This window comes from Pseudomonas sp. S5D5 (assembly GCF_003013355.1).
GTDB lineage: Bacteria > Pseudomonadota > Gammaproteobacteria > Pseudomonadales > Pseudomonadaceae > Aquipseudomonas > Aquipseudomonas aylmerensis.
Map to the genome: position 1 here is coordinate 4,715,474 of NZ_PTEO01000001.1, position 57,671 is coordinate 4,773,144.

44 protein-coding genes, 2 tRNA genes and 3 rRNA genes (2 of these 49 running past the window's edge) are annotated in these 57,671 nt (G+C 62.1%); 27 read left to right on the plus strand and 22 right to left on the minus strand.

The window, feature by feature from the left end; genetic code table 11:
• Together C9990_RS21365 and C9990_RS21370 are read right to left on the minus strand one after the other, a co-directional pair.
• Positions 1–145 carry the beginning of a transaldolase family protein gene (locus tag C9990_RS21365; protein ID WP_216864351.1) on the minus strand. The gene continues 932 nt to the left of window position 1, outside the view, so the window shows 145 of its 1,077 coding nt (coding positions 1–145); the start codon lies at positions 143–145; its stop codon lies beyond the left edge, outside the window.
• Between the two features lie 169 nt (positions 146–314).
• Positions 315–1,022: an HAD family phosphatase gene (locus C9990_RS21370; protein ID WP_065907202.1), complete on the minus strand. Its 708-nt coding sequence runs from the start codon at positions 1,020–1,022 to the stop codon at positions 315–317.
• Positions 1,023–1,276: 254 nt separating this feature from the next.
• Between C9990_RS21370 and C9990_RS21375 the strand changes: the two genes are divergently transcribed.
• From C9990_RS21375 to C9990_RS21390, 4 genes are all read left to right on the plus strand, one after another.
• Positions 1,277–2,077: a glucose 1-dehydrogenase gene (locus C9990_RS21375; protein ID WP_106804602.1), complete on the plus strand. Its 801-nt coding sequence runs from the start codon at positions 1,277–1,279 to the stop codon at positions 2,075–2,077.
• The gene (locus C9990_RS21380) at positions 2,070–3,896 is read left to right on the plus strand and encodes a glycoside hydrolase family 15 protein (protein ID WP_106804603.1); all 1,827 of its coding nucleotides are present in this window, start codon (positions 2,070–2,072) and stop codon (positions 3,894–3,896) included. Before C9990_RS21375 ends, C9990_RS21380 begins: the two co-directional genes overlap by 8 nt.
• A gap of 48 nt (positions 3,897–3,944) precedes the next feature.
• Entirely contained in the window at positions 3,945–4,418 is a 474-nt protein-coding gene (locus C9990_RS21385; protein ID WP_065907210.1) for a cysteine hydrolase family protein, read from the plus strand.
• Positions 4,419–4,501: 83 nt separating this feature from the next.
• Positions 4,502–5,398, plus strand: a complete 897-nt coding sequence (locus tag C9990_RS21390) for an alpha/beta fold hydrolase (protein ID WP_106804604.1) — start codon at positions 4,502–4,504, stop codon at positions 5,396–5,398.
• Here C9990_RS21390 and C9990_RS21395 read toward each other — a convergent pair.
• Positions 5,395–7,605 (minus strand): ATP-binding protein, encoded by a 2,211-nt coding sequence (locus C9990_RS21395; protein ID WP_106804605.1) that lies wholly within the window; start codon positions 7,603–7,605, stop codon positions 5,395–5,397. The genes C9990_RS21390 and C9990_RS21395 overlap by 4 nt on opposite strands.
• Before the next feature lie 109 nt (positions 7,606–7,714).
• A complete protein-coding gene (locus C9990_RS21400) occupies positions 7,715–8,683 on the minus strand; it encodes a GlxA family transcriptional regulator (protein ID WP_106804606.1) in 969 nt (322 codons plus the stop codon).
• Between the two features lie 90 nt (positions 8,684–8,773).
• Here C9990_RS21400 and inhA point away from each other — a divergent pair, with 90 nt between their 5' ends.
• Positions 8,774–9,454 carry an isonitrile hydratase gene (gene inhA, locus C9990_RS21405; protein ID WP_065907219.1) on the plus strand — a complete coding sequence of 227 codons (681 nt, stop codon included), beginning with the start codon at positions 8,774–8,776 and terminating at the stop codon, positions 9,452–9,454.
• Positions 9,455–9,509: 55 nt separating this feature from the next.
• On the opposite strand, the gene C9990_RS21410 is transcribed toward inhA, so the two are convergent.
• Complete coding sequence (locus C9990_RS21410; RefSeq protein WP_065907308.1) at positions 9,510–10,139, minus strand: LysE family translocator; 630 nt, start codon at positions 10,137–10,139, stop codon at positions 9,510–9,512.
• Positions 10,140–10,299: 160 nt separating this feature from the next.
• On the opposite strand from C9990_RS21410, the gene C9990_RS21415 reads away from it, so the two are divergent.
• From C9990_RS21415 to C9990_RS21485, 15 genes are all read left to right on the plus strand, one after another.
• Positions 10,300–10,815 (plus strand): sigma-70 family RNA polymerase sigma factor, encoded by a 516-nt coding sequence (locus C9990_RS21415; RefSeq protein WP_106804607.1) that lies wholly within the window; start codon positions 10,300–10,302, stop codon positions 10,813–10,815.
• Positions 10,802–11,752, plus strand: a complete 951-nt coding sequence (locus C9990_RS21420; protein ID WP_106804608.1) for a FecR domain-containing protein — start codon at positions 10,802–10,804, stop codon at positions 11,750–11,752. Before C9990_RS21415 ends, C9990_RS21420 begins: the two co-directional genes overlap by 14 nt.
• Before the next feature lie 106 nt (positions 11,753–11,858).
• On the plus strand, positions 11,859–14,345 hold the full coding sequence (locus tag C9990_RS21425; RefSeq protein WP_106804609.1) for a TonB-dependent siderophore receptor: 2,487 nt from the start codon (positions 11,859–11,861) through the stop codon (positions 14,343–14,345).
• 442 nt (positions 14,346–14,787) lie between these two features.
• Positions 14,788–16,227, plus strand: a complete 1,440-nt coding sequence (locus tag C9990_RS21430; RefSeq protein ID WP_065907235.1) for an undecaprenyl-phosphate glucose phosphotransferase — start codon at positions 14,788–14,790, stop codon at positions 16,225–16,227.
• Complete coding sequence (locus tag C9990_RS21435) at positions 16,227–17,687, plus strand: mannose-1-phosphate guanylyltransferase/mannose-6-phosphate isomerase (protein WP_106804610.1); 1,461 nt, start codon at positions 16,227–16,229, stop codon at positions 17,685–17,687. Before C9990_RS21430 ends, C9990_RS21435 begins: the two co-directional genes overlap by 1 nt.
• 1 nt (position 17,688) lies before the next feature.
• Complete coding sequence (locus tag C9990_RS21440; protein ID WP_106804611.1) at positions 17,689–18,600, plus strand: glycosyltransferase family 2 protein; 912 nt, start codon at positions 17,689–17,691, stop codon at positions 18,598–18,600.
• A gap of 5 nt (positions 18,601–18,605) precedes the next feature.
• Positions 18,606–19,406 (plus strand): polysaccharide biosynthesis/export family protein, encoded by an 801-nt coding sequence (locus C9990_RS21445; protein WP_207200643.1) that lies wholly within the window; start codon positions 18,606–18,608, stop codon positions 19,404–19,406.
• A gap of 14 nt (positions 19,407–19,420) precedes the next feature.
• Positions 19,421–21,412: an exopolysaccharide transport family protein gene (locus C9990_RS21450; protein ID WP_106804612.1), complete on the plus strand. Its 1,992-nt coding sequence runs from the start codon at positions 19,421–19,423 to the stop codon at positions 21,410–21,412.
• Positions 21,412–22,602, plus strand: coding sequence for a glycosyltransferase (locus tag C9990_RS21455; protein WP_106804613.1), 1,191 nt, complete (start codon positions 21,412–21,414; stop codon positions 22,600–22,602). The genes C9990_RS21450 and C9990_RS21455 overlap by 1 nt, the downstream gene beginning before the upstream one ends.
• Positions 22,592–23,920: a cellulase family glycosylhydrolase gene (locus tag C9990_RS21460; RefSeq protein ID WP_106804614.1), complete on the plus strand. Its 1,329-nt coding sequence runs from the start codon at positions 22,592–22,594 to the stop codon at positions 23,918–23,920. Before C9990_RS21455 ends, C9990_RS21460 begins: the two co-directional genes overlap by 11 nt.
• A gap of 8 nt (positions 23,921–23,928) precedes the next feature.
• A complete protein-coding gene (locus tag C9990_RS21465) occupies positions 23,929–25,146 on the plus strand; it encodes a glycosyltransferase family 4 protein (RefSeq protein WP_106804615.1) in 1,218 nt (405 codons plus the stop codon).
• Positions 25,137–26,240 carry a glycosyltransferase family 1 protein gene (locus C9990_RS21470; protein ID WP_106804616.1) on the plus strand — a complete coding sequence of 368 codons (1,104 nt, stop codon included), beginning with the start codon at positions 25,137–25,139 and terminating at the stop codon, positions 26,238–26,240. Before C9990_RS21465 ends, C9990_RS21470 begins: the two co-directional genes overlap by 10 nt.
• 2 nt (positions 26,241–26,242) lie before the next feature.
• Positions 26,243–27,670 (plus strand): O-antigen ligase, encoded by a 1,428-nt coding sequence (locus C9990_RS21475; RefSeq protein WP_065907258.1) that lies wholly within the window; start codon positions 26,243–26,245, stop codon positions 27,668–27,670.
• Positions 27,670–29,079, plus strand: a complete 1,410-nt coding sequence (gene murJ, locus C9990_RS21480; RefSeq protein ID WP_106804617.1) for a murein biosynthesis integral membrane protein MurJ — start codon at positions 27,670–27,672, stop codon at positions 29,077–29,079. The genes C9990_RS21475 and murJ overlap by 1 nt, the downstream gene beginning before the upstream one ends.
• Before the next feature lie 75 nt (positions 29,080–29,154).
• Positions 29,155–30,177 carry an acyltransferase family protein gene (locus C9990_RS21485; protein WP_177410350.1) on the plus strand — a complete coding sequence of 341 codons (1,023 nt, stop codon included), beginning with the start codon at positions 29,155–29,157 and terminating at the stop codon, positions 30,175–30,177.
• A gap of 147 nt (positions 30,178–30,324) precedes the next feature.
• On the opposite strand, the gene C9990_RS21490 is transcribed toward C9990_RS21485, so the two are convergent.
• From C9990_RS21490 to C9990_RS21510, 5 genes are all read right to left on the minus strand, one after another.
• Entirely contained in the window at positions 30,325–30,906 is a 582-nt protein-coding gene (locus C9990_RS21490) for a DUF4174 domain-containing protein (protein ID WP_106804619.1), read from the minus strand.
• 131 nt (positions 30,907–31,037) lie between these two features.
• Positions 31,038–32,273, minus strand: a complete 1,236-nt coding sequence (locus C9990_RS21495) for an NAD(P)/FAD-dependent oxidoreductase (RefSeq protein WP_106804620.1) — start codon at positions 32,271–32,273, stop codon at positions 31,038–31,040.
• Complete coding sequence (locus C9990_RS21500) at positions 32,270–32,893, minus strand: glutathione S-transferase N-terminal domain-containing protein (RefSeq protein WP_106804621.1); 624 nt, start codon at positions 32,891–32,893, stop codon at positions 32,270–32,272. Before C9990_RS21500 ends, C9990_RS21495 begins: the two co-directional genes overlap by 4 nt.
• A 12-nt stretch (positions 32,894–32,905) precedes the next feature.
• On the minus strand, positions 32,906–33,484 hold the full coding sequence (locus C9990_RS21505; protein WP_106804622.1) for a GNAT family N-acetyltransferase: 579 nt from the start codon (positions 33,482–33,484) through the stop codon (positions 32,906–32,908).
• Positions 33,485–33,553: 69 nt separating this feature from the next.
• Entirely contained in the window at positions 33,554–35,911 is a 2,358-nt protein-coding gene (locus tag C9990_RS21510) for a DNA polymerase II (RefSeq protein WP_106804623.1), read from the minus strand.
• A 277-nt stretch (positions 35,912–36,188) separates the two neighbouring features.
• On the opposite strand from C9990_RS21510, the gene C9990_RS21515 reads away from it, so the two are divergent.
• Positions 36,189–38,426 (plus strand): TonB-dependent siderophore receptor, encoded by a 2,238-nt coding sequence (locus C9990_RS21515; protein WP_106804624.1) that lies wholly within the window; start codon positions 36,189–36,191, stop codon positions 38,424–38,426.
• A 40-nt stretch (positions 38,427–38,466) separates the two neighbouring features.
• On the opposite strand, the gene C9990_RS21520 is transcribed toward C9990_RS21515, so the two are convergent.
• From C9990_RS21520 to C9990_RS21530, 3 genes are all read right to left on the minus strand, one after another.
• Positions 38,467–40,881 (minus strand): TonB-dependent siderophore receptor, encoded by a 2,415-nt coding sequence (locus tag C9990_RS21520; RefSeq protein ID WP_106804625.1) that lies wholly within the window; start codon positions 40,879–40,881, stop codon positions 38,467–38,469.
• 87 nt (positions 40,882–40,968) lie between these two features.
• Positions 40,969–41,943: a FecR family protein gene (locus tag C9990_RS21525; protein WP_106804626.1), complete on the minus strand. Its 975-nt coding sequence runs from the start codon at positions 41,941–41,943 to the stop codon at positions 40,969–40,971.
• Positions 41,940–42,452 carry a sigma-70 family RNA polymerase sigma factor gene (locus tag C9990_RS21530; protein ID WP_106804627.1) on the minus strand — a complete coding sequence of 171 codons (513 nt, stop codon included), beginning with the start codon at positions 42,450–42,452 and terminating at the stop codon, positions 41,940–41,942. The genes C9990_RS21525 and C9990_RS21530 overlap by 4 nt, the downstream gene beginning before the upstream one ends.
• A gap of 151 nt (positions 42,453–42,603) precedes the next feature.
• On the opposite strand from C9990_RS21530, the gene C9990_RS21535 reads away from it, so the two are divergent.
• Entirely contained in the window at positions 42,604–43,191 is a 588-nt protein-coding gene (locus tag C9990_RS21535) for a hypothetical protein (RefSeq protein WP_106804628.1), read from the plus strand.
• Between the two features lie 40 nt (positions 43,192–43,231).
• Here the strand turns inward: C9990_RS21535 and C9990_RS21540 are convergent, their stop codons facing one another.
• Entirely contained in the window at positions 43,232–43,699 is a 468-nt protein-coding gene (locus tag C9990_RS21540; protein WP_106804629.1) for an SRPBCC family protein, read from the minus strand.
• A 98-nt stretch (positions 43,700–43,797) separates the two neighbouring features.
• Between C9990_RS21540 and C9990_RS21545 the strand changes: the two genes are divergently transcribed.
• Positions 43,798–44,199, plus strand: a complete 402-nt coding sequence (locus C9990_RS21545; protein WP_065907298.1) for a GFA family protein — start codon at positions 43,798–43,800, stop codon at positions 44,197–44,199.
• A gap of 1 nt (position 44,200) precedes the next feature.
• Here the strand turns inward: C9990_RS21545 and mrdA are convergent, their stop codons facing one another.
• From mrdA to C9990_RS21575, 6 genes are all read right to left on the minus strand, one after another.
• Positions 44,201–46,093: a penicillin-binding protein 2 gene (mrdA, locus tag C9990_RS21550; RefSeq protein ID WP_065907300.1), complete on the minus strand. Its 1,893-nt coding sequence runs from the start codon at positions 46,091–46,093 to the stop codon at positions 44,201–44,203.
• Between the two features lie 294 nt (positions 46,094–46,387).
• Positions 46,388–46,503: ribosomal RNA gene (rrf, locus tag C9990_RS21555) — 5S ribosomal RNA — on the minus strand.
• Between the two features lie 170 nt (positions 46,504–46,673).
• Positions 46,674–49,565: ribosomal RNA gene (locus tag C9990_RS21560) — 23S ribosomal RNA — on the minus strand.
• A gap of 237 nt (positions 49,566–49,802) precedes the next feature.
• A tRNA-Ala gene (locus C9990_RS21565) sits at positions 49,803–49,878 on the minus strand.
• 10 nt (positions 49,879–49,888) lie between these two features.
• Positions 49,889–49,965 (minus strand) — tRNA-Ile (locus C9990_RS21570).
• 124 nt (positions 49,966–50,089) lie between these two features.
• Positions 50,090–51,626, minus strand: a 16S ribosomal RNA gene (locus tag C9990_RS21575).
• Together the 16S, 23S and 5S rRNA genes with 2 tRNA genes alongside form the textbook arrangement of a ribosomal RNA operon.
• Positions 51,627–52,326: 700 nt before the next feature.
• Between C9990_RS21575 and rhtA the strand changes: the two genes are divergently transcribed.
• The 4 genes from rhtA to C9990_RS21600 all read left to right on the plus strand — a co-directional run bounded on the left by rhtA (position 52,327) and on the right by C9990_RS21600 (position 55,131).
• Entirely contained in the window at positions 52,327–53,214 is an 888-nt protein-coding gene (gene rhtA, locus C9990_RS21585) for a threonine/homoserine exporter RhtA (protein ID WP_106804630.1), read from the plus strand.
• Between the two features lie 165 nt (positions 53,215–53,379).
• Positions 53,380–53,661: a hypothetical protein gene (locus C9990_RS21590; protein WP_065901262.1), complete on the plus strand. Its 282-nt coding sequence runs from the start codon at positions 53,380–53,382 to the stop codon at positions 53,659–53,661.
• A 111-nt stretch (positions 53,662–53,772) separates the two neighbouring features.
• Complete coding sequence (locus tag C9990_RS21595; protein ID WP_106804631.1) at positions 53,773–54,504, plus strand: SDR family oxidoreductase; 732 nt, start codon at positions 53,773–53,775, stop codon at positions 54,502–54,504.
• 36 nt (positions 54,505–54,540) lie between these two features.
• Positions 54,541–55,131 carry a 2-hydroxychromene-2-carboxylate isomerase gene (locus C9990_RS21600; protein ID WP_106804632.1) on the plus strand — a complete coding sequence of 197 codons (591 nt, stop codon included), beginning with the start codon at positions 54,541–54,543 and terminating at the stop codon, positions 55,129–55,131.
• A gap of 106 nt (positions 55,132–55,237) precedes the next feature.
• On the opposite strand, the gene C9990_RS21605 is transcribed toward C9990_RS21600, so the two are convergent.
• Positions 55,238–57,046 carry an aminopeptidase P family protein gene (locus tag C9990_RS21605; protein WP_106804633.1) on the minus strand — a complete coding sequence of 603 codons (1,809 nt, stop codon included), beginning with the start codon at positions 57,044–57,046 and terminating at the stop codon, positions 55,238–55,240.
• A gap of 50 nt (positions 57,047–57,096) precedes the next feature.
• Positions 57,097–57,671, minus strand: the final stretch of a protein-coding gene (locus tag C9990_RS21610; RefSeq protein ID WP_106804634.1) for a cysteine desulfurase family protein. 586 nt of this gene lie beyond the right edge of the window; 575 of the gene's 1,161 nt are visible here — the last part of the coding sequence; its start codon lies off the right edge, out of view — the gene reads right to left on this strand; its stop codon occupies positions 57,097–57,099.

Sequence of the window (57,671 nt, forward strand, 5' to 3'; positions counted from 1 at the left end):
TCTTGCGCAATTCTGCGGGCGACAGGCTCGCCAGGTTGAAGCGCGACGACCAATACTCGCGCTTGTCGAGAATCGCTGCGGTCACCAGCCGGGGGTTGGTGGTCACACTGCTGAAGCCGCTGCCCTGCGAGAACTCATCGGGCATCACCTGCTCGATATGCGCAATCGCCGCCGGGTACTTGTCCAGCAAGTGACTTTTAAAAGGCGCGTACACCACCGGCGATGAATCCCACCACACTTCTGAACCGGGGTCATTGGCCTTAAGCCGTTCTCTATAACCGTGTACGCTCACAACGCCTCCTCCCTGAGTAAGGTCAATGATTAATAAGGGACAACACTTCACGCATATCGGAAAACGGTAATGCCCCGGCCGCTGCCAACTGCGCGTGGCGACTGGGCGGGCCAAACCCCAGCACTTTTATATGCGCAGCCATCGCCGCCTGGACGCCGGTGACACTGTCTTCAACTACCCAGGCGTCAGCGGTGTCAATGTTGTAAGTTGCACAGGCGGTTAAAAACACCAGGGGATCGGGTTTCCAACGGCCCAACTCATAACAACTGAATATCCGCCCCTCGAAGTAAGGCAACAGCCCGGTAATGCGCAGGCAATGTTCTATCTTGTTGCGCGGCGCACTCGACGCTACGCAATAAGGCACCGTCAAGGACTGCAGGACTTCAACCATTCCATCAGTGGCTTTCAAGTTGAGTGTCAGTGCCGCCAGGGCCTGGTGTCGAAAGTGTGCTTCGAACTGACTGTCCAACTCGATATTTAATAACCCTTGCGCTTCGCGCAAACACTCAGCGATGCGACGACCGCGGAAGCGCTCGATATACGTTTCTTCATCCAGTTTGAAACTGCCCGTTACTTGGGCATTCAGCAGGGTAATCAACACAGACAGGGTGATTTCTTCACTGTGAACTAAGACACCGTCGCAATCGAAGATAATCAACTTGGGAGCGCGTAATAACGCGGCCCGTTTTTCCTGCTCTGGTAGTTCCCCTATAACGGCCGACAGGCACATACATTTCTCTTATAGGTGGCCCCGCGATGACATCCGAACTACCAACGGAGCGGGTTGAGGTGTGCCTATAAGACACGCGACAAAAAATCCTGTCAAACGCTTTTGAGCGGTTTTTTAGTATCTTATGGTTATTTCTTATTATTCTTTTATTCCATTTATCACCATGGTGGTAGTCGCTAAAATCACACGGATGAACTTCCGTTGCGCGGCGTCAGTCAGCTACTTGAACTCACGAATTTAAGGTCGGGTGGGCAATGCACATCTCGTTGGAGCAACAAGTGGCACTGGTGACAGGCGCCAGTTCCGGAATCGGCGCCGGCGCGGCCAAGGCGTTGGCCCAGGCCGGCGCCGCCGTCGTGCTCAATTACAACGCCCAGGCCGCACCGGCCGAAGCCCTGGCGGCCGAGATTAATGCAGAAGGCGGCCGGGCGATTGCCATTGGCGCCGATGTGTCCAAAGAGGCCGACGTAGAACGTTTATTCGCCCAGACCCTCGAGGCCTTCGGTCACCTCGACATCCTGGTGGCCAATTCCGGTATGCAAAAGGACGCCAACCTGGTCGACATGAGCCTGGACGACTGGAACAGCGTGATCGGCGTCAACCTCACCGGGCAGTTCCTGTGTGCACGCGCGGCCGTGCGTATCTTCAATCGCCAGGGCCTGCGTGAAGGCGTGTCGCGGGCGGCCGGCAAGATCATCCACATGAGTTCGGTGCACCAGCTCATTCCCTGGGCCGGGCATGTGAATTACGCGGCGTCCAAGGGCGGCGTGGAAATGTTGATGCGCACCCTCGCCCAGGAAGTCAGCGAACAGCGCATCCGCATCAACGGCATTGCGCCCGGCGCGATCCGCACCGCAATCAACCGCGCCGCCACTGAAGGCGCGGCAGCGAAGGAGCTGCTGAAGCTGATTCCCTACGGCCGTATCGGCGATGTGGAGGACGTGGCCAACGCGGTGGTGTGGCTGGCCAGTGATGCCTCCGACTATGTAGTGGGGAGCACCTTGTTTATTGACGGCGGCATGAGCCTTTATCCGGAGTTTCGTGGCAATGGTTGATTTGAACGACGAGCAACAAAGCGCCATCGATGCCCACGGCATCATTGGCGACATGCGCAGTGCCGCCCTGGTGAATGACAAAGGCAGCATCGATTTCTTCTGCTGGCCGGAATTCGACAGCCCGTCGATCTTCTGCTCGTTGCTGGACACCCCCGGTGCGGGGATTTTCCAACTCACCCCCGACCTGCCCAACGCGCGACGCGAGCAGATCTACCTGCCTGATACCAATGTGCTGCAAACCCGCTGGCTCAGCGACGAAGCCGTGGTCGAAGTCACCGACCTGCTGACCATCAGCGAAGAAATCGACGACCTGCCCCTGCTGATCCGCCGCGTGCGTGTGGTCAGCGGCAAGGCCACCCTCCACCTGCGTTGCGTCGTGCGCCATGATTACGCGCGCGCGTCCACCCACGCCGCCCTCGATAACGGCACCGTGTGTTTCACCGCCGATGGCCAGCCAGGCCTGCGCCTGGCCGGCAGCCACCCGCTGCAGATCGAAAACGACGCCGCCGTGGCGCACTTTGAGCTGGGCCAGGAAGAAGGCGCCGAGTTCGTGCTCGGCGGCCAGGACGATGAGCGCGTGGACAGCGGCTGCACAGACCTTGCACTGGCCCATACCTTGAAGTTCTGGCGCGGCTGGATCGCGCAGTCGAACTATCGCGGGCGCTGGCGCGAAATGGTCAACCGCTCGGCCCTGGCGCTCAAGCTGCTGACCTCGCGCAAACACGGCGCAATCATTGCCGCCGCGACCTTCGGACTGCCGGAAACCCCAGGCGGCGAGCGCAATTGGGACTACCGCTACACCTGGATCCGCGACGCCTCGTTCACCGTCTACGCCTTCATGCGCCTGGGCTTCGTCGAAGAAGCCAACGCCTATATGCGTTGGCTCAAAGGCCGGGTCAGCGACTGCTGCGGCCAGCCGACCAAGATCAATATCCTCTACGGCATCGACGGGCGCCAGGAGCTGCCCGAAACCCAGCTGGAGCATTTGAGCGGCCACGGTGGCGCCAAACCGGTGCGCATCGGCAATGAGGCGGTCGACCAGATCCAGCTGGATATCTATGGCGAACTGATGGACGCGGTGTACCTGGTCAACAAGTACGGCGAGGCCATCTCCCACGAGGGCTGGAAACACACGGTGGAAGTCACCGATCAGGTCTGCGAGATCTGGAACCGCAAAGACGTGGGCATCTGGGAGATGCGCGGCGAGCAGCATCACTTCCTGCATTCGCGGCTGATGTGCTGGGTAGCCCTGGACCGGGCGATCCGCCTGGCGTCCAAGCGCTCGCTGCCGGCGCCGTTTGCACGCTGGGACCAGACGCGCCAGGCCATCTACGCCGACATCTGGAGCAACTTCTGGAACGAGGAACGCGGACACTTCGTGCAGCACATCGGCAGCACGGCGCTCGACGGCTCGATGCTGCTGATGCCGCTGGTGCGCTTCGTCGCCGCCACCGACCCGCGCTGGCTCTCGACCCTGGAAGCCATCCAGAAAAGCCTGGTGCGCGATGGCATGGTCTACCGCTACCGCAACGACGACAGCCAGATCGACGGCCTGCAAGGCACCGAAGGCGCGTTTGCCGCCTGCTCGTTCTGGTACGTCGAATGCCTGGCCCGCGCCGGGCAAGTGGAGAAGGCCCACCTGGAGTTCGAGCAACTGCTGCGCTACGCCAACCCGCTGGGGTTGTACGCCGAAGAGTTCGACAGCCAGGCCCACCACCTCGGCAATACCCCCCAGGCCCTGAGCCATCTGGCGTTGATCAGCGCGGCCACTTTCCTGGACCGCAAGCTCAGCGGCGAGAAGACCACCTGGCAACCCTGAGGTGGGCTGTGCACAATGGGGCGCCCCTCGACCCGTCACGGGAGCCCCATGCGCCAGGTACTGCTGATCATCGATGTGCAACCGTCCTTCAACCCTCCCGAGTGGCTGGTGGACGGCATCAATGCCCTGCTCGGGCGATTGCCGTCAGTGGCCACCGTGGAGCGCCATGACGAGAGCATCACGCCCTTCACCCGCCAGCTCGGCTGGCAACCGGCGCCGGATGACCCCAGCCTGATCGCGGCAGATCGCGTCTTCATCAAGCACGGCTATGCGCCGACACCCGAAACCATCGCCTACCTGAAAAGCCTGGCCCCCGAGCGCGTGCTGGTGTGCGGCATCCAGACCGACACCTGCGTATTGGCGGCGGGGTTTGCGTTGTTCGATGCCGGGCTGCAGCCGACCTTGATCAGCGACTTGACGGTCGGCTCGTCGCTGGATCGCTCGGGCAAGCTGGGCGTGGATCTGTGGCGGCACCACTTCAAACAGGTGCGCAGCAGCGCCGAGCTGGACCTAGACAAGTAACCCCACTGCCTTCAGGCGCGCCCTATCCCGTCACGCCCGTGGACTACAGTTGCAACACCGCTGACCAACCGACAGGAGCCCCCATGACCGCACTGCTCTATATACGTACCTCCATGCTCGACGTGGCTTATGAAGCCCATGGCCCCGCCGACGGTACCCCGGTGATCCTGTTGCATGGCTTTCCCTACGACCCGCGCGGCTACGACGCAATCGCGCCGGTGCTGGCCGCGCGCGGGTGTCGGGTGCTGGTGCCGTACCTGCGCGGTTATGGCCCGACGCGGTTTATCAATGAGCAAGTGCTGCGCTCCGGGCAACAGGCGGCGCTGGCCAAGGATTTGCTCGAGTTCATGGATGCGTTGTCGATCCCGCAGGCCACGCTTGCCGGGTACGACTGGGGTGGCCGCGCCGCGTGTATTGTCGCGGCGCTGTGGCCGCAGCGGGTGCGCGGGTTGGTGACCGGGGACGGCTACAACATCCAGGACATCGCCAAGTCGCTCAAGCCGCGTTCGCCCGTGACGGAGCATCGGTTGTGGTACCAGTTCTACTTTCATACCCAGCGCGGCGTGGACGGGCTGACCGCCAATCGCACGGAGTTGTGCAAGTTGCTCTGGTCACTGTGGTCGCCGTCCTGGGCCGAGGGGCCGAGCCTGTATGACCAGACGGCGCCGTCGTTCGACAATCCGGACTTTGTCGAGGTGGTGATTCACTCCTATCGCCATCGCTTCATGTACGCACCCGGCGACCCGGCGTTGGAGCCCATCGAAGTGGCGCTGGCCCTGCAACCGCCGATTTCGGTGCCGAGCATTTCGCTGTGTGGCGCCGATGATGGCGTGGGACCAGCGCCGGAAGAGGACGACGATATGGAGCACTTCAGCGGCTTTTACCGGCGCGAAGTGTTGCCCGGCGTCGGCCACAATATTCCCCAGGAAGCCCCGCAGGCGACTCTGGCAGCGATCATTGAGTTGCTCGACCGACGCTAGGGCGCAGCCGCAAGCCGGAAGCTGAAGACGCTGCCCTGCCCCGCCACGCTTTCCGCCCACAGCGTGCCGCCATGGGCCTGGATGATCCCGTGGGAAATGTACAAGCCCAGGCCGCTGCCGGTGGGGTTGCCCTCGCGGGACGTCCAGTAGCGTTCGAAGATGTAAGGCAGTTGCGCCGCGCCGATGCCCGCGCCGTTGTCGCAGACGCGAAACAGCACGTGATCATCCGCCGCCTGGGCGAGCACCTCAATTGCGCCGCCCAGGCCGGTGAATTTCAGGGCATTGCCGAGCAGATTGGAAAACACCTGGAACAGTCGCTCCGGGTCGGCCTCGACGCGCAGCCCTGGCTGGGCCTGCCAGGTCAGGTTGACGCCCTTGGCCGCCGCCAGCGGCTGCCACATCAGGCCCAGTTGCTCCAGGGTCGTCACCACATCCAGCGGTTGCGGGGCCACCCGGTAACGCCCGGCCTCGATGCGCGAAATATCAATCAGGTCTTCGAGCAAGGTGTTCATGCGCGAGGTAGCGTTCTGCATGGTTTCAATCGCGCTGGTCAGGCGCAGGCTGGCCTTGGTGTCGTCGACGGGCACCAGCTTGCGCATCATGCCGCATTGCATCAGCAGAATGGTCAGCGGGCTGCGCAGGTCATGGGAGACTACCGCCACCAACTCATCCCGCGCACGCACGGCGGCGTGTTCGCGCTGTACCTGGCGCGCCAGGTCATGTTCCAGGGCGTGGCGGCGCAGGCTTTCCACCGCCAGCAACTCCGAGGGCGACCATTGCAGCGCCTTGCCGTCGACCTGCTGCTTCCATCGCTCAAACGACAGGCGCGGGCTCAATGTAGTCGTGCCCGTTTCGCGCGATTTGATCGGCTCGCCGCTCCAGTGCACGGTGGTCTGGACCTCGGGGCGGAACCACATCACCGCGTTATCCACCGGCTTTGGCAGGCGAAAAGCCAACAGGCCGCTGGCGATGGCTTGATAAGCCACCGCCGGCGGGAACTCCGCGCCCAATTGATGGCTGCAGACCACGCCCTTGCCCTGCGCCTGGATCCACGGATACAAGGCGCGGATCTCTTCCTCGGTGGGGCACACGCCAAACCGGTGCAGCCGCGCCTCCACCAGAATCGCCAGCCCATCGGCGGCCGTCAGGTTGAGCAAGGTCTGCGCGTGCGGGCGCAGGCTCTCCATCACGTCACAGGTCTGCAGCGCCATGGCAGTCGCCAGTGCATCGATCATGCTGGTTTTTTCCTGCTGCTGGCGGCGGGCCTCCTGCTCCTGGAGCAAGGTGATCTGCATCGACAGCAACTGGCCAATGCTGGTGCAGGCGGTGCGCAACTCATGGGGTACGCGCAAGGGCTCGCGGTGGCCGCAGGTGATCAGGCCCCAGAGCTGGTCGTCCTTGAGCAGGGAAATGCTCATCGACGAACGCACGCCCATGTTTTTCAGGTAATGGCAGTGCACCGGCGAGACACTGCGCAGCACCGCGAAACTGAGGTCCAGCGCCTGGCCGGTGTCGGGGCGCAGGGCCGGCAGGATCGGCACTGGCGTGTAGGCGGCATCGGGAATCACGCGAATCCAGTTCAGCCGGTACAGTTCACGCGCCTGGGGCGGGATATCCGACGCCGGGAAACACAGGCCCAGGTACGGCGGCATGCCGTCACTGAGGGACTCGCCGATCACCTTGCCGTGGCCCTCCTGCTCGAAGCGGTACAGGGTGACGCGGTCATAGCCGGTGAGTGCGCGGATCTCGGTGACGCAGATCTGGTACAGCCCATCGAGGCTCTTCGCCGACTGCAGGCGACGCAGGGCACGGGCGACATGCAGCGCGGCGGCATGCCGGGGTGTCACGGCGCGCTCCAGTTCGAGAAACAGCAAGCCCTGGTGCCGGTGCAGCAAGGCGTCAAAAAGATCACCGTTGAGCGTCACTGGGCGCAGCTCGTCTTCATCCGTGTCCAGGTCGACCAGCGCCAGGCGCACCTGGGCCAACGCGTCTGCGCCGATCAGGCTGCCCAGCGCCTGGCCGCACAACGACTCGCCGCCAAGGCCCAACACGGTATTGACGTTGGCGCTGGCCTGCAGCACCACCAGCGTCGGCTCACCGAGGGTCAGCAGCAACCCGTGGGGCTGGATCGAGCCGGGAATGTGAATAGGCTCGCTTGCGCAATCGTCCGACAGGGGGACGGCGCCGATCACAGGCAATGGCTTCATGAGCAGCGTCACGCCGGGGGGCGGAGGAAACAGCGGTGCAGCGGCGGGTGCTCACTGCGCAAGGTAGTCAGCCAACATAGCACCTTGGTACAGATGTGTACGTTTTCGTTCAAGCCGGATCGTAGAACCGCTCGCGGTAGGCCTGGGGCGTGACTTGCAGGGCGCGCAAAAAGCTGCGGCGCAGCGTCTCTTCACAGCCAAAACCGCAGTGCACGGCGATGCGCTTGATCGATGCGGTGCTGTCGGCCAGTTGCCGGCGTGCGGTTTCAACCCGGATCAACTCGACGGCGCGCGCGGGCGTCTGGCCAGTTTCGGCGCGGTAGTGACGCACGAAACTGCGCTCGCTCATGCCCGCCTGGGCGGCGAGCGTCGCGATGTTGAGGTCGAGGGTGAGGTTGTCGGCGATCCAGGCGTGCAGCTCGGCAAAGCGGCTGCCGGCTTTTTGCAGCGACAGGGTCACGCTGAACTGCGATTGACCGCCGGGGCGCTTGAGGAACACCACCAGGTGCCGCGCCACTTCCAGGGCCACGGCGCGGCCCAGGTCTTCCTCGACCAGGGCCAGGCACAAGTCGATGCCGGCCGTGACACCGGCGGACGTCCACACTGAGCCTTGCTGGATAAAGATCGGGTTGGACTCCACCGTCAGCGCGGGAAACTTGCGCGCCAGTTCCTCGCAGCGGGTCCAGTGGGTAGCGACGCGGCGGCCGTCGAGCAAGCCGCTGGCCGCCAGCAGGAAAGCCCCGGTGCACACCGACGTCATGCGCCGGGTATGACGGGATTTTTCACGCACCCACTGCACCAGCGCGGCGTCTTCGGCGACGCCATACACACCCCAGCCACCGGCGATCACCAAGGTGTCGCAAGGTGCGTCAACAGGGGGCAGCGGCTGCGCCACCAACGCCAGGCCCGCCGAGGTCATGACCGGCTCTGCCTGGTCGGCGATCACGCTGACGGCGTACGGCAACGGCAAGCCGCGTTGGCGCGCCAGGTCATTGGCCGAGGCGAACACCTGCAACGGCCCGGTCACGTCGAGGACCTGGGCGTTATCGAAAGCGAGGACGTGGATGATTCTTGGCATGATTGGCGTGATTGGTGGGTTCAATGGCGTATTCGCCAAAGCCTAGGCCTCTAGAGTGAAGTCGTCCACCCCTTTAGCGGAGCTTCATTCATGACCTTGCAGATTGGCTTTCTGTTGTTCCCCGGCATCCAGCAACTGGACCTGACCGGCCCTTATGACGTGCTGGGCTCGCTGCCGGAGGTGAAGCTGCACCTGATATGGAAAGACCTCGCACCGGTCACGTCCAGCACCGGCCTGGTGTTCACCCCGACCATGACTTATGCCGACTGCCCTGCCCTGGATGTGATTTGCGTGCCCGGCGGTTCCGGCGTGGGCGCATTGATGGAAGACCCGTCCACCCTGGACTTCCTCAAGGCCCAGGCGCACACCGCGCGCTACGTGACTTCGGTGTGCACCGGCTCGCTGGTGCTCGGCGCAGCGGGTTTGCTGCGCGGGCGCAAGGCCACGACTCACTGGGCCTACCACGACCTGCTCGCCCCGCTTGGCGCGATCCCGGTCCAGGCGCGTGTCGTGCGCGACGGCAACCTGTTCACCGGTGGCGGGATCACCGCCGGTATCGACTTCGCCCTGACCCTGGCGGCCGAGCTGTACAGCGAAGCGGCGGCGCAACTGGTGCAACTGCAGATCGAATACGCGCCGGCGCCGCCGTTTGATTCGGGCAGCCCCGACACCGCCCCGAAGCACGTGCTGGAAGAAGCCCACAAACGCACCGCCGAGTCGCGCAAGACCCGGGGGGAAATCGTCGCACGGGCGGCAGCACGGTTGGGCTGAGGTTGAGCCTGGCGAGCTGGCGGTACCTGTGGCGAGCTTGCTCGCCACAACAGGCTCAGGCCGGACGAGACATCAGCGCCAGGCGCACGGCCAGCACGGTCAACACCGTCGCCAGGCCCCATTTCTGCAACGCCGCACCCGCTGGACGGCCGGCAAAAAACCGGCTGACAGCGCCGCCGAAAATTCCCAGCAACAGGTGAAAAACCGCGGCGATCACCGTCAGTACGCCGCCCAGCACCAGCAGTTGTATCGCGATCGACCCCGTCTCAGGGCGCACGAATTGCGGCAGGAATACCACAAAGAACAGCAGCGCCTTGGGGTTGAGCAGGCTGTTGAGCATGGCCTGCAAAAACACACGGCCCAGCGGCACCCGCTCGACTTGGGCCTGCGCCCCACCCGGGCGTTTCTGCAGCGTCTTGAACACCAGCCACAGCAGATAGATCACCCCGGCAAAGCGGATCAGGTCGAACGACGGCGGCCAACTCGCGACCACCGCAGTGACCCCCGAGGCGGTCAACCCGGTCAACAGCAGGTCTGCCACGCCAATGCCCAGCGCCGAGGCCATTCCCCCGCGCCAGCCATGGGTCACGCCATGGGTGATGACAAACGCCATGTTCGGCCCCGGCGATAACAGCAACAGCAGCACAGCACCGGAAAACACCGCCAGGGTTGCAAGGTCGATCATGCTCGCGCCGTCCATGAGGAAAAGCCTGCAGATTAGTCGGCTCACCCCGGCCGAACAAAAAATTGTGCTGGATACATTGCGTGCCGGGAATTGCGAATGGCCACGACCACCGTCTAGAATGCGAAACATTATCAATTAAGACTGCTGCGCCAGGATGCCCATGTCGAGCGACCACCCACTGGACCATGCCGCCATCGGCCAGCTGTACCACGCCCATCATTCCTGGCTGCGTGGCTGGCTGAACCGCCGCACCGGTTGCCGTGAACATGCCGCCGACCTGGCGCAGGAAACCTTCGTGCGCTTGCTCAACGCGCGCAAGCAGCAGACCTTGCAACAGCCTCGCGCCTACCTGAGCAGCATCGCGCGCAGCCTGATGATCGACCAATATCGGCGCCGCGAATTGGAACGCGCCTACCTCGAAAGCCTCGCCCACTTCCCCGAGGTCGAGGTGCCGTCGGAAGAAACCCGGTGGCTGATCCTCGACAGCCTGGAACGCATCGACCGCCTGCTCGACCAACTCAAGCCACGGGTGCGCGAAGCCTTCCTGCTGGCGCAACTGGATGGCCTGACCTGCGCGCAGATCGCCCTGCGCCTGGGCGTGTCCAAGGCTACCGTGGAGCGCGACCTGGCCAAGGCGCTGCACGCCTGTTATCGGTTGCGCTATGCCGAACTCTGACCCGCGCCTGGTGGACCAGGCCATTCAATGGATGATCAAGCTGCGTTTCAACGTGGCCGACGACGCCAGCACCGCCGCGTTCGATCGCTGGCTGCACACCAGCGCCGAGCACCAGCAGGTGTGGCAGCGGGTGGCGACCATGAACGATGATTTCAACCAACTGCCGGCCCAGGTCGGCCGCCATGCCCTGCAAGGTGCGCGTCAACGCATCAGCCGCCGCGAAGGCTTGAAGCTGCTCGGACTGGTGGCCGGGGCAGCGGGATTGACCTGGCTCGGTCGCGACTACACACCGCTGCCCGGATTGATGGCCGACTACCGCACCGCCACGGGTGAGCGGCGTTGGGTGGCGTTGGACGACGGCAGCAAGATCCAGCTCAACAGCGCCAGCGCCTTCGACGCCACGTTCAGTGCCGAGCGCCGCCTGGTGCACCTGCACCGGGGCGAAATGCTGGTGAACACGGGCGTCGACGACCGGCCACTGTGGGTACAGACCCGCGACGGTTACCTGCGTGCCCTCGGCAGCCGCTTCCTGGTGCGTGAAGAAGCCCAGGGCACGCTGCTCGCCGTCCAACAGGGCGCCGTGGCGTTATTTGCCAACAGCCGGGAGGCCAACGCGCGCCACGTGCTCAAGCCCGGCGAGCAGGTGCTGTTCGACCACACCGGCATTCATGCGCCCATCGCCAACGGCCTCGATCCCTGGGGTTGGAGTGACGGCGTGATCAGTGCCCACAATATGCGCCTGGACGACTTCCTCAGCGAACTGAGCCGCTATCGCAATGGCCTGCTGCGTTGCAGTGAAGCCGTGGCCGGGTTGTGCGTGTCGGGGACTTATCAGTTGAACGATACCGATCAGGTGCTGAGCCTGGTGGCGCAATCGCTGCCCGTCGACGTCACCTACCGCAGCCGCTATTGGGTGACCGTCAGCCCTCGGGTTTAACGCTTCGAAAAATAAATGAGGTGAATTCTCATTGCCGCTCGACCTGTAAGGAAAGGCCGATCAACAGGCCGGTTCTGTCCACTTCCTTCAGGAGCATCCCGCGGTCATGCAAGCGTTCCCCTCACAACGTTCTCCACTCAAGCGCGCGGTACAGGCCGCCTTGCTCGGTGCCTGCCTCAGTGGCGGCGCCGTGCCGCTGGCCGTGCTGGCCGACACCTTGGCGAGTGACACCCAGGCCCGCGACTGGAACATCGCCGCCGGCTCCCTGGCCAGTGCGCTGGACCAGTTCGCCCGCCAGGCCGGGATCAGCCTGTCGTACGACGCCACCAGCGTGGCCGGCAAGGCCAGCCCGGGCCTGAGTGGCCGCTTCGACCGCGAGCAAGCCCTCGGCCAGTTGCTGCGCGGCCAGGGCCTGCAAGCCCAGCGCCAGGGCAGCAGCAACTGGCTGCTGTTGCCGCAAGTGGCCGACACCGGCGCACTCAACCTCGGCGCCACCACCGTCACCGGCGACCGCCTGGGGGCAACCACCGATGGCACCGGGTCCTACACCACCGGCGCAGTCACCATCGGTAAAGGTCAACACAGCCTGCGCGAAACGCCGCAATCGGTGAGTGTGATGACCCGCCAATTGATGGATGACCAGAACCTCACCACCATCGACGACGTGATGGAGCGCACGCCCGGCATCACCTCCTATGAATCGCCGATGGGCGGCAAGTATTTCTATTCCCGTGGTTTCAAGATGCTTGGCCAGTACCAGTACGACGGCGTGCCGCTGGACATGGGCAAGGACTACGCACAGGCCGACAGTTTCAGCGCCAACATGGCGATCTATGACCGTGTGGAAGTGCTCAAGGGGGCCGCCGGCATGCTCAAGGGTGCCGGCACGGCCAGCGGCGCGGTGAACTTCGTGCGCAAGCGGCCACAGGCCAGCCCCACCACCAGCCTGTCGCTGTCCGCCGGCACCTGGGACAATTACCGCGCCGACGTCGACACCGGCGGCCCGCTGAATGACAGCGGCACGGTGCGCGGCCGTGCGACGGTCAGCCAGCAGAATCGTGGCTCCTACATGGACATCGCCAAGCGCCAGGACCAGGCCTTCTACGGCGCCCTCGACATCGACCTCAGCGCCGACACCACCCTCGGCCTCGGCGCCAGTTATGAAGATGTCGATGCCACCCCGTGCTGGGGCGGCCTGCCGCGCTACGCCGACGGCAAGAGTGCCAAGCTCAGCCGCTCGACCTGCCTGGGCCAATCCTGGAACGACTGGCAGAGCCGGCGCGCCACGTACTTCGCCGACCTCACGCAGCAGCTCAACGACGACTGGAAACTCAAGGTCGCGGCCGTGCACAGTCGCAACCTGCAAGACATCAAGTACGCCGCCAGCGAAGGCACCATTGCCTACGACAACCCAGCTCCCACCGCCGTTTCCTACGCGGCGCTGATGGATTACGACCACAAGGACTTCGGCCTCGACGCCTACCTCGACGGCAAATTCGAAGCCTTCGGCCTGCAGCACGAACTGATCCTCGGCGCCAACGGCAGCCGTGGCACCCAGGACGACATCTACGCGATCCAGAACCTGCCCACGCGCCAGAGCATTTACCAACCCAACCATCACTTCCCGGAACCGGCCGACAACACCTTCTGGCCCAACATGTACCGTGGCAGCACCATCAAGGAGACCGCGACCCAGTACGGCACTTACGCGACCTTGCGCCTGCGCCTGGCCGAGCCCTTGATGTTCATCGTGGGCAGCCGCGTGAGCTGGTACGAAAACCGTCGCCAGTCCTACAGCCTCGGTTGGGGCGAATGGTCGCTGCAGGATGCTCGCACGAAGGAAACCGGCGAGGTCACACCGTTCGCCGCGCTGATCTATGACCTCAACGAGCACCTGTCGGTGTACGCCAGCTACGCGGATATCTTCCAGCCGCAAAGCGCCTACGCCACCGCCGACGGCGCCGCGCTCAAGCCGAAAATCGGCGACAACTACGAGCTGGGCATCAAGGGCGAGTGGTTCGAGGGGCGCCTCAACAGCTCCCTGGCGCTGTTTCGCTCCATCGAGAAAAACGGCGCCGAAACCGACTACCTGAGTTTCTGCCCGACCTCCGCCGATGGCTATTGCTACACCGATACCGGCAAGGTCCGCGCCCAGGGCGTGGAGGCCGAAGTCAGCGGCGAACTGCTCGAACGCCTGCAGGTGTCCGGCGGCTACACGTACACCCAGACCAAGACCCTGAAGAACATCGACAGCGCCGCAGAAGGCGGTGTTTCCAACAGCTACGTACCGCGCCACATGCTGCGGATGTGGGGCGACTACCAGCTCGACGGCGCGCTGTCGAAATGGAGCGTGGGTGCCGGGGTCAATGCCCAGAGCAGCAATTACCGCGTACAGACCATCAAGCTGGAGCAGGCCGGCTACGCGACCTGGAGCGCGCGCCTGGCCTACCGCCTCGACGACACCTGGACCGTGGCGGTCAATGGCAACAATCTCTTCGACAAAACCTATTACAACACCGTCGGAACTGCATCATGGGGCAACTTCTACGGTGAACCGCGCAATTTCACCGTTAGTTTGAAAGGCAACTTCTGATCCCGCGAAACCCCCAGTGGCAGGGCACTTAGTGCGCCCTGCCACGCCCTCTTTGTCCCCCCTTCCTAGTGCCGCTGGAAAAAGGTTTGTCCTTTAAAGAGGAAAAATCTCACATTTGTTCCTACACTCAAAAACACACCCATTCACCGAGTGTTCGGACAAGGAATGTCAATAAAATGCCGCTTAAAAGACTGATTAACCTGTCTAGCACGCCGCCCCCGCACCATCGTCAATTCGTTGACTAAGCACGAAAAGGGAACACTCCTTTAGTCACTATCGCCGCAAAATCCCTTCAAATGGATAGCTTCACTGATATGTGCATTTGGATTGGTAGTTGCGTATTACCCAGAGTAGCCGTAGTTCGAAGTGCCCTCTAACGCCATCGCGGCTTTATTGAAGCGACAACGAACAACAGCAACTGGAGTGCAATGAGGGATGTTTTATGCGAGAAAAGTCGTCCGTCGACAGCCTGTTTTTAACGCGCGCCGGTTTTGTTGAGTTCTTTGTCGTTTTCGTCAAATTGATCCATGGCCTCACGGCCATTCTGCCGCCGCTGGTCCTGGTGCTTTTCCTGGACCCGTTGGCCCCTGAGTTGCGCCCGCATTTCATCGGCCTGCTGGTATTTTTCGCAGTGCTGACCATCATTCTGTTCCAGGCCCTGGGCATCTATTCCGAGGAGCTGTTCAGCAACCGCCTGCGTCTCAAAGCCAAGATCAAGGCCTGGACCGCAGCGTTTTGCATCCTGCTGTTCATGTACCAGATCCTGCAGTTTTTCCCGCAGTTGAGCCCGCGCAACCTGGCCGCGTGGTACGTCGCCAGCCTGGGCTTGCTGTGCCTCGAACGCCTGGTCATGCTGCGCCTGTACCGCCGGCTGATGAGCGCCGGCAAGTACCTGCAACGCACGGTGATCCTGGGCTTTACCGACACGGCCGTGCACGTTGCCGACCACCTGCAGCGCAACGGTGATATCCGCTCCGGCCTGATCGGTTTTATCGACGACCGCACCGAGCGGATCCCCAAGGAGCTGAGCAACCTGCCCTTGCTCGGCAACACTCGCGACCTGGAAAAACTGATCCGCGCCGAGCAGGTCAACCAGGTCATGATCTGCCTGCCGTGGGCCGCCGAGCAACGCATCCACGGGCTGGTCAACCGTCTGCGGCAGATGTCGGTGAACGTGATGCTGGTGCCCGACATGGCCGCCCTGCGCTACGGCCACAGCCGCATCACCGACGTGGGCGGGATCCTGATGTTCAACACCTCGCAATTGCCCTTGCGCGGCTGGTCGCCGGTGATCAAGCGCTGTGAGGATTTCCTCCTGGCGAGCCTGGCCCTGGTGGCGTTGTCACCGGTGATGCTGGCGACCGCGATTGCGATCAAACTCGATTCCAAGGGGCCGGTGCTGTTTCGCCAGAACCGCTACGGCTATAACGACAACGAAATCCGCGTGTTCAAGTTCCGCTCGATGTTCACCGACCAGAGCGACTTCACTGCCGAGCGCCAGACCACCCGCCAGGACCCGCGCATCACCCGCGTGGGTCGCATCATCCGCAAGACCAGCATCGACGAGTTGCCGCAGCTGTTCAACGTGCTGCTGGGCAACATGTCCATGGTCGGCCCGCGCCCGCACGCCACCGCCACCAAGGCCGCGGGCATTCCCTTCGAAGTGGCGGTGAGCGAGTACAGCTCGCGGCACCGGGTCAAGCCCGGCATCACCGGCTGGGCGCAAATCAATGGTTACCGGGGTGAGACCGACACCCTGTTCAAAATCCAGAAACGTGTCGAGTACGACCTGGAGTACATCTCCAAGTGGTCGGTGTGGTTTGACTTGTACATCGTCTTCATGACGGTCCCGGCCGTCCTTTCCACCAAGGAAGTCTATTGATGAATACCCTCAACGGATTAATTCCCTGCATCATTTCCGGTGGTTCGGGCACGCGGCTGTGGCCGGTGTCCCGGCAGAACATGCCCAAGCCGTTCATGCGCATGCGCGATGGCCAGAGCCTGCTGCAAAAGACCTTCCAGCGCGCCGCCAAGCTGCCCGGCGTGGAAAGCGTGTTGACGGTGACCAACCGCGACCTGCTGTTTCGCACCCTGGATGACTACCGCCTGGTCAACAAGGCGCACCTGCCGCTGGATTTGCTGCTGGAGCCGTTCGGCCGCAACACGGCCGCGGCGATTGCCGTGGCGGCGCTGCATGTGCAGGAGCATTTCGGCGGCGATGCGCAATTGCTGGTGATGCCTGCCGACCACTTGATCCTCAATGAAGTCGCGTTCGCCGCGGCGGTGACCCAGGCCCGCGACCTGGCCGAGGCCGGCTACCTGGTGACCTTCGGCATCCAGCCCGACCACCCGGAAACCGGCTTCGGCTATATCGAACAAGGTGAGCCGCTGAGCACCGGCAACCGGGTCAAACGCTTCGTCGAGAAGCCCGACCTGGCCACCGCACAGGCCTACCTCGATGGCGGCAAGCACCTGTGGAACGCCGGCATGTTCTGCTTCAAGGCCAGCACCCTGGTGGAGGAACTGGCCACCCATGCCCCCGACGTGCTGGAGGCCGCGCGCGCCGCGCTGGAACACAGCCAGAGCCTGCAGAACAAAACCTCGCGCCAGCGTGAGCTGGACGCCGATGCCTTTGGCAGCGCCCCGGATATTTCCATCGACGTGGCCCTGATGGAAAAGTCCCAGCAAGTCGCCGTGGTGCCCTGCGATATCGGCTGGAGCGACATCGGCTCCTGGGAAGCGCTGCGCCAGCTCACGCCCAGCGATGCGCACGGCAACCAGGTCAACGGCGAAGCGATCCTGCATGACGTGCACAACTGCTACATCGACTCGCCCAAGCGCGTATTGGGCGCGGTGGGCGTGCGTGACCTGATCATCGTCGACACCCCGGATGCGCTGCTGATCGCCGACGCCAACCGCAGCCAGGACGTGCGCTACATCGTCGCCGAACTCAAGCGCCAGAACCACCCGGCGTACAGCCTGCACCGTACCGTCACGCGGCCGTGGGGCACCTACACCGTGCTCGAGGAAAGCAGCCGCTTCAAGATCAAGCGCATCGTGGTCAAGCCCCAGGCCTCGCTGTCATTGCAGATGCACCACCATCGCAGCGAACACTGGGTGGTGGTCAGCGGCGCAGCGCAGATCACCAACGGCGAGCGTGAATTCCTGATCAACGCCAACGAGTCCACGTACATCCCTGCCGGGCACAAACACCGGCTGACCAACCCCGGCATCATCGACCTGGTGATGATCGAGGTGCAGAGCGGCGAGTACCTGGGCGAAGACGACATCGTGCGCTTCGACGACATCTACGGGCGCGCCCCTCTCGAGGCGAAGAAATGACATGCGCACTTCGCTGATCATCCCGACCCGAAACGCCTCCAGCCACCTGGCGCGCTTGCTGCCGGCGCTGAAGATGCAAACCCTGCAACCGGACGAGATGCTGGTAGTCGACAGCGCCTCCAGCGATGACACCGTGGCGCGTTTTCGCGAGTTCGGTGCGCGGGTCGAGGTGATCGACGCGCGTGATTTCAACCACGGCGGCACGCGCCGCTGGGCCAGCGAACAGGTGGGTGGCGACGCGCTGATCGTCATGACTCAGGACGCCATCCCCGCGACCCCGCAGACCTTCGCCAACCTGCTGGAGGAATTGCAACAGGACCCGCTCAACGGCGTGGCTTATGGTCGCCAGCTACCGCACCCCGATGCCGGCGTGCTGGGCGCGCAGTCGCGGCACTTCAACTACCCGGAGCAGAGCCGCAGCAAAAGCCTGGCCGATGCGCCCGTGCTGGGGATCAAGACCTGCTTCAGCTCCGACTCGTTTTCGGTGTACCGGCGCAGCGTGCTGCAGGCGGTCGGCGGCTTTCCCGCCGACGTGATCGGCAGCGAAGACGCCTACGTTGCGGCGCGCATGCTGCTCGAAGGCTACAAGGTGCGCTACGCCGCCACGGCGCTGGTGCATCACTCCCACGATTACAAACTCATGGATGAGTTTCATCGCTACTTCGACATTGGCGTGTTCTACGGTCGCGAACCGTGGATCAGACAGGCCTTTGGCGACGCCGGCGGTGAAGGCAAACGCTATGTGCTGGCCGAACTCGCGGCCTTGCGCAAAGCCGGTGCCTTGCACCGCGTACCCGAAGTGCTGGTGCGCAGCGCGTTCAAGTTGCTCGGCTACCGCCTGGGCCATCTTGAGCGCCGCCTGCCGCTGGCCCTCAAGCGGCGCATCAGCATGTTTCCCGGTTATTGGAGGTGAGCAGCATGACCCACAGGAAGTCCCGCTTGATCAAACCCGCCGTGCTCGCCTTGGCCATGCTGGCCCTGTCCGCCTGCAATACGCCGGCACGCATCGTCCCGCCCGACGACCAGACTGTCGAGGACGGCAAGCGCGCCCTCGACCAACTCGCCCAACTGCCGCCGGCGGTGGAACGCATCCGCATCGGCGACCAGTTGCGTATCGTCCGCGATGCCGGCGAGATGCCGACGCTGTCGGCGTTCAACGTCAGCACCATCTACGAGCTGACGCTGTATACGGTGCAGAACGACGGCAAGATCAACTACCCCTTCCTGGGGCCGATCCAGGTGGCGCATCGCACCCCCGCCGAGGTCGCCGCCGACCTGACCAAGAGCCTCGCGCCGGTGTACCGCGAGCCACGCGTGACGGTGAACATCAACCAGGCACCGGGCAACTCGGTGATTGTCGGTGGCGCGGTGAACAACCCGACGGCGGTCCAGATCGCCACGGCCAACACACTCGAGCAGGCAATCGTCGGCGCCGGCGGGGTCAACCCCTCGGGCAACGCGAGCATGGTCGCCTTGCTGCGTGAAGATGCCCAAGGCGCCTACCACGCCTACTTCCTGGATTTCAGCCAGTACCTCAAGACCGGCCCCAACGGGCGCAAACAAGTGCCGCTGCAACGCGGTGACGTGGTGTTCGTGCCCAAATCCAACGTAGGCGAGCGCATCCAGGGCGTGGATACCTACCTGAACCAACTGATCCCGTTCACCAAATCCATTGGGGTTGGCTACAACTACACCAGAACCAGCGGCGGCAATAACTAAAGGAGCGACATCCCATGATCGAGATCCGTTCTTTTCGTGATCTTCTGCGCCTGTTTTTCATCTTCCGCCACGAGTTCAAGCTGGCGGCCATCGCAGCGCTGGTGATTATCCTGCTCGGCGCTTTCCTGCTGCCGGCCAAGTACGAGTCCACCGCACGCCTGCTGGTCAAACCGGGGCGTGATTCGACCCTGCCGATCGAGATCAGCAACCGCCAGGCGCTGGTGATGCCCAGCACCCAGCGCGACCCGATCGTCGATGAGGAGCGCCTGCTCACCGGGCGTCCGATCGTGCGTGCGGTGGCCGAGCACTACCTGGAAGTGATCAACAATGCGCCGCCGCCCGAAGGCTTTTTCAAAAGCGCCAAGCATTACCTCAAGCAAGGCGTGGGCGCAGTCTTCGATGGCCTGCGCGTGGTTCTGGAAACCCTCGGCGTGGTGGAAAAAACCACCCCGGTGGAACGCCTTGCCGCCGGCCTGGAAAAAAGCTTTGAGGTGAGCCACGCCGCCGGCTCCACGGTGATGGACATCAGCTTTACCTGGGGCGACCCGGAAATTGCCCAGGCGGTGGTCAAGGACTGGGTCGAGACCTACATCAACGAACGCACCCAGGCCCTGGGGCGCAAGAGCCTGTATGCCTTCTACGAAGGCCAGGTGAATACCAGCGCCACCGAGATCAAGAGCTACAAGGAGCAGATCCTCAAGCACCTGAACGAGATCGGCGCGGCGAGCATCACCGACCGCCTGGAAGACTTGTCCGAGCGCATCAACGTGCTGCGCGGCGAGACCTTCAACACCACCCGCCTGATCGCCTCGTCCGACAGCGCCATCGAGAGCACGCGCAACCAGCTCAAGGGGCAGCCCAAGGAAGTCACCACGGTGCGCCAGATCGCACTGAACCCACAGCAGCAGGACTTGCGTCGCCTGCTCAACCAGAAGCTGCTGGAACGCGCCGACATGATGCGCACCTATACCGACAACGCACCGCCGGTCAAAGCGCTGGATGCGTCGATTCGCGCCATGCAGGCCCAGGTCGCCAACGAGAGCAACACCGTGCAGGCCTCGGAGAACCGTGCGCCGAACACCCTGGAAATCCACCTGCAGCGGGTGCTGCTGGATGAGTCGAGCAACAACCTGGCCCTGCGCACCCAACTGGTTCAACAGCAGAAGCAACTGGTCAACCTCGAGGACCAGCGCAAGCAGGCCCTGGAGATCGAGCCGGAGCTGGCGCGCCTGTCCCGTGAGCTCAGCGCCACCGAGCGCAACTACGCGCTGTACGTGGACAACCTGGAAAAATCGCGCATCGACCGCGAGCTGGACAACAGCCAGATCAGCAACATCGCGGTGATCGAAGAAGCCACCCTGAACCCGGGTCGGATCTTTCCGAAAACCCTGTTGATGCTGGTGTTGGCGATTCCGTTTGCAATCGTCGTCGGCCTGCTGGTGATCTACCTCTGCTACCTGCTCGACCAGCGCATTCACGACGGTGGCCTGGTGGAACGCAAGTTCGGCTTGCCGCTGTGGACCACCCTGCCGGAGCTGGACACCACCACCGCGCAAAGCGCCAATGCCTTCAATGCAAGTATCTACCGGCTGTACAGCCTGTTGCAGCCCGACCGCATTGCCGAACGCGGCCTGACCCTGGGGCTGACGTCGGCGCGCCATGGCGAAGGCGTGACCTTTGTGGTGGAACAGCTGCGCCTGTTGTTGCGCGAGAACGGCATCAATGTACGGGTCGGCGGGCTTGAAGCCGCCGCTCCGGGCGAAGTGGTGCTGCTCGACGCCTCGGCCTTGCTCGACAACCGCGAAGCCTTTATCACCTTGCGCCGCGCCGACCTGATCGGCCTGGTGGTGGAAGCACGCAAAAGTACCGTGCCGGTGGTCGAGCATGCGCTGTCGATCCTCAATACCGCGTTTGGCAAGGTCGACGGCATCATCATCAACCGTCGCAAGTTCGAAGTGCCGAGCAAAGTGCTGCAGACCATCGCCAAGTACCGGGGAGCGTTCTGATGCGTATCGCCCTGCTCGCGCCCTTGCCGCCGGAAAAAAACGGCATCGCCGACTATGCGAACCACTTTCGCACGGCGCTGGAGCAGCTTGGGGTGACGGTGCTGACGCCGTTGGCCGGGGTGGCGGGCACTTCCGAGGCGATCAAGCACGCGGTCGCGACGTTCAACTGGCAGACCGTGGACCTGGTCCACGCCGAGCTGGGCGGCGGGCGCCTGGGTGAGTTCCTGGCCCTGCGCGAGTTGCGCAAGGCCTACTCGCACTTGCCGCTGACCGCCACCGTGCACGACCCGGAGCGCATTGTGTGGCGCCGTGAACGCCTGCCGTTTCCGCTGAACCTGCTGGAGCGCTTGCCCAGCCCCTTGCCGCAGGCGGCCGTGGTGCTGGCCGACCCATTGACCCTGCGTGAGGAACGCCAGGTCGCCAAGGGCCTGACCCGCCTGGTGACGCTGACTCGCCTGGGCGCCGATTGCCTGCGCCTGCGCATGCAACTGCCGCCCGGCAAGGTGGCCGTGATCAACCATGCCAACCTCGCCGTGCCACCGGCACCGCTGCCCGCGCTCGACACCCTGCGCCTGCTGTATTTCGGGTTCATCTACCGCGGCAAAGGCATCGAAGACCTGGTGCAGGCGCTGGCCGATGTCTTCGCACAGGCCCCTGAACTGCGCGGCCATGTGCGCCTGACGCTGGCCGGCGGCACGGCGGCGGAAATGGCCTTTGGCGCCGGCGGCAACTACCTGGAGCAACTCAACAGCCAGATCGCCGCACTCGGCCTGACCGACGCCATCGACTGGCGGCTGAACCTGCCGGCCGACGAGATTGCCCAGACCATCCAGGCCCATCATGTGATGGTGCTGCCCTACCGCGAATCGAAAAAACTCGGCCTGCTCGGGCGCCAGCGCGGCACCAGTGGCGCGCTGTCCTGGGCCGCCGCCTGTGGGCGCGGAGCAATCACCTCCGACGCACGCGCGTTTGCCGAGGAAGTTGCCAGTGGCAATGGCGCCATCTACCCCGAAGGCGATGTGGCGGCGCTGGCCGAACAATTGCTGCGCCTGGCGCGCACGCCGGCGCTGGCCAGGGACTGGGCCGAACGCGCCGGCGAGATCGGCCGTGAACGCCTGTGGCCGCTGACCGCGCAGAAGTTCACCGAAGTGTTTGCCGAAGCCATCGCAGGAGCCCGCCATGGCGCGTAGACAAACGTTCCTTGCCAGCCTCGCGGTGGTCGCCGTGCTGGGCCTGACCGCCGTTTTGTGGGGGCGCCAGGCGGATGCCGAAAGCCATGTGCTCAAGGGCAACAAGACCGTGGTGTGGAAGGACTTTTTGGGCGTGAACGCACAGTTCCTGTGGTTCAGCCCCCAGCGTTACCAGATGCAGATCGACCGTCTCAAGGACCTGGGCCTGGAGTGGGTGCGCCTGGACCTGCATTGGGATCAGTTGGAGCCGGCGCAGAACCAGTATCAGGTGGCAACCCTCGATCAACTGGTCGGCAAGCTGCAAGACAATCAACTCAAGTCGGTGTTCTACCTGGTGGGTTCGGCGCCCTTCGCCACCACCGCGCCGGCCGGTGCGCCCTATCAGGACCAGTACCCGCCCAAAGACCCGAACGTGTTCGCCAACCGCATGGCGCTGCTGGCCCAGCGTTACCCCAGCGTCAACGCCTGGCAGGTGTGGAACGAACCGAACCTGCTGGGCTTCTGGCGCCCGGTGGCAGACCCGGCCGGCTACGCCACGCTGCTCACCGCCAGCGCCGCCGCACTGCGCGCGGTCGCCCCGAACACCCCGGTGGTGGCGGCCGGCATGGCGTTCTTCAGCGAAATGCCCAACGGCCAGACCATGTTCGACGCCCTTGCCGCGCTGGGCGTGGCCAGCCTGAACACCGTCGTGTCCTATCACCCCTACACCCAATTGCCCGAAGGCAACGATCCGGCCAACCTCGACTTTATCGCCAAGACCACCCAGCTCAACCAGGCCCTGCGCAACGGCGGCGTGCAAACCTTGTGGAGCACCGAGTGGGGCTGGTCGACCTACCCCGGCCCCAAGGACGCCCAGGACATCATCACCCAGCAGGGCCAGGCCGATTACGTGGTGCGGCGCCTGGCGCTGATGAGCGCGCTGGATTACGACCGCATCTTCCTGTTCACCTTGAGCGACCTCGACCAGCGCGCCAGCGTGCGCGACCAGTTCTACGGGCTGCTGGACATCGACGCCAACCCCAAGCCGGTCTACACCGCGCTGAAGTATTTCCTCGACGTCAGCGGGCCGTCGCTCACCCCGGGTGACCCGCCGGTCGCCGACGCCTTGCCCGACGGCCTGTTCAGCATTGGCTGGACGCGTGCCGATGGGCGCAAGGTGTGGTTCTTCTGGTCGGCCGAAGGCGGTAACGCGCACTTGCCCAACCTGGCCAGCGCCACCCTGTACGACCCGTTGCGCGGTACGCAAACCCCGGTAAGCGGCACCAACGGCCTGACCGTACCGGTCAAGCCGAACCTGCAAATCCTGTTATGGGACTGAGGCCTGCCATGCGCATTTTATGGATCCTGCCCTACTCGCCCTGGCCCGCCACCAGCGGCGGCAAGACGCGCCAGTTCCATCTGCTGCGCAGCCTCGCCGCGCGGGGGCACCGGATCACCTTGCTGCTGCATGACAAGCACCCGGTGTCGCTCGCCGACCGCCAGGTGCTGGAGGCGTTTCTCGAGCAACTGATCGTCCTGCCGCGCCGCCCGCTGCGCAGCGCCACGACCCTGTTGGCCGGGCTGTTTGCGCCCTACCCGCTGCTCGCCAGTGTGAATGGCCTGTCGGGCGCCTTGCAGGACACCTTCAACAGGTTGCTGGATGAGCACTGGGATGTGGTGCAGATCGAGCACACCTACACCTTCCAACCTTACGAAGATGCGCTGGCACGCAAATCCCAACCGTTCGTGCTGACCGAGCACAACGTCGAATCGGCCCTCGGCGCCGCCACCTACGACCGTCTGCCGCGTTGGGCGCTGCCGTTCATTCGCTACGATCAATGGCGCTATGCACGTTGGGAGCGCCGGGTCATGCGCCAGGCCACACAGGTAATCGCAGTGACCGACAGCGATGCCCAGGTGCTGGAAAAAATCGCCGGCAAGCCGGTGCCGGTGGTGGTCAATGGCGTGGACTGCGACCACTTCGCCGCCGCCCGACCCGACCCTTCGACACGCCGCGTGCTGTTCCTTGGCAACTACGAATACGCGCCGAACGTGGACGCCATCGAGTGGGCCCTGGATGACATCCTGCCCAAGGTCTGGGAGCGCTGCCCGCAGGCGCGCATGAGTGTCTGCGGCTTCGGCATGCCGGCCAGTTGGCGTGAACGCTGGCAGGACCCGCGGATCGAATGGCAAGGCTTCGTGCCCAACCTGCTGGCGCTGCAATCGAGCTGTTCGGTGTTCCTCGCACCGTTGCGCCATGGCGGCGGCTCCAAGCTCAAGGTGCTGGAAGCCCTGGCCGCCGGCCTGCCGCTGGCGAGCACCGCACAGGGCGTGTCGGGGCTGGACTTGGTGGAAGGCCTGGACTACCTCGGCGGGCAAACCGCTAGCGCCTTGGCGGACGCGGTGGTGCGCCTGTTGCAGTTCCCCGATGCCGCCGAACCGATGGGTGAAGCCGGCCGCGCCTATGTACGCCGCGCCCATGACTGGAGCGTTGCCGCCAGCCAGTTGGAGCAGGTGTACGCGAGCCTTTTACCGCTCACGCACAAGGAGCCCGCATGCGTGTAGGCCTGGATTACCGCACCGTCGGCACGTCGCCGCAATCGGGCATCAGCCGCCAGGTGTATGCGCTGGAAAGCGCCCTGCGCACCTTCCCAGGCATCGAGCTTGAGCGCTTTACCGTGGCGCCGCTGGGCGACGAAACCCGCTTGAAGGCCCATTGCCCGGCCTGGGGCTGTGCCAAGACCGCCATGCACCAACCGCAGAATCGCCTGCGTTTCGAGGCTGGTTTTTTGCCACGCGCCTTGCGTGAGCAGCACATCGACCTGTACATCAGCACCTTCAATATGGGCCTGCCGTTGCCGCCCAAACCCAAGGGCCTGCGCAGCGTGGTGCTGTTGCATGACCTGTTCCAGATCACCTTGGACAACTACCACGCCAACCGCCTCAAGGCGCTGATCTACAAGACCAGCGATCGCCTGTCGATTGCCTACGCGGTGCACAGCGCCGACCGCGTGTGGACGCCGTCGCAGTACAGCGCCGATGAAACCGCGCGGCTGTTTCCCAAGGCTGCGGGCAAGATTCGCGTATTGCCCAATCAGGTCGACGCCTTTGCCGAGCTGGCAGCGGACCTGTCGGCGCGCCAACTGCCGGAGCGCTACTGGTTGCTGGTGGGCACGCGCGAGCTGCGCAAGAACGTGCCGTTTCTGGTCGATGCCTGGCAGCAGGCGCGACGCCAGGCCCCCGGCGTGCCGGAGTTGGTGCTGGTGGGCAGCCTGGAACACCTGCCCGAGTCCCAGCGCACGCTGCCGGGGATTCGGGCGCTGAGCGGTGTGTCGGATGCCGAGTTGCATGCGCTGTACCGGCAGGCGTCGCGCCTGTGGCAACCGTCTTACGCCGAGGGCTTTGGCCTGCCGGTGATCGAAGCCCTGAGCGTCGGCACGGCAGTGGCAGTGGCCAGCGGCACCTCGCTGGATGAAATCACCCCGCCGTCGGCGCCACGTTTTTCGCCTACCGACGGCCCGGCGCTGGTGCAGTTGATGGTCAGCCTGGCGCAGCAGCCTATTGAAGAATCCGCCGCGCAACGGCGCCAATGGGCGGAGCGTTTCAACCATCACGCCTACCGTCGACGCCTGGCCGAACTGATCGAGGAACTGAAGTGAGAGTGAATCTGGCAAGCCTCGTGGCGGTGCTCTTCGGCCTGCTGTTCGGCGCCCTCGCCCTGCTGCTGTCACCGGCCAAGGCCTTCCTCGCCGTGGTCGGCCTGGCGGGCGCGGTGACGATCCTGCGCTTTCCGTTCTGGGGCCTGTTGCTGTTTGCCCTGGTGGCGACGTTCATGCCGTTTTCGACGATCAACCTGGGCATCCGCAGTACCGTCAGCGAAGCGATCCTGGCGCTGACCTGGGGCGCCATCCTGTGGCACAGCTTTCTCGCGCGCCTGCCCGACACACCAGGCCTGGCGCGGCGCCCCACCGACCAGATGCTGTTGTGGCTGATGCTGTTCAGCGTGTTCCCGTTCATTGTCGGCCAGGTCACCATCCATGCCGACACCAGCGGCGTGGCCAACTGGCTGCGCTGGTTGCTGAACCTGTCCGGGGTGTTTATCGCGGCCAAACTGCTGGTGGACCACAAGCACCGGGAAGCGCTGGTGATCGCCCTGCTGCTGGGTACCCTGGCGATGCTGGTGCTGTCGATCGCGGTGTTTGTGCGCACCCGCTCCGGCGCCGGGATTGCGCCGATCCTGGCGCTGTTCAACTACGCCAACTTCGACATGCTCAAATTCGGCCTGGAGGCGATGTCCTCGCGCATGGGCTCGCCGTGGACGCACCCGAATGCCATCGGCGGGATCATGGCGCTGCTGCTGCCGTTGGCGTTCTGTTTTGGCATGACCGAACAAGGCTGGAAACGCGCTCTCGGCCTGGGCGTGGCGTGCCTGGGAGCGGCCGCCTTGCTGTTGGCGAGCAGCCGCGGCGCGATGGTCAGCCTGGCGTTGGTGCTGATGTGGATGGCCACGCGGCGCGTGCCGTACACCGGGCGCCTGTTGATGATCGGCGCGGCGCTGACCGTGGCGCTGGTGATTGCCTACCCGCCGTTGCAGGAGCGCCTGGCAACGATTTTCTCTTCGGACAACGCCAGTACCGAAGTGCGTTTCGACGAATACCGCATGTTCCCGCAGGCGGTGGCGGCCTACCCGTTCGGCATCGGCTTCAAGGTCGACCCGCCGGTGCCGGGTACGCATTTCCTGGGGATTTCCAACCTGTGGCTGAACTACATCTACAAGATCGGCATCGTCGGCATGCTGTTCTTCGTCGCGGTGACCGTGCGTTGGTGGCGTGAGGCCCGTCCGGAAAAAGGCCCGATTCGCCTGACCAAGGACAACGCCCTGTGGCTGGGCACCACCGGTGGGATTCTGTCGGCGCTGGTCAGCGGTTTGTTTGACCACTACTTCAGCTTCGCAGTGGTGATGGTGGCGCTGTTCTGGTTGATGGTCGGCATCAATGTGCTGGAGGCGCGGCGCCTGTTTCCGGCGCGCCTGCCGCAGGTCAAGACGGTGGTGTTTCGCAAGCCGCTGCTTGATGGCGCGCGTCCCTGATGCTGGGCTCGGCCGTTTGGCTGACCCTGGCGACCCTGCTGGGCCTGTGCCTGGGGTTTGCGCGTGAATGGTTGCTCGTGGCGGCGTGGGGCGCGGGTGAACGCAGCGATGCGTTTCTGATCGCGCTGTTTTTACCGGAAGCGCTGCGCATGTCCCTGGCGGGTGGCGTGCTGAGTGCCGCCGCGCTGCCGCTGTACCTGCAGCGCAAGGACGGTGAGCGCCTGGATTGGCTGGCCGTGTTGTTCCCGGCGTTGATGCTGATCGCGCTGGTCACCAGCCTGCTGCTGACGCTGCTCGCGCCATGGCTGGTGCAGCTGCTCGGCCCCGGCTTGGCGGCCAGCGCCACCGCCCTCGCCGCGAGCAATTTGCAGATCGTCGCCTGGTGCGTGCCGGGGTTGATGCTGCATGCGCTGTTCAGCATTCCGTTGCAGGCGGGCGAGCGTTTTGTGCTGGCGGGGCTGGGCTCGTTGCTGTTCAACCTGCCGCCCGTGACCTACCTCGCCCTCGCCGGCACCGCGACTCAACCGCACTCGCTGGTCCTGGCCTGCCTGGCGGGCAGCTTGCTGATGCCGCTGGCGTTGTTGCCGTCGGTGTGGCGCCAAGGCTGGCGGCCGTGGCGTTGGCAGCTGACCTTCGCGCCGCTGCGGGAGCTGGGCCAGCGCATCGGCCCGCTGTTGCTGAGCAACGGCGCCAGCCAGGGCCTGGCCCTGATCGAGCGCCTGGTGGCGTCGCTGTTGGGCGAAGGCGCGGTGACCTGGGTCAACCTGGCACGCAAACTGATGAACCTGCCGCTGATTGCGCTGATGAGCCTCAATCAGGTGCTGCTGGGCATGATGAGCCGGCGCCAGGGCGATGAGCGCCTGGCCCTGCTCAAGCGCGGCCTGGAAACCGCCAGCGTGCTGACCCTGCCCGCCGGCGTCGGCCTGGTGGCGGCAGCGCCGAGCCTGGTGGCGCTGCTGCTGCCCAAGCAATCGGCGGACTCGCCATTGCCGTTGCTGCTGGCCTGGTTCGCCGTACCGTTGGTATTCGGCGCCTGGAACGCCTTGCTCGCCCGCTACGCCTATGCCGCCGGCGACACGCGCCAGCCGTTGCGCTGCGAGTTGCTCGGGAGCCTGGTCAACGTGTTGCTGCTGGGCGCCCTGCCCTTTGTGTTTGGCCTGGCCGGAATCCCGCTGGCCGCGCTGGCCGGGGTGATCTGCACCGCGTTGCTGCTGATGCAGCGCCAGGCATTGCTCGAAGCCCTGCCCTGGGTGCGGCAATGGCTGCTCAGTGCACTGGTGATGGGGTTGGCGGCGCTGGCACTGTTTCGTATTGAAGGCGTGTGGCTGCAACTGGGGTTGAGCACCTTGGCCGGCATCCTGGTGTTGCTGGGGATGGGACTATGGCTCAAGCCCTGGCGCAAGGCATGACGGCGTGCCAGTTCCTGCCAGGGGCTGTGCGGTTCACAGAGGGAGGATGAACAGGTGAAACATCGTTGGATTCAAATGGATATCGCCAAAGGCATCGGCATCCTGGTGATCGTGTATGCCCACAGTTGGTTTGTCGCCACGTCCCCGGACTTGATGTACCCGATCCTGGCGTCGTTCGTGCTGCCGTTGTTCTTCTTTCTGTCCGGGGTGCTGTTCAAGCCGGAGCAGCCCTTCGGGGAGATGGCCGTGCGCAAGGCGGATGGCCTGCTCAAGCCGTTTTTCTTCACCATGCTGGTGTATGTGATCGTGCGCGATGTGCTGCGTGGCCAACCGCTGCTGCCGGACATCGGTGGCGTGCTGTATGCCTCGGTGGACACCATCCCGTGGCAAGCGATGTGGTTCCTGCCGCATTTCTGGGTGGCGATCCTGTTCAGTTGGGCGGTGTTGCGCCTGATCCAGCGCCTGCCGCTGGCAGTGAGTTGCGCGCTGACCCTGGTGCCGCTGCTGGTGGGCATCTGGATGCTGCCGTTTTTCTGGCAACTGCCGGTGACCGTGGGCGGACAAACCTGGGTGCTGCCCGGCCTGCCCTTCAGCCTGGATATCACCCTGATCAGCAGCGCCTGTTTCATCTACGGCTACCTGCTGCGCAATTGGCTGCGCACCCATGCGGGGTCGCTGCTGACCTTGTTGGTGTCGGTGGTGTTGTTCGCCGCCGTGTTCCTCTATCGGGGCGACACCATGGACCTGGCGCAGCGTCGCTACGACCACTGGCTGTGGACCAGCCTGCTGGCGGTGATTGGCGTGTACGTGTGCTGGGCGCTGGCGCGGGTGCTGATGGTGTCGGCGCTGATCACGCGGGTGATGACCTATATCGGCCAGTCGACCCTGATCCTGTTGATCTTCCATGGGGAGATCCAGCACAAAACGTTTGACCTGATGGAGCGCCTGGGCCTGCCGCCATTTGTCGCGGCCTGCATCGGTTTTGTGGTGGGGGTTGGGGTGCCGTTGTTGATCGGGGAAGTGATCAAGCGCGTGGCGTTCTTGCGGTTTTTCTACTTTCCGTTTCCGCAGCGTAAAGTTTCTGAACCGCGCACCTGAAGCCTGTGTGGCAAGAAAGCTTGCTCCGGCTGAGGTACGCAGCGCCGCCAAAACGCTTGCGGCTGCTGCGCCGTCGAGCGGGAGCAAGCTCCCTCCCTACATAAGCGCTTCGATCAGCGCTGGGTCAGCCAGCGCCTTGGGCGCAGGTCAATCATCCAGTTGCTGTTGCGGCGCGGCATGCTTGGCCGGCTTACCCGCCTTGGCGCCTGGCTTCGCGGCCGGGGCGGCAGCGGGTTCAGGCTCGGCCGGGGCGGCCATTTCTTTCTCGGCCATCGGCATCTGGTCGATCGCGCTGAAGAATTCCTTCAGGTCGAGGGTATCCGGTGGCACGGTCTTCTCGACTTTCTTCTCGCCATCCTTGCCAACCAGGATCACCTTGGTGCCGCTGCCGGCGCCCAGCTTGAGGGCACGGATCAGCGCATTGGTTTCAGGCGGCGTGAGTTTCTTGTTGTCCTTGGGGTCCTTGGCGAACTTCTCGCCCTCGGCCCCAATGCTGCCGAACTTCACGGTGTAGAACACCATGCTGCGCTCTTCAAAGGCTTGCTTGGTGGCCGGCTCTTCCAGCTGTTTCTTCAGGTCCGTCAGCGCGGCGTTCCCGGAGTCCAACTCCACCACCACCAGCGGCCGGGACTTGCCCAAATCCTGCTTGAGCGGGTTGATATCATCAGCAGCCAACAGCGGCCCCGTAAAAGCCATCAAGGTAGCCAGGGTCAGCGACCGGATGAGCATGCGCACCTCCTTTTAATTCCATGCAGGGTTCTTGAGTTTCATGTCTGCGACAGTCAAATTCAAGGATGATTCCTACACCACTTTAAGAAAGCGTAGGCCAGGACGCCCGCTACGCAAGGGTTTGGGTAGGTTCAGGAGTCATTGTTTCTTCTGATTGCGGAAGCCCAGGCGCTGAGTTTTTCGCAGGCCGCCAGCGCGATTTGCTCATCGGTCTTGCCTGGATAGTGGCGGTCCACGGCGTCTGCGGCGATCAGCCCGGCAATCAGCGGCGTGCCCACCGCATCGGTCAAATCCAGCCACTCGCCCCAATTGGCGGGCGCGTCGTACCAGCGCAGGTAGCCGTCCTCGGACGCCGGCCACCAACGCTGATCGAACTGCAGCACGACTTTTTCCAGGCGGCCCATGGTGAACAGCTCCAGGGCGTGGCGATACGTCGCCGGCAAGTCCGGGGTAAAGCTCAATTGCTTGAGCACCGGTATCGGCACCGTGCAGATGCAGGCATCGGCATCCCGATCATCCACGCGCACACCGTGCTCGTCCCAGCTGATGTGCTGCACAGGGTGGTTGAGGTGGATATCCAGGCCGCTGGCAGCGTCTGCCAGCAGTTGCCCGTAACCGTGCGGCAAAAACTGGTCGCCATGGCCGACGCCCTCCTCGTCAAGCGTCTGGGTCGACAGCTGGTCCAGGGGCAAACCGGCTTCGAGGATCAAGTTCGCGTCGATGGCATAGCGTGCCGCGCGGCGCTCGCTGGCGGTCAAGGTGGCCAGGTAGCGGTCGACGCCGGGCGCCAACGGTTGCTGACGGTCGATGGCCTGTTTGAGTCGGGCATAGGCGCGGTTGATGTCCGGCAACGGGCCGTCCCACGCGGCGGCCAATGGCTGCGAGAAGTCCGTCGGGCGCCGCTCCAGGCCCAACTGCTCGGCACGCCGCGCCAGCGGGTTGATCGCATACTGCTGCAACCAGGCGGCGCCCACATCTACCATTTGCCCACCGAGGGCTACGCTGTGCACTCGCCCGCCGATGCGGTTACGCGCCTCGAGAACGCGCACCGCCACGCCCTGCGCCTGCAAGGCGCGGGCAGCGCCGAGGCCGGCAAAACCGGCACCGATGACAATCACCGTTCGAGCCGAGGTCGCGATCACCGCATTGGCTGCGCGCAGCCCGCTGTCCCAGGCGCTGTGGGTCATGGCCGAGTGATCGTGGTTGAAGGCTTCGCCAGCAAGAAACAGACGATTATCAATCGGCGTTGACAACAGGCGCCGCAGGCTCGGCTCGCCACCTGGCAACAACGCGCTGTAGGCGCCCTGGCTGAAGGGGTCATCGCACCAGCGCGTGACGTGCCACGCGACAGGCCGCAGCGCGGTCATTGCGCGGGCCAATGCCGCGCGAATACGGGGGCCACGACGGGATCGGCATCCACTTGCGCAAGGCTCTGGGCAAAACCCGGCGCCAGGGCGGCCAGCGCTTCGCGCGCCGCGTCCCAGCGCGACACCGCCGCCGCCATGATGCCCAGCGCATTCGGCTCGCCGCTGGGCGCAAACAACTGGTCGGCAAACTGGTCGGCAAACACCACCCAGGCCTGGTGCAGATAGCGCCGCGTGCCGGTGATCAACTGGTTCTGCACCACGGGTTCGGCCTCGCCCAGCCAGCGTTGCGGATAGTCGATGATGCCAATGGCCGAATAACAGTTGGCGGCGATGTACACCAGGCCGCGCAGGATCTGCCCACGGTTGCCCACCAGCAGGTTGGCGTCGGGGTATTCCACGCCCAGGTGGATCAGGATTGCCGCACTCTCCGTCAACACCTGGCCATCAGGGGTGACCAGCGTGGGGATCTGCTTGAGCGGGTTGATGCGGGCCAGGGCGTCGGTGCCCGGGCCTTCCTGCCAGGAACTGGCATCCACGCGGTGCCACTCGACCGCGCAACGCGCCAGGGCGATCTCGATCATGCAGGAGCCGGACTCGTCGGTACCGTAGAGCGTGTACATGGGCCTTTCCTCCTATCGCCGCAGCTTCGCCTGCAGGTTGGCTTTCACCTGCGGCCATTCCGAATCGATGATGCTGAAACGCACCGAGTTGCGCTTGCGCCCGTCGGGCATGATGCGTTCATGGCGCACGATGCCTTCCTGCACGGCGCCCAGGCGCAGGATCGCAGCACGGGATTTTTCGTTGAGTTCATCCGTGGTGAACTGCACCCGCACGCAGTCCAGCACCTCGAAAGCGTAGGTCAGCAGCAGGAGCTTGGCTTCGGTGTTGATCGCGCTTTTTTGCGTCGACAGCGCCAGCCAGGTGTGGCCGATCTCCAGCTTGCGATTGACCCGGTCGACCTTCCAGAACCGCGTGCTGCCGACCACCTGGCCGGTGTCGCGGCGCACGATGGTGAACGGGATCACGCTGCCCGCAGCACGCCCGGCCAGCGCGGTATCAATGTATTGGTCGACGGTGCCGGGGCCCGGCACGTTGGTGACCTTGAGGTTCCACAGCTCGCCATCGGCGGCGGCGTCGAGCAAGGCGGCCTTGTGTTCGGGTTGCAGGGGCTGGAGTTCGACTGTAGTGCCGGTCAAGGTAATGTGAGTCATGGGAGCTGCGCCGTCGGGTGGTCGTCAGTGACCAAGAGTGCAGGCTCGCGCAGTGCCTCGGCAAGTGTTTTAGAACAGGCCCATTTGCCCGCCGACCAGAGTGCCGAAATCGTCATTCACGAACGGCAGGATCGCATCGGCCACCGGCTGCAGTTGGCGGGTGACGTAGTGGTCGTAGTCAATCGGCGCCTGGCGCACCTCCAGCGGTTCGGGGCCGTTGACGCTGATCACGTAGCTGATCCAGCCGCCGCGCTGGTACTGGCGCGGACGCCCGAGGCGGTCGTTGTATTCATCGGCCAGGCGCGCGGCACGCACGTGCGGCGGCACGTTGCGCTCGTAGTCATCCAACTGGCGGCGCAGGCGCTTGCGGTAGATCAGCAGCTCATCGAATTCGCCGCTGAGGGTACGGCGTACGTAGTCGCGAATGTAGTCCTGATGGGGCTGGCGATGGAAAATGCGCTGGTACAACTCCTGCTGGAACTGCCGGGCCAGGGGCGACCAGTCACTGCGCACGGTCTCCAGGCCTTTGTAGACCATCTCTTCGCTGCCGTCGCGGCGCACCACCAGGCCGGCGTAGCGTTTCTTGCTGCCCTCCTCCGCGCCGCGAATGGTCGGCATCAGAAACCGGGTGAAGTGGGTTTCGTACTGCAGTTCCAGCGCGCTTTGCAGGCCGTATGCCGTACGCAGGTGCTCACGCCACCAGGCGTTGACGTGCTGCACCAGCGCGTGGCCGATGCGGCTGGCGTCCTCTTGAGTATGCGCACCGCCGAGCCAGACGAAGGTGGAGTCGGTGTCGCCGTAGATCACTTCATAGCCCTGCGCTTCGACCAGCTCACGGGTCTGGCGCATGATCTGGTGGCCGCGCATCGTGATGGACGACGCCAGCCGCGTATCGAAAAACCGGCAACCACTGGAGCCGAGCACGCCGTAAAAGGCGTTCATGATGATCTTCAGCGCTTGGGACAGCGGCGCGTTATGTTCGCGCTTGGCCTCTTCGCGGCCTTCGGACACCCGCGCGACGATGGCAGGCAGGCAATGGCGGGTACGCGAGAAACGCGCACCACGAAAGCCTTCCACAGAGGTGCTGTCGTCGGGGTGCTTGAGGCCTTCGATCAGGCCCACCGGGTCGATCAGGAAACTGCGGATGATCGACGGGTAGAGGCTTTTGTAGTCGAGCACCAGCACCGATTCGTAGAGGCCGGGGCGCGAGTCCATGACAAAACCGCCGGGGCTGGCCTCGGGCGGCTTGTCGCCGAGGTTCGGCGCAACGAAGCCCTGGCGGTGCATCAGCGGCATGTACAGGTGGGTGAACGCGGCGACTGAGCCGCCGTTGCGGTCAGCCGGCAGCCCGGTGACGCTGGCGCGTTCGAGGAGGAACTTGAGCAGCTCGGTCTTGGCGAAAATCCGCGTGACCAATTCACAGTCCTTGAGGTTGTAGCGCGCCAGGGCGGGCTTGTCCTCGGCGAACATGCGGTTGATTTCGTCCATGCGCTGGTACGGCGTGGAGATGTCCTTGCCCTCGCCCAGCAGGGTCTGCGCGACGTTTTCCAGACTGAAGGACTCGAAGCTCCAGGTGGCCGAGCGCAGGGCCTCGATGCCGTCGATGATCAGCCGCCCGGCCGCGGCGGCGAAGTAGTGGTTACGGCTGCCATGCTCGCGCCAGGTCATCGGTTCGCCGCCGCGCCCGAGCAACAGCGGCACGCCCAGGCGCTGGGCATGTTCGTGGAGCACGCGCAGGTCGAACTGCACCACGTTCCAGCCGATGATTGCATCGGGGTCATGGAGGGCAAGCCATTGGTTGAGGCGTTCGAGCAGTTGGGCGCGGGTGTCGCAGTAATCGAGCTTGAAGTCCACCGAGTCGATTTTATTCGGCGGGCCGAGCATGTACACCTGGCGCTCGCCGCAGCCTTCGAGGGCGATGGAATAGAGATCGCCCTGGGCGGTGGTCTCGATGTCCAGCGACACCAGCTTCAGCGGCGGGCGGTAATCGGGCGCGGGTTTCATCTGCGCGTCAAGCAGCGTGCCGTCGGCATCGGCGACGCCGCCGAACCACACCGGGGCGGTGATGAAGCGCTCCATCATGTAGCGCTCGGGCGGGCGCACGTCGCCTTCGTAGACATCCACCCCGGCGGCACGCAGGCGTTTTTCCAGGTCCATCGCCTGGCGGTGCTGGCGCGTGTACAGGCCCAGCACCGGGCGATGGTGGAAGTCGCACAACTGCAGCGGGCGCAACTCGATATCGCGCTCGCCCTTGAGCAGCCAATCCAGCGGCTTGCGATGGGCCTCGGGGATAAACATCACCGAGGTCTGCACGGGTAGGCGGATACACCGTGGCCCGTGGTCGGTGGCCAGCCAGAAACTGACCTCCGTGCCCGCCGGGGTATCGCGCCAATGCCGGGTCAGGACAAAACCCTGCTGTAAATCCACCGTACCGCACCTCAGGAATCGCTTTCAGGGCGTGATTCTACTCGGCATCCGGGCAAACGCGATGGGCGATGGCATTTATCCGCCAACCCGCGCAGCAGGACACTGCGCGGGCCGCTGGTCGGCCGTCCGCGCAGGCACGCTCACGCGCTTCACAATTTTGTTGCAGAACATTAATAACAATCACTATCATTCGCACCGGAGTCGTATCCGCGCAGCGAGGACGCGCAACGTTGTTGCCCTTTTCCTCACCACTGACGGTTCGCCGTCCGGATCGACCATGCCCACCCGTACCCCATTCGCCGTGCCGTTTCGCCCGACCCTGCTCGCCCTTTGCTGCTCCCTGAGCCTTGCCGCTCACGCCGCAACCCCAGCCACCCCGCAGGATGCGAACCACAGTCAGGATGGCAACACGCTGGAACTGGGCGCCACCAACATCAACGCCGACGCCCCATCGCCCGGCGCCCTGCCCCCGGTATATGCCGGCGGCCAGGTGGCACGCGGCGGCCAGTTGGGTGTGCTGGGCAACCAGGACATCATGGATGTGCCGTTCAGCATGTCCTCCTACACCGAGAAACTGATCCGTGACCAGCAGGCCGAGACGGTTGGTGATGTCCTGCTCAATGACTCGTCCGTGCGCCAGGCGTCAGGCTTTGCAAACCAATCCCAGGCGTTCGTGATTCGTGGCCTGCCGCTCAACGGCGACGATATTTCCTTCAACGGTTTGTACGGCATCCTGCCGCGCCAGTTGATGTCCACCGACGCCCTGGAGCGGGTCGAAGTATTCAAGGGCCCCAACGCCTTTATCAACGGCGTGACGCCGAGTGGCTCGGGCATCGGCGGCGGTGTGAACCTGCAACCCAAGCGTGCCGATGACGTGCCTTTGCGCCGCTTCAGCACCGATATCAGCAACGATGGCCGCATCGGCGAACACCTGGACATCGGCCAGCGTTTTGGCGAAGACAATCGGTTTGGCGCACGGGTGAATATTTCCCAGCGCGAAGGCGATACCGGTGTGGACGACGAGAGCCAGCGTTCGAAGCTGTTTTCGGTCGGCCTGGATTATCGCGGTGATGCCCTGCGCCTGTCCGGCGACTTTGTGTATCAGAAGCAGCAAGTCAACGGCGGGCGTAACTCGGTGTTTCTCGGCCCGGGCCTGACCAGCATCCCCAACGCGCCCTCGGCGGACACCAACTACGCGCCGAAGTGGGACAACACCAGCCTGGAAGACACCTTTGGCATGCTGCGCGGCGAGTACGACCTCAATGACAATTGGACCGCGTATGTCGCGGGCGGCGCCAAGCACACCCGCGAAATCGGCCGCTATTCGTCGCTCACCGTGATCGACGCGCAGGGCAATGCCACCGTGAGCGGCTCCAATATCGCCCACCAGGAAGACAACACCAGCCTGATGGCCGGCCTGAATGGCAAGTTCCAGACCGGCGCCGTCAGCCACAAGCTGAACCTCGGCCTGACCGGCACCTGGACCCAGGCGCGCAACGCCTTCGACTTTGCCTCCGGCACGCAAGCGACCAACCTCTACAACCCCGTCGATGTGACAGCGCCAGCCAAGGGTGGCTTCACCTCCGGCAGCGACCTGAACGACCCGGGCATCACCGCCAAGACCTTCGCGCGCAGCGCGGCGGTGTCGGACACCCTCGGCTTTATGGATGACCGCTTGCTGTTCACCGCCGGCCTGCGTCGCCAGGAGCTGGTGGTCCAAGGTTATGAATACGGCACCGGCTCACGCAACGCCAACTACGCCAAGGGCATCACCACGCCGGTGTATGGCCTGGTGTTCAAGCCGTGGGACCACGTGTCGTTCTACGCCAACCACATTGAAGGGCTGGCATCCGGACCCACCGCCCCGGAGACCGCGGCCAATAACGCCAGGGTCACCAACAACGGCCAGACCTTCGCCCCCGCGCGTTCGAAACAGACTGAAGCCGGCGTCAAAGTCGACATGGGCACCTACGGTGCGACACTCGGTGTGTATCGCATCGAGCAGCCGACCCAGGGCTATTCCCAGCTGAATTCGGACGGCACCGCGACCTATGTATTCCAGGGTGACCAGGTCAACAAGGGCGTGGAGCTGAATGTCTTCGGTGAACCTGTCCCAGGCCTGCGCCTGCTGGGCGGCGCCACTCTGATAAACACCGAAGTCAGCGGCACGGCCAACGGCACCAACGACGGCAACCGCGCTATCGGCGTGCCGTCGTTCCAGCTCAATGCCGGGGTGGATTGGGATGTGCCGGGCCTGCAAGGCGTGAGCGTGAATGGCCGCATGTTGCGCACCGGCGGCCAGTACGCCGACGCGGCCAACAACCTCAGCCTGCCGACCTGGAACCGGTTCGACGTGGGTGCGCGCTATAACTTCAAGGTCGATCAGCGGGATGTGACGCTGGGCGCCACAGTGGAGAACGTCGCCAATACCAAGTACTGGGAATCGGCATTGGGCGGCTACCTGACCCAGGGCGATCCGCGCGTGGCGAAGTTGTCGGCGACGGTGGACTTCTAAACGTCAACGGGTGGCAGCCTGGGCTGCCACCCGTTGCAGGCTACCAGTCGTAGGACACGGCCAACGATGCCGTGCGCTCCTGCCCGTAATAGCAGCCAAAGGCATAGTTGCATGCCGAAACGTACTCGCGATCAAACAGGTTCTGCACGTTCAGGCTGGCTTCCGCGCCCTTGAGCGTGGGACTGACACGGCCCAGGTCGTAGCGGATGGTCGTGTCGTACACCACAAACGAAGGGGTTTTGAAGGTGTTGCCCGAATCGCCGTATTTCTTGCCGGTGTAACGAGCGCCCCCACCGACGGTCAGGCCTGCCAGGGCATTGCTCGCGAAGTGGTAGTCGACCCAGGTACTGGCGGTCCACGGTGCCTGGGACTCGTTGCGGTTGCCTTTATCGCCATAATTGCTCTTGGTGTAGAACGAGTCCAGGTAGGCCACCGCGCCAATCACCTCGAACTGGCCAACACGCGTCTTGCCTTCGAACTCGACACCCCGCGAGCGCACCTCGCCTTCCTGCAGCTGATACTCCGGGTACTCAATGTCGCCGGTCAGCACGTTCTTCTGCTTGATCTGGTACACCGACAACGTCAGCAATGAGCTGTCGTTGGGCTGGTATTTGACCCCCGCCTCGTACTGCTCGCCCTCCACCGGCTTGAACGCCGAGGCCCCGCGCTGTGGGGCCTGGCTGCCGATGCTGGGGAAGAACGACTCGGCGTAACTGACATAGGGCGCCAGGCCGAAATCAGTGAGGTAGGTCAAGCCGATTCGCCGAGTGAGTTTCTTGTCTTTCTGGCTGACCGTGCTGTCGGCCAGCAGGTCGCGGTTCTCGACTTCGGCCCAGTCTTCACGCAGGCCGACGGTGAGGATAAAGCGGTCAAGCTTGATTTGGTCCTGGGCGTACAGGCCGGTCTGCTTGATGGTGTTGTCCCACTTGGTGGTGAGGGTCGGCTGGCCCAGGGTGTGGTAGTTGCTGGGTTTATACAGCTCGATGATTTCTGCGCCGTACAGGTTGTAGCCCTGGTACTTGCGGGTGAACTGGCGGTAATCGACGCCGGTCAGCAGCGTATGGTCCAGCGCGCCGGTGGCGAATTTGAACTGCAGGTTGTTATCAATCGTGTAGGCAGAATTGTGCTGGCGCCAGTCGAGCTTGGTGCGGGTGGCGCGGGTGTCGTCGATGCTGTTATCCGGGAGCGTGACGAACCGGTTCAGGTAGAAGCCTTTGTAGCGGTCGTTGACGTCGGTGTAGCGCGCCGTCGAGTGGTATTCGAGGTTGTCGTTGAAGGCGTGGGAGAAATCGAAGCCGAGCACGTACTGGTCGCGGATGTAGTCGTTCCAGTCCGAATCGCCCAGGAAGGTGTCGCGGTCGATATGCCGGCCCTCGGCGCTGCGGTACAGCGTGCCAATGGCGGGCAGCGCCTGGTAGTCGGCCAGGGACTTGTCGCGCTGCAGCTGCGCGTAGACCGTCAGCGCCGTCTCGTCGGTCGGCGCCCAGGTGAGGCTGGGCGCGAGCAAGGTGCGGCTGTCGGTGGCGTGGTCGACCATCTCGTTGCCGTCACGGGCCAGGGCAATCAGGCGATAGCTCAAGGTCTTGGCCTGATCGATTGGCCCGCTGAAATCCAGCGCACCGTTGACCCGGTCATAACTGCCGATGCCAAACTTGACCTGGTGCCGCGCCTCGGTGGTCGGCCGCTTGGAGACCATGTTGATCATCCCGCCCGGCTGGTTTTGCCCGTACAACACGGATGCCGGGCCCTTGAGCACTTCGATACGCTCGAGGGTGTACGGATCGATTTGCGGGGCGCCGCCCAGGCTACCGGCGTACGGCAGGTAGGCGCCGTCGAGGTACAACAGGGTTGGCGCGAAGCCACGGCTGGCGACTTCATCGGCAATGGTGTTGCGGTCGGTATAACCGTTGGTGTCGATACCCGGCGTGTAGCGCAGGGCCTGCGTGAGGTTGCGTGCACCCTGGACCGCGACCTGGTCGGCCGTGACCACGTTGACCGTCTGCGGGATTTCCAGAATCGGCGTATCGGTCTTGGTCGCGGTGCCGCTGCGCGTGGCGACGTAACCGTCTACCGGGCCCCAGGCATTTTCCGTGGCCGACCCGGTCACGGTGGTGGGGCTCAGGTTCAGCGAATTGCCTTCGGGCAGCAGGTACAGGCTCCAGGTGCCGTTGTCGGTAATGATCAAGCCCAGCCCGCTGCCGGCCAGCGCCTGTTGCACGGCCTGCTCCGGCGTCAATTGGCCCTGGACGGCAGCAGCCCGGCGACCTTGCAGCAAGGCCGGGGTCACCGACAGGGTGCGCCCGCTTTCACGGGACAAACGGCTGAGGGTGTCACCCAGCGCGGCCGCAGGCAGGTCGAAATAATGGGTGGTGTCCTGGGCCATCGCAGGTTGGCCGATGACGGCCAGCGTAATGGCCAGCGTCAGCAGGCAAGGACGAATCATCAAGGGTGCCATAGGGGTGGATACTCGTTGTCAGGTTGGCGTTCTCTAACCCTGACTCGCGAGACGTGCGATCCCCTCATGGCCTGTGAAAATAATCGCTTATTGCACGTCAATCAGCGTCAACCACGGCCCATAGCGGCGAATGCGCAACGGGAATGTCTGGGCAAGCGATTGCAGCGTCTGCTCGGCATCATCCAGCGGGTACACCCCGTACACACGCAGCGCCGCCGCTTGCGGGCTGATGCGCAGCACGCCCCGGCGATACGGGCGCAAGGCATCGATCAGCGAGCCCAGCGGCTCGTCGCGAATGTCGACCCGGCCGTCGCGCCAATCCACCCGCCCGGCTGCCGACAACGGTACCGGCCGCACCCATTCCTCGCTGAACCACGCCGCCTGCCCCGCTTCCACGCGCCGCTGGTGACCGCCCTGGGTGGTGACTTTGACACTGTGCAGTTGCACCGAGGTCAGGCTGCCGGCGGCCTCTTGGCTGACCATGAACTGCGTGCCGAGGGCCTGGACCTCGCCCTGCGCGGTGGTGATGACAAAAGGCCGGCGGGCATCGGCGGCGACATCGACAAACACCTGGCCTTCACGCAGATGCACGACCCGGCGCTGCTCAGTGAACTGAATATCCACCGAGCTGCGCGCGTTGAGGCTCAAGCGGCTGCCGTCGGCCAACGTGAAGGTACTGCGCTCGCCGGTGGCGGTCCGCCGGTCGGCCCACAACCCGTTGAGCGGTTGGGCACGGTCGAGCAGCGCAGCGCTACTGACGCCAAACAACATCAGGGCCAGGCCGCCACGCAGCACCTTGCGGCGCGACACGGTGTCGGGCGTCATCAGCGCCTGGGACGCCGCACGCAGTTGGCCAGGGCTGTGCGCCTCGACCCGGTGCAGCGCGGCAATCGGTTGCTGCAACAGGTTGCCCACCCGCTGCCAGGCCGCCGCGTGCTCGGGGCTGGCGTGCAACCAGGCGTCGAAAGCCTGGCGCAGGTCGCGGTCCTCGCCGGCCGCCTCCAGACGCAGCAACCAATCGACGGCCTCGCGGGTACAGGCATCCACCTTGGGCTGCGTCATGCCAGCTCCGCCGATTCCGCCAGGCAATGCAGGAAAGCCCTGCGCAAATCGCGCTCGACAGTCGCCAGGGAGACATTCAGTTGCTGCGCGATCAGAGGTTGGGTCAAGCCTTCGAGACGACTCAGGATAAAGATCTGGCGTACCCGCGCCGGCAGGCCGTTGAGCAGCCGGTCAATGTTTTCCAACGCTTCGCGGACCAATGCAAGGTCTTCTTCGGAAGGGCTGTAGCACTCCGGCAGTAAAGCCAGGCTGTCGAGGTAGCTTTGTTCCAGGCGCTTGCGCCGCCAGAAACTGAACAACAGTCGGCGTGCAACCGTGCTCAAAAACGCCCGCGGCTCCTCAAGTTGGGTGAGCTGGCGCGCATCGAGCACGCGGATGAAGGTGTCCTGGGTCAGGTCTGCGGCATCCTGGGGGCACTTCAACTGACGATACAACCACGCACGCAACCACCGATGGTTATCGTCGTAGAGCGCGGCTAAAAGGGCCTTGGGATCAGTAGGTGTGGACACGCAACACTGCCAGACGTTAATGATAATTCATCTCATTATCTGCGCAGACTCTGGCACATTGCAATCGTTAAAACACCCAACCTGCAGCGCATTTGTGTATCTGCGCCCCTCCACTAGACTCAGGAGTTCCTCTTACATGGAAGTGCCTTAAATGAAAGTAACGCGCCCTCTTCGCCACGTCATCGCCCTGGTCACACTGCTGGCCGCCGGCAACCTCACGGCCTTCGCTGCCGATATCCCGCTGTCCAAGACCCTGGAAGCCGACGAAGTCACCACCAAAGTGCTGGCCGTGGATGCCGCCAAGCATCAGGTGGTGCTGCAAGGCGCCGACGGTGGCGAGGTGCATGTGCAACTTACCGACGCCGCCAAGGACCTGGGTAATCTCAAGGTCGGCGACCAGGTCAAAGTGCTGACCACGCACTCCGTCGCCGCCGTGCTGGACACCGATGTGGACAAAAGTGCGCCGGATGCCAGCGAAAAAACCGGTGTGATCCGCGCGACCGCCGATAATCCCAACCCCGGCGGCGCAGCGTTCCGTCAGGTACAGGTGCAACTGAAGATCACGCACATCGACTTGAAGAAAAACCAGGTCACCCTGGAAAACCCAGCCGGTGCGAGCAAAGTGTTGAATGTCGAGAAACCGGAAATTCGTGCGGGCCTCAAGGACCTCAAGGTCGGTCAGAGTGTGCTGGTGACGTTTACCGACACACTGGAAATCACCACCGCTCACGAAGGCTGACAGTCATCAACGCGGGCATCAGTGATGATGCCCGTTGGGGTCAGGCCTGGCGGGCCTGGGTCAAATATTTTTCAATGTTGCTCATCTGCTCGTCCCAGCCCCGGGAGTTCATCTTGAAGGCTTTCTGCCGACGGGCTTCGGGCACTTCATCGAAGCCGGATTCGACGACCCGCAGCAAAATGCCCGGCGCGCGATCCTCGATGGTGAACTCCACCAGTGTCGGGGTTTCCTGGTCGTAGTCGACGCCCTCCTCCACCGCAAAGGGGTGCCACCAGAAAGAGAACAGTGTCTGTGGCAGGATACGTTCGATTTTGGCATTCCAGATCACATGCTCGTACCCCGGATAAGTGATCGGCGCCTTGATGGTTTCCCCCGCTGCAAAGGTTTTGCCCTTCAGGGCAATTCCGAACCAGTTGCCGAATTGCTCGGCATCGGTGAGTGCTTCCCAGACGTGTTTGCGTGAAACGTTAAGCAGGACTTTTCGTTCTATGCGATCTAATACGTGCATAAGTCACCTCCTCCATTGACAGTAGGCGACATCGAACAATGCGCAACCTTGGGTTGTGCGCGATGATGATGACCCCATCCTTGACCCGACATTACGTTATGACTGATGCGTTGAATGGAAGTTGCTTCTGCAAGGCCGTCCGCTACCAGGTGGAGCGCCTGGACATGCCCATCAGCCACTGCCACTGCGACAGCTGCCGCAAGGTGCACGCGGCCGCGTTTGTGGCGACAGCCGGGGTGATGCGTGAGCATTTTCGCTGGACGCAAGGCGAGGGTCTGTTGTCGTCATTCGAGTCTTCGCCGGGCAAGCTCAGGCATTTCTGTTCGCGCTGCGGCTCACACCTGATGGCCGAGCGTGGGCACCAGCCGCATGTGATTGTGCGGGTGGCGACGCTGGACGATGATCCGGGCGTGCGGCCCACCGCGCACATCTGGACGGCGCATGACGTGCCCTGGCTGGCCTACACGGGCGTAGACCAGTGGGACGAGTGGCAGGTGTGACTCAGACGTGCGGGTCACCCGGTGCTTTAGCCGGGGTCGCATACTGCGGCTTGAGGTGACCTTCCTGGTCGAGCAGCCAGGCGTCCATGATCTGCCGCACCACCGGGCCTGCCACCCGGCCACCGGCTTCGCCGTTTTCGATCATGACCGAGATCACGATTTTCGGATGCTCGGCCGGGGCAAAGCCGACGAACAAGGCGTTGTCGCGATGCCGCTCCAGAGTCTTGTCGCGGTTGTAGCGCTCACCTTGTTTGATCGCGACCACTTGCGCAGTACCACTCTTGCCGGCGATGCGGTATTGCGCACCTTGCGCGGCGGCCCGAGCGATGCCGCGCGGGTCATGCATCACCAACTGCATGCCATGGTTCACCTGCTCCCAGTCACGCGGGTCCTTGAGGACCACATTCGGCATCGGGTTCTCGTCTACGGGCGGCACGCCGTTGATGGTCTTGGCCAGGTGCGGGCGATTCCACACGCCCTTGTTGGCGATCAACGCTGTCGCCTGGGCCAATTGCAATGGCGTGACCTGCATATAGCCCTGGCCGATACCGAGGATCACGGTTTCGCCTGGGAACCATGGCTGGCGGCGGGTCGCACGTTTCCAGGCCTGGGATGGCATCAGGCCGGCTGACTCTTCGAACATGTCCAGGGAGACTTTCTGGCCCAGGCCGAACTCCGCCAGGTAGTCGTGCAGGCGGTCAATGCCGAGCTTGTGGGCCAGGTCGTAAAAGTAGGTGTCGTTGGAACGCATGATGGCGGCGTCCATGTCGACCCAGCCGTCACCGCTGTGGTTCCAGTTGCGGTATTTGTGATCAAAATCGGGGAGCTGGTAGTAACCCGGGTCGAACACGCGGGTCTGGGCGGTCACCACACCGCTGTCGAGCCCGGCAATGGCCACCTCAGGCTTGATCGTCGAACCCGGCGCATAGAGCCCGCGCAGGACGCGGTTGAACAGCGGCCGGTCGATGGAATCGTGCAGCGCGGCATATTCCTTGAAGCTGATGCCGGTTACAAACAGGTTCGGGTCGAAACTCGGCTTGCTGACCATGGCCAGGACTTCGCCGGTTTGCGGGTCGAGTGCGACCACCGAGCCACGGCGATCGCCCAAGGCTTCCTCGGCGGCTTCCTGAAGGTGGACGTCGAGGCTGAGCACGATATTTTTGCCAGGGATCGGGTCGGTGTGCTTGAGCACGCGCAGCACTCGCCCCTGGGCGTTGGTCTCGACCTCTTCGTAACCGACGTGGCCGTGCAGTTCGGACTCGTAGAAACGCTCGATGCCGGTCTTGCCGATGGACTGTGTACCGCGGTACTCCACCGAGTCGAGAGCCTTGGACTCTTTCTCGTTGATGCGCCCGACATAGCCGATGGAGTGTGCAAAGTGCGCACCCAGCGGGTAGTGCCGGACAAACTGCGGCTCTACGTCGACGCCAGGCAAGCGAAACTCGTTCACGGCCAGGACCGCGATCTGCTCTTCGGTCAGCTCGTAAAACAATGTCACCGGGACGAAAGGATGGCGTGCCTGCTTCAAGGCCTTGTCGAACACCGCACGGTCTTCAGCAGGCAGGTGCAGCAGGTTGACGATGGCGTCCAGCTCACCCTTGAGGTCTGTGGTGCGCTCCCGGGTGATGGTCAGGTTGTAGCTGGGACGATTGTCGGCGAGCACCACGCCATTCCGGTCGTAGATCAACCCGCGAGTCGGTGTTATCGGCAGGACGTGGACCCGATTATTCTCGGAAATCGTCGAGTGATAGTCGTATTGCACCACCTGCAGGAAATACATGCGGCCCACCAGGGCACAGGTGATGCCGATCACCAGCAGCGCGCAGGCGAGCAGGCGCTTGTTGACCAGGCGGTTTTCTTTTTCGTGATCCTTGATGGGTATTGGTTCAGGCATTTCTACAGCATCTCGTTGAAGAAGGTCGACGCCGCATCCTGCGGATAAAGATCAGTCCTTGTGAAAATGTGCTGCACCATACCAAAAATGCAGAAACACTTTGCATCGATTTCCCCGAACGGCATGCCGATAGCGATTTTTGTCATGAAAGTCTGGGATCAAGCCTCAGCAAGACTTTCAGATCAGGAAGCCTATTCGTGGCCGGGGAACGCGGTGTCCTCTACCGGGGGTGCTTTTCGACCGCCCAAAACAAAACCCCTGTCTGCGTTAGCAAACAGGGGTTCTGGAATTTAATCTTGACGATGACCTACTCTCACATGGGGAAACCCCACACTACCATCGGCGATGCATCGTTTCACTGCTGAGTTCGGGATGGGATCAGGTGGTTCCAATGCTCTATGGTCGTCAAGAAATTCGGGTACTGAGTCGTGACCATGTGGCCTCGCTTCAGCAAATTGGGTATGTGATAGCTTTCGGTGTTTTGTGAACGTCGAACTTTCGGTTCATTTCGTCTTCACACACCGCAATCTGGTGCTCTTATGCCTTTCAGCTCGAAGCAAGCAAATTGCTTGGGTGTTATATGGTCAAGCCTCACGGGCAATTAGTATTGGTTAGCTCAACGCCTCACAGCGCTTACACACCCAACCTATCAACGTCGTAGTCTTCGACGGCCCTTCAGGGAACTCAAGGTTCCAGTGAGATCTCATCTTGAGGCTAGTTTCCCGCTTAGATGCTTTCAGCGGTTATCTATTCCGAACATAGCTACCCGGCAATGCCACTGGCGTGACAACCGGAACACCAGAGGTTCGTCCACTCCGGTCCTCTCGTACTAGGAGCAGCCCCTCTCAAATCTCAAACGTCCACGGCAGATAGGGACCGAACTGTCTCACGACGTTCTAAACCCAGCTCGCGTACCACTTTAAATGGCGAACAGCCATACCCTTGGGACCGGCTTCAGCCCCAGGATGTGATGAGCCGACATCGAGGTGCCAAACACCGCCGTCGATATGAACTCTTGGGCGGTATCAGCCTGTTATCCCCGGAGTACCTTTTATCCGTTGAGCGATGGCCCTTCCATACAGAACCACCGGATCACTAAGACCTACTTTCGTACCTGCTCGACGTGTCTGTCTCGCAGTCAAGCGCGCTTTTGCCTTTATACTCTACGACCGATTTCCGACCGGTCTGAGCGCACCTTCGTACTCCTCCGTTACTCTTTAGGAGGAGACCGCCCCAGTCAAACTACCCACCATACACTGTCCTCGATCCGGATAACGGACCTGAGTTAGAACCTCAAAGTTGCCAGGGTGGTATTTCAAGGATGGCTCCACGCAGACTGGCGTCCACGCTTCAAAGCCTCCCACCTATCCTACACAAGCAAATTCAAAGTCCAGTGCAAAGCTATAGTAAAGGTTCACGGGGTCTTTCCGTCTAGCCGCGGATACACTGCATCTTCACAGCGATTTCAATTTCACTGAGTCTCGGGTGGAGACAGCGCCGCCATCGTTACGCCATTCGTGCAGGTCGGAACTTACCCGACAAGGAATTTCGCTACCTTAGGACCGTTATAGTTACGGCCGCCGTTTACCGGGGCTTCGATCAAGAGCTTCGCGTTAGCTAACCCCATCAATTAACCTTCCGGCACCGGGCAGGCGTCACACCCTATACGTCCACTTTCGTGTTTGCAGAGTGCTGTGTTTTTAATAAACAGTCGCAGCGGCCTGGTATCTTCGACCGGCATGAGCTTACGGAGCAAGTCCTTCACCCTCACCGGCGCACCTTCTCCCGAAGTTACGGTGCCATTTTGCCTAGTTCCTTCACCCGAGTTCTCTCAAGCGCCTTGGTATTCTCTACCCAACCACCTGTGTCGGTTTGGGGTACGGTTCCTGGTTACCTGAAGCTTAGAAGCTTTTCTTGGAAGCATGGCATCAACCACTTCGTTAACTAAAAGTTAACTCGTCATCAGCTCTCGGCCTTAAGATCCCGGATTTACCTAAGATCTCAGCCTACCACCTTAAACTTGGACAACCAACGCCAAGCTGGCCTAGCCTTCTCCGTCCCTCCATCGCAATAACCAGAAGTACAGGAATATTAACCTGTTTTCCATCGACTACGCTTTTCAGCCTCGCCTTAGGGACCGACTAACCCTGCGTCGATTAACGTTGCGCAGGAAACCTTGGTCTTTCGGCGTGGGTGTTTTTCACACCCATTGTCGTTACTCATGTCAGCATTCGCACTTCTGATACCTCCAGCAAGCTTCTCAACTCACCTTCACAGGCTTACAGAACGCTCCTCTACCGCATCACTTACGTGATACCCGTAGCTTCGGTGTATGGTTTGAGCCCCGTTACATCTTCCGCGCAGGCCGACTCGACTAGTGAGCTATTACGCTTTCTTTAAAGGGTGGCTGCTTCTAAGCCAACCTCCTAGCTGTCTAAGCCTTCCCACATCGTTTCCCACTTAACCATAACTTTGGGACCTTAGCTGACGGTCTGGGTTGTTTCCCTTTTCACGACGGACGTTAGCACCCGCCGTGTGTCTCCCATGCTCGGCACTTGTAGGTATTCGGAGTTTGCATCGGTTTGGTAAGTCGGGATGACCCCCTAGCCGAAACAGTGCTCTACCCCCTACAGTGATACATGAGGCGCTACCTAAATAGCTTTCGAGGAGAACCAGCTATCTCCGAGCTTGATTAGCCTTTCACTCCGATCCACAGGTCATCCGCTAACTTTTCAACGGTAGTCGGTTCGGTCCTCCAGTTAGTGTTACCCAACCTTCAACCTGCCCATGGATAGATCGCCCGGTTTCGGGTCTATTCCCAGCGACTAGACGCCCTATTAAGACTCGCTTTCGCTACGCCTCCCCTATTCGGTTAAGCTCGCCACTGAAAATAAGTCGCTGACCCATTATACAAAAGGTACGCAGTCACAGAACAAAGTCTGCTCCCACTGCTTGTACGCATACGGTTTCAGGATCTATTTCACTCCCCTCTCCGGGGTTCTTTTCGCCTTTCCCTCACGGTACTAGTTCACTATCGGTCAGTCAGTAGTATTTAGCCTTGGAGGATGGTCCCCCCATATTCAGACAAAGTTTCTCGTGCTCCGTCCTACTCGATTTCATGACTAAGAGATTTTCGCGTACAGGGCTATCACCCACTATGGCCGCACTTTCCAGAGCGTTCCGCTAATCTCAAAGCCACTTAAGGGCTAGTCCCCGTTCGCTCGCCACTACTAAGGGAATCTCGGTTGATTTCTTTTCCTCAGGGTACTTAGATGTTTCAGTTCCCCTGGTTCGCCTCTTGCACCTATGTATTCAGTACAAGATAACCATCTTATGATGGCTGGGTTCCCCCATTCAGACATCTCCGGATCAAAGTCTGTTTGCCGACTCCCCGAAGCTTTTCGCAGGCTACCACGTCTTTCATCGCCTCTGACTGCCAAGGCATCCACCGTATGCGCTTCTTCACTTGACCATATAACCCCAAGCAATCTGGTTATACTGTGAAGACGACATTCGCCGAAAATTCGAATTTCTCAATTAAGAGAACTCACAAATTTTACCTTAGCCTGATCCGTTACCAGTGAAAGTAACGTTCAGTCTATCTTTCTATCACATACCCAAATTTTTAAAGAACGATCTAATCAAAGACTAGAAATCAATATTCATTAGTGAATATTCATTTCTAAACTCTAACAGCAGAAGCAGTTAATGGTGGAGCCAAACGGGATCGAACCGTTGACCTCCTGCGTGCAAGGCAGGCGCTCTCCCAGCTGAGCTATGGCCCCATAACAAAATTGGTGGGTCTGGGCAGATTCGAACTGCCGACCTCACCCTTATCAGGGGTGCGCTCTAACCAACTGAGCTACAGACCCAATTTCGAGCGCGTAACTGATTAGCTAAGAGCTATCAGCTTGGAGCTTAAAGCTGCTTCTATCGTCTTCTTCAATGAATCAAGCAATTCGTGTGGGAACTTATGGAGCAGCTGATGTCGTCGATTAAGGAGGTGATCCAGCCGCAGGTTCCCCTACGGCTACCTTGTTACGACTTCACCCCAGTCATGAATCACACCGTGGTAACCGTCCTCCCGAAGGTTAGACTAGCTACTTCTGGTGCAACCCACTCCCATGGTGTGACGGGCGGTGTGTACAAGGCCCGGGAACGTATTCACCGCGACATTCTGATTCGCGATTACTAGCGATTCCGACTTCACGCAGTCGAGTTGCAGACTGCGATCCGGACTACGATCGGTTTTATGGGATTAGCTCCACCTCGCGGCTTGGCAACCCTCTGTACCGACCATTGTAGCACGTGTGTAGCCCAGGCCGTAAGGGCCATGATGACTTGACGTCATCCCCACCTTCCTCCGGTTTGTCACCGGCAGTCTCCTTAGAGTGCCCACCATTACGTGCTGGTAACTAAGGACAAGGGTTGCGCTCGTTACGGGACTTAACCCAACATCTCACGACACGAGCTGACGACAGCCATGCAGCACCTGTCTCAATGTTCCCGAAGGCACCAATCTATCTCTAGAAAGTTCATTGGATGTCAAGGCCTGGTAAGGTTCTTCGCGTTGCTTCGAATTAAACCACATGCTCCACCGCTTGTGCGGGCCCCCGTCAATTCATTTGAGTTTTAACCTTGCGGCCGTACTCCCCAGGCGGTCAACTTAATGCGTTAGCTGCGCCACTAAGAGCTCAAGGCTCCCAACGGCTAGTTGACATCGTTTACGGCGTGGACTACCAGGGTATCTAATCCTGTTTGCTCCCCACGCTTTCGCACCTCAGTGTCAGTATCAGTCCAGGTGGTCGCCTTCGCCACTGGTGTTCCTTCCTATATCTACGCATTTCACCGCTACACAGGAAATTCCACCACCCTCTACCATACTCTAGTCAGTCAGTTTTGAATGCAGTTCCCAGGTTGAGCCCGGGGATTTCACATCCAACTTAACAAACCACCTACGCGCGCTTTACGCCCAGTAATTCCGATTAACGCTTGCACCCTCTGTATTACCGCGGCTGCTGGCACAGAGTTAGCCGGTGCTTATTCTGTCGGTAACGTCAAAACAGTTACGTATTAGGCAACTGCCCTTCCTCCCAACTTAAAGTGCTTTACAATCCGAAGACCTTCTTCACACACGCGGCATGGCTGGATCAGGCTTTCGCCCATTGTCCAATATTCCCCACTGCTGCCTCCCGTAGGAGTCTGGACCGTGTCTCAGTTCCAGTGTGACTGATCATCCTCTCAGACCAGTTACGGATCGTCGCCTTGGTGAGCCATTACCCCACCAACCAGCTAATCCGACCTAGGCTCATCTGATAGCGCAAGGCCCGAAGGTCCCCTGCTTTCTCCCGTAGGACGTATGCGGTATTAGCGTCCGTTTCCGAACGTTATCCCCCACTACCAGGCAGATTCCTAGGCATTACTCACCCGTCCGCCGCTCTCAAGAGAAGCAAGCTTCTCTCTACCGCTCGACTTGCATGTGTTAGGCCTGCCGCCAGCGTTCAATCTGAGCCATGATCAAACTCTTCAGTTCAAACATCTTTGGGTTTTTAAGAAACCCTAAACTTGGCTCAGCAATCGTTGGTTACATCTTTGATTTCTCGCGGAGTAACTTGTGATGCTGATAATCTTGTTGACTATCAGTCTGACCCCACAAGCACCCACACGAATTGCTTGATTCAGTTGTTAAAGAGCGGTTGGTTAAGATCTTTCGTCTCAACCGAGGCGCGCATTCTACAGCAGCCTCATTTGCTGTCAAGTGATTATTTTAAGAAGTTTTCGAAGATTTCTTCAACAACTTCAACCACTTGCGCTTCCGATCTCTCGTTAGCGGGAGGCGAATTCTACAGCGTTACACGCTGCTGTCAACACCTCTTTTTCTCCGCTTTCGACCGAGAAGATCGAAACGTTAATAGAGCCAAACAACCTTGCTCTACCAACTCCTTCTGGGCTTCGATGAACTGAAGCAAGTCGCTGTCGAATTTCGTGTAACTCTTTGTTTACCAAGGAGTTTTCCGTTTCGACTGCGCCGGAAGTGGGGCGAATTATAGACTTCCAGAATCTGCCGTCAACCCTTAATTTGGATTTTCTATCAAGAAGCCGGAAAACCTCCGGCTTGAGGCTGTATAGAGGTCATCAGCGGAATAATTGAGCAATATATTGCTCAACCCTCAACACTTAAGCATCATAGCTGCTTGCGTTTCTCTTAATACGACCTCGGACGAACATCCCCAATGACCACCTCTCCCCGCAGCCTGGCCTCGGCATTGTTTCCTGTCGGCCTGCTGTTAATCGCCATGGCTTCCATCCAGTCCGGCGCCTCGCTGGCCAAGAGTATGTTTCCAATTGTTGGCGCCCAGGGCACGACCACCCTGCGCCTGATTTTCGCCAGCGTGATCATGCTGCTTCTCTTACGCCCGTGGCGCGCCAAGCTGACCGCCAAGTCCCTGCGCACGGTGATCGTCTACGGGATGGCCCTGGGTGGCATGAATTTCCTCTTCTATATGTCATTGCGCAGCGTACCCCTGGGAATTGCCGTTGCCCTGGAATTCACCGGACCGCTGGCAGTAGCGATTTACGCATCGCGCAGAGCGGTAGATTTCCTCTGGATTGCCCTCGCGGTCATAGGCCTGCTCTTGTTGATTCCCATGGGGGACGCCAGCAGCGGCATCGACTTGCTCGGCGCAGCCTACGCTCTGGGGGCGGGGGTCTGCTGGGCCCTCTATATTCTGTTCGGCCAGAAGGCAGGCAATGACAATGGCGTACAGACCGCCGCCCTCGGCGTGATGATCGCCGCCTTGTTTGTGGCACCTATCGGGATTGTGCACGCGGGCGCTGCATTGCTGACCCCGGCCCTGATCCCTGTCGCCATCGGCGTCGCCATTCTGTCCACCGCCCTGCCTTACACCCTGGAGATGGTCGCGCTGACCCGCCTCCCCGCCCGCACCTTCGGCACGCTCATGAGCATCGAACCTGCATTCGGCGCGCTTTCCGGCCTGCTCTTCCTGCACGAGCACCTGACCTTGGCGCAATGGCTGGCCATCACCTGCATCATCCTGGCCTCCGTGGGCGCCACCGTGACGATGCGCAAGGAGTCAAAGCCGCTGGTTCCAGCGGATTGACGCTTCTTTGAATGTAGCTCTGGCATTTACCGCTCATTTAAGCCATGTTTAAGCCGTAAACGAATGTCATTCATGGAGAACGTCGACAGGGACAGCACGAACGCTAGACTCGAGAGCGAGTAGAGCCGGCTTCAAGCATTGCGGAAGCGGCTATTAAGGATAGGAATGAAGCGAATTTTGATACTGTTAATGGTCGTGGCCATCGGTGGCTGTGCCGCGACCACCAAGACAGAAGTGAAACGGGGCAAAAAAGGGCTGCATATCAACTGTTCCGGACTGTCTTCCTCCTGGGATCAGTGCTACACCAGCGCAACCAACTCGTGCGGAGCCAAGGGCTACCGGGTGATCGCCAAGTCCGGTGACAATTCAGAGGAACCTGGGGATTACCCCTTCGGCCTCAACCCTGCGGGCTACACCAGCCGGAGCATGATCGTCATTTGCAAGTGATTGACCGAGCAGTCTCCCTCCGACTGCTCATATCAAACACCCACTACCCACCCGCCCTTTTGCGACACTGCGGCTAGACTCCTGTTCGACATTCGAGCCAACGGAGTTCCCATGACGCACAACAAGAAAATCGTATTGGTAGTCGGCGCCGGAGACGCAACCGGTGGTGCCATTGCCAAGCGCTTTGCCCGCGAAGGCTACGTCGCCTGTGTCACCCGCCGCACCGCCGACAAATTGCAGCCTCTGGTCGATAGCATCCAGGCAGCGGGTGGCGAAGCGCATGGCTTTGCGTGCGATGCACGAAAAGAAGAAGACGTGATCGCGCTGATCGATCAGATTGAAACGCAACTGGGCCCGATTGAAGCCTTCGTTTTCAACATCGGCGCCAATGTGCCCTGCAGCATCCTTGAAGAAACCGCGCGCAAGTATTTCAAGATCTGGGAAATGGCCTGTTTCTCCGGGTTCCTCAATGCACGTGAGGTGGCCAAGCGCATGGTCACCCGCCATCGCGGCACCATCCTGTTCACCGGCGCGACTGCCGGCCTGCGCGGGGCCGCCGGCTTTGCCGCATTCGCAGGAGCAAAGCACGGGATCCGCGCGCTTGCGCAAAGCATGGCGCGGGAGCTGGGGCCGATGAATATCCATGTCGCTCATATCGTGGTTGATGGCGCCATCGACACAGACTTCATTCGCGACAATTTCCCGCAGAAATACGCGCTCAAGGATCAGGACGGCATTCTCAACCCCGAGCACATCGCCGACAACTATTGGTTCCTGCACAGCCAACCGCGCGACGCCTGGACGTTCGAGCTGGACCTGCGCCCCTGGAATGAACCCTGGTAAGCACGCCCCCACAACAATAATCAGCGAGCAGCGACCATGAGTAAAACCCTGGAGTTCTTCTTTGATCTCGGCAGCCCTGCCACCTACCTGGCCTATACCCAGCTCCCGGCCCTGTGCGCAGCTACCGGCGCAGAGTTGGTGTATCAACCGATGTTATTGGGCGGCGTGTTCAAGGCCACCGGAAACGCCTCGCCGATCACCGTCCCCGCCAAGGGACGCTATATGTTCGACGACCTGGCTCGTTACGCCCAACGCTACAACGTCACGCTCAAGTTCAACCCGCACTTTCCCATCAATACCCTGGTGCTGATGCGCGCTGTCACCGGCGTGCAACTGCACCAGCCCGAACGCTTCGACGATTTGGTGGGTTGCCTGTTTCGCGCGCTGTGGGCAGAGGGTCGCCACTTGGGAGATCCCGCCGTCGTGGCCACGGTGCTCAGCGAACACGGCTTTGAGCCGCAGGAGATACTGGCCTTGGCCAATGACGAAAGCGTGAAAGCCGCCCTCAAGGCCAAAACCGAGCAAGCCGTTCAACGCGGCGTGTTCGGTGCGCCCAGCCTGTTTGTAGGCAACCAGCTATTTTTCGGCCAGGACCGTCTGGAGTTTGTGCGCGAAGCCTTGAGTTGAATCTCGATCGCCAAGCGCCCCCGCCCAACCGGCGCCAGTCGCCCGGATCAAGGCGTTAGTCGACTACATAGCCGACGCCTTGGCCGGGCGCCTGGACTGCAACCGGTCAAATAGCCGCGGTACGCACCTGCAACCACTCGAGTGCCGCGCCATTGAGCAACGGGCTCAGGCGCTCGCGCACCTCGCTATGGTAGCCGTTGAACCACTCACGCTCATCCGCCGTCAGCAGCGACGGCTCCAGGCAACGAGTATCGATCGGGCACAAGGTCAGGGTTTCGAACTTGAGGAACTCACCGAACTCGGTCTTGCCCGCTTCACGGTTCAACACCAGGTTCTCGATCCGCACGCCCCAACGTCCCGGACGATAAGTACCCGGCTCAATCGAGGTGATCATGCCCGGTTGCATCGCGGTTTGCGGCGCCGTAGCCGCCTGGTAGGCGATCACTTGCGGACCTTCGTGCACGTTGAGGAAATAACCCACGCCGTGCCCGGTACCGTGGCCGTAGTCCACGCCTTCAGCCCAGATCGGCGCACGCGCAATCGAATCCAGCAGCGGCGACAGAATGCCCTTGGGAAAATGCGCACGGGACAGGGCAATCACCCCTTTCAACACCCGGGTGCAATCGCGCTTTTGTTCTTCGCTGGGTGTACCGATAGGCACCATCCGCGTGATATCGGTGGTGCCACCCAGGTACTGGCCACCCGAATCGATCAACAGCAAACCATCGCCTTCGATCAGCGCGTGCTCTTCTTCAGTCGCGTGGTAATGCGGCATCGCACCATTGGCGTTATACGCGGCGATAGTATTGAAACTCAGCGACACATAACCCGGGCGACGGCTACGCGCGGCGGTCAGGTGTTCGTCAATGGTCAGTTCAGTGATGCGTTCGCGGCCCAGCGCGCTGTCCAGCCAGGCGAAAAACTCGCACAGCGCTGCGCCGTCCTGCTCCATGGCCTGGCGGATGTGTTCCGCGTCGGCCAGGCTCTTGCGCGACTTGGCCAGCGTGGTCGGGTTGAGCCCTTCGATCAGCTTGACGCCAGCGTCCAGGTTTTCCAGCAAACCTGCGGTCACACGCGCGGGATCGACCTGCACACTGGCACCCGACGGCACGGCGCGCAGTGCATCAGCCACTTCGCTGTAGTCACGCAGGGTTACGCCGTCCTGCTGCAGCACCGCCCGCAGTTCGGCATCGACCTTGCTCAGCGCCACGAACAAGGTGGCCTGTTGTTGATTGATCAACGCAAAGGATACAAACACTGGGTTGAACGAAACGTCACCGCCGCGCAAGTTGAACAGCCAGGCAATATCATCCAGGGTGGCGATGAAGTGCCAGTCGGCGCCCTTCTCCTTCAAGCTGGCACGCAGCGCGGCGAGTTTCTCACCGCGGCTCACCGTGGCCTGCGGCGGCAGGTGTTGATAGATCGGCTGGTTCGGCAGCGCCGGGCGGTCTTGCCAGACTTCATCGAGCAGGTCGATGTCGGTACGCAGCGTTGCGCCGCGCTCGGCCAGCTTGCCGCCCAGGGTCCGTGCTGACGCCACCGCCATCACCGCGCCGTCCACCGCCACCACACCACCTTCCGGGGTTTGCTCCGCCAGCCACTCCAATGGACCAGGCTGGCCCGGTTGCAGCTTCACCAATTCGATGCCGCTGCCCTTGAGTTCCTTGGTGGCCTGTTCCCAATAGCGGCTGTCCGCCCAGACGCCGGCAAAGTCCGCGGTCACAATCAGCGTCCCCACCGAGCCATGGAACCCCGACAACCATTGGCGACCCTGCCAGTAACCCGGCAGGTATTCAGACAGATGCGGATCCGCCGACGGCACCAGCAGGGCGTGAATGCCCTCGCGGCTCATCAGTTCACGGGTATGCGCCAGGCGCTGGGGAACCGTTCCATGGGTCAAAGGCTGCGTGCTCATTGTGTCTCCTGCTAACCACGAATAATTGTTATGTGTTGCGAATGGATAATTCAGACCGCCCAGAACGCCGGTGCGCTGGCGAGTGCGGCCTTGATCAACTGCACGGCCTGATCGATGTCCTGCTCGGTGGTAAACCGGCCCAGGCTCAAGCGAATCGTGCGGCCGGCGCTGCGCGCGTCATGGCCCAGCGCCAGTAGCACATGGGAGGGCGCGTTGCTCGCCGAGTTACAGGCCGAGGTGGCAGAAAACGCGATGCCCGCACTCAGCGCCGCCGCATTGAATTCACCTTCGCCAAACGTGAGGCTGAGGGTGTGCGGAATACGTTGGGTCGGACTGCCGTTGAGGCGCACGCCGGCGATTGACGCCAGCTGATCCAGCAGCCGCTGGCGCAACGCCACAATCAGCGCCTGTTCTTCGGCAAACGATGCCGCCGCCAGGGCGAACGCCGTGCCCATGCCTGCGATCTGGTGCGTGGCCAGCGTACCGGAACGCAAGCCGCCTTCGTGACCACCGCCGTGGATCTGCGCCAGCACCTTCTGCTGCGCGCGCGGCCCCACATACAGCGCGCCGATACCCTTGGGGCCATACAGCTTGTGTGCGGAAAACGACATCAAATCCACCGGCC

What these genes read in the sequence shown, in the direction of transcription:
- C9990_RS21495 (WP_106804620.1), bottom strand. Translation starts at nt 32,273, where the DNA reads ATGACCGCGCTGCGGCCTGTCGCGTGGCACGTCACGCGCTGGTGCGAT.
- C9990_RS21460 (WP_106804614.1), top strand. Translation starts at nt 22,592, where the DNA reads ATGGCGCGTAGACAAACGTTCCTTGCCAGCCTCGCGGTGGTCGCCGTG.
- C9990_RS21395 (WP_106804605.1), bottom strand. Translation starts at nt 7,605, where the DNA reads ATGAAGCCATTGCCTGTGATCGGCGCCGTCCCCCTGTCGGACGATTGC.
- C9990_RS21500 (WP_106804621.1), bottom strand. Translation starts at nt 32,893, where the DNA reads ATGTACACGCTCTACGGTACCGACGAGTCCGGCTCCTGCATGATCGAG.
- C9990_RS21410 (WP_065907308.1), bottom strand. Translation starts at nt 10,139, where the DNA reads ATGATCGACCTTGCAACCCTGGCGGTGTTTTCCGGTGCTGTGCTGCTG.
- C9990_RS21455 (WP_106804613.1), top strand. Translation starts at nt 21,412, where the DNA reads ATGCGTATCGCCCTGCTCGCGCCCTTGCCGCCGGAAAAAAACGGCATC.
- C9990_RS21520 (WP_106804625.1), bottom strand. Translation starts at nt 40,881, where the DNA reads ATGGCACCCTTGATGATTCGTCCTTGCCTGCTGACGCTGGCCATTACG.
- C9990_RS21425 (WP_106804609.1), top strand. Translation starts at nt 11,859, where the DNA reads ATGCAAGCGTTCCCCTCACAACGTTCTCCACTCAAGCGCGCGGTACAG.
- C9990_RS21430 (WP_065907235.1), top strand. Translation starts at nt 14,788, where the DNA reads ATGCGAGAAAAGTCGTCCGTCGACAGCCTGTTTTTAACGCGCGCCGGT.
- C9990_RS21535 (WP_106804628.1), top strand. Translation starts at nt 42,604, where the DNA reads ATGAAAGTAACGCGCCCTCTTCGCCACGTCATCGCCCTGGTCACACTG.
- C9990_RS21435 (WP_106804610.1), top strand. Translation starts at nt 16,227, where the DNA reads ATGAATACCCTCAACGGATTAATTCCCTGCATCATTTCCGGTGGTTCG.
- C9990_RS21545 (WP_065907298.1), top strand. Translation starts at nt 43,798, where the DNA reads ATGACTGATGCGTTGAATGGAAGTTGCTTCTGCAAGGCCGTCCGCTAC.
- C9990_RS21370 (WP_065907202.1), bottom strand. Translation starts at nt 1,022, where the DNA reads ATGTGCCTGTCGGCCGTTATAGGGGAACTACCAGAGCAGGAAAAACGG.
- murJ (WP_106804617.1), top strand. Translation starts at nt 27,670, where the DNA reads ATGCTGGGCTCGGCCGTTTGGCTGACCCTGGCGACCCTGCTGGGCCTG.
- C9990_RS21375 (WP_106804602.1), top strand. Translation starts at nt 1,277, where the DNA reads ATGCACATCTCGTTGGAGCAACAAGTGGCACTGGTGACAGGCGCCAGT.
- C9990_RS21490 (WP_106804619.1), bottom strand. Translation starts at nt 30,906, where the DNA reads ATGCTCATCCGGTCGCTGACCCTGGCTACCTTGATGGCTTTTACGGGG.
- inhA (WP_065907219.1), top strand. Translation starts at nt 8,774, where the DNA reads ATGACCTTGCAGATTGGCTTTCTGTTGTTCCCCGGCATCCAGCAACTG.
- C9990_RS21450 (WP_106804612.1), top strand. Translation starts at nt 19,421, where the DNA reads ATGATCGAGATCCGTTCTTTTCGTGATCTTCTGCGCCTGTTTTTCATC.
- C9990_RS21600 (WP_106804632.1), top strand. Translation starts at nt 54,541, where the DNA reads ATGAGTAAAACCCTGGAGTTCTTCTTTGATCTCGGCAGCCCTGCCACC.
- C9990_RS21390 (WP_106804604.1), top strand. Translation starts at nt 4,502, where the DNA reads ATGACCGCACTGCTCTATATACGTACCTCCATGCTCGACGTGGCTTAT.
- C9990_RS21605 (WP_106804633.1), bottom strand. Translation starts at nt 57,046, where the DNA reads ATGAGCACGCAGCCTTTGACCCATGGAACGGTTCCCCAGCGCCTGGCG.
- C9990_RS21415 (WP_106804607.1), top strand. Translation starts at nt 10,300, where the DNA reads ATGTCGAGCGACCACCCACTGGACCATGCCGCCATCGGCCAGCTGTAC.
- C9990_RS21440 (WP_106804611.1), top strand. Translation starts at nt 17,689, where the DNA reads ATGCGCACTTCGCTGATCATCCCGACCCGAAACGCCTCCAGCCACCTG.
- C9990_RS21595 (WP_106804631.1), top strand. Translation starts at nt 53,773, where the DNA reads ATGACGCACAACAAGAAAATCGTATTGGTAGTCGGCGCCGGAGACGCA.
- C9990_RS21525 (WP_106804626.1), bottom strand. Translation starts at nt 41,943, where the DNA reads ATGACGCAGCCCAAGGTGGATGCCTGTACCCGCGAGGCCGTCGATTGG.
- C9990_RS21515 (WP_106804624.1), top strand. Translation starts at nt 36,189, where the DNA reads ATGCCCACCCGTACCCCATTCGCCGTGCCGTTTCGCCCGACCCTGCTC.
- C9990_RS21485 (WP_177410350.1), top strand. Translation starts at nt 29,155, where the DNA reads ATGGATATCGCCAAAGGCATCGGCATCCTGGTGATCGTGTATGCCCAC.
- C9990_RS21380 (WP_106804603.1), top strand. Translation starts at nt 2,070, where the DNA reads ATGGTTGATTTGAACGACGAGCAACAAAGCGCCATCGATGCCCACGGC.
- C9990_RS21470 (WP_106804616.1), top strand. Translation starts at nt 25,137, where the DNA reads ATGCGTGTAGGCCTGGATTACCGCACCGTCGGCACGTCGCCGCAATCG.
- C9990_RS21400 (WP_106804606.1), bottom strand. Translation starts at nt 8,683, where the DNA reads ATGCCAAGAATCATCCACGTCCTCGCTTTCGATAACGCCCAGGTCCTC.
- C9990_RS21465 (WP_106804615.1), top strand. Translation starts at nt 23,929, where the DNA reads ATGCGCATTTTATGGATCCTGCCCTACTCGCCCTGGCCCGCCACCAGC.
- C9990_RS21505 (WP_106804622.1), bottom strand. Translation starts at nt 33,484, where the DNA reads ATGACTCACATTACCTTGACCGGCACTACAGTCGAACTCCAGCCCCTG.
- C9990_RS21445 (WP_207200643.1), top strand. Translation starts at nt 18,606, where the DNA reads ATGACCCACAGGAAGTCCCGCTTGATCAAACCCGCCGTGCTCGCCTTG.
- mrdA (WP_065907300.1), bottom strand. Translation starts at nt 46,093, where the DNA reads ATGCCTGAACCAATACCCATCAAGGATCACGAAAAAGAAAACCGCCTG.
- C9990_RS21590 (WP_065901262.1), top strand. Translation starts at nt 53,380, where the DNA reads ATGAAGCGAATTTTGATACTGTTAATGGTCGTGGCCATCGGTGGCTGT.
- C9990_RS21385 (WP_065907210.1), top strand. Translation starts at nt 3,945, where the DNA reads ATGCGCCAGGTACTGCTGATCATCGATGTGCAACCGTCCTTCAACCCT.
- C9990_RS21540 (WP_106804629.1), bottom strand. Translation starts at nt 43,699, where the DNA reads ATGCACGTATTAGATCGCATAGAACGAAAAGTCCTGCTTAACGTTTCA.
- rhtA (WP_106804630.1), top strand. Translation starts at nt 52,327, where the DNA reads ATGACCACCTCTCCCCGCAGCCTGGCCTCGGCATTGTTTCCTGTCGGC.
- C9990_RS21420 (WP_106804608.1), top strand. Translation starts at nt 10,802, where the DNA reads ATGCCGAACTCTGACCCGCGCCTGGTGGACCAGGCCATTCAATGGATG.